47 protein-coding genes, 2 tRNA genes and 1 rRNA gene are annotated in these 50,899 nt (G+C 71.5%); 9 read left to right on the top strand and 41 right to left on the bottom strand.

Going from position 1 to position 50,899, the window contains the following annotated elements; translation table 11 throughout:
• Positions 1-55 precede the first annotated feature (55 nt).
• The 4 genes from DEI86_RS04175 to rplS form a co-directional block, all read right to left on the bottom strand.
• The gene (locus DEI86_RS04175) at positions 56-379 is read right to left on the bottom strand and encodes a DUF2469 family protein (RefSeq protein ID WP_111009283.1); all 324 of its coding nucleotides are present in this window, start codon (positions 377-379) and stop codon (positions 56-58) included.
• A 28-nt stretch (positions 380-407) separates the two neighbouring features.
• Positions 408-1,133, bottom strand: a complete 726-nt coding sequence (locus DEI86_RS04180) for a ribonuclease HII (protein ID WP_258372286.1) — start codon at positions 1,131-1,133, stop codon at positions 408-410.
• Positions 1,134-1,216: 83 nt separating this feature from the next.
• Positions 1,217-1,966: a signal peptidase I gene (gene lepB, locus DEI86_RS04185; RefSeq protein ID WP_111009284.1), complete on the bottom strand. Its 750-nt coding sequence runs from the start codon at positions 1,964-1,966 to the stop codon at positions 1,217-1,219.
• 125 nt (positions 1,967-2,091) lie between these two features.
• On the bottom strand, positions 2,092-2,442 hold the full coding sequence (rplS, locus tag DEI86_RS04190; RefSeq protein ID WP_111009285.1) for a 50S ribosomal protein L19: 351 nt from the start codon (positions 2,440-2,442) through the stop codon (positions 2,092-2,094).
• Positions 2,443-2,668: 226 nt separating this feature from the next.
• Here rplS and map point away from each other — a divergent pair, with 226 nt between their 5' ends.
• Positions 2,669-3,460 carry a type I methionyl aminopeptidase gene (gene map, locus DEI86_RS04195; RefSeq protein ID WP_111013720.1) on the top strand — a complete coding sequence of 264 codons (792 nt, stop codon included), beginning with the start codon at positions 2,669-2,671 and terminating at the stop codon, positions 3,458-3,460.
• Between the two features lie 3 nt (positions 3,461-3,463).
• Here map and trmD read toward each other — a convergent pair whose 3' ends face one another.
• From trmD to aroA, 8 genes are all read right to left on the bottom strand, one after another.
• Positions 3,464-4,150, bottom strand: coding sequence for a tRNA (guanosine(37)-N1)-methyltransferase TrmD (gene trmD, locus DEI86_RS04200; protein WP_111048866.1), 687 nt, complete (start codon positions 4,148-4,150; stop codon positions 3,464-3,466).
• Between the two features lie 3 nt (positions 4,151-4,153).
• Positions 4,154-4,762: a ribosome maturation factor RimM gene (gene rimM / locus DEI86_RS04205; RefSeq protein ID WP_111048867.1), complete on the bottom strand. Its 609-nt coding sequence runs from the start codon at positions 4,760-4,762 to the stop codon at positions 4,154-4,156.
• A gap of 19 nt (positions 4,763-4,781) precedes the next feature.
• Complete coding sequence (locus DEI86_RS04210) at positions 4,782-5,018, bottom strand: RNA-binding protein (RefSeq protein WP_111009289.1); 237 nt, start codon at positions 5,016-5,018, stop codon at positions 4,782-4,784.
• Between the two features lie 3 nt (positions 5,019-5,021).
• The gene (gene rpsP / locus DEI86_RS04215) at positions 5,022-5,432 is read right to left on the bottom strand and encodes a 30S ribosomal protein S16 (protein WP_111009290.1); all 411 of its coding nucleotides are present in this window, start codon (positions 5,430-5,432) and stop codon (positions 5,022-5,024) included.
• Positions 5,433-5,609: 177 nt separating this feature from the next.
• On the bottom strand, positions 5,610-7,721 hold the full coding sequence (locus tag DEI86_RS04220; protein WP_111048868.1) for an FAD-dependent oxidoreductase: 2,112 nt from the start codon (positions 7,719-7,721) through the stop codon (positions 5,610-5,612).
• 13 nt (positions 7,722-7,734) lie between these two features.
• Positions 7,735-8,553 carry an SDR family oxidoreductase gene (locus DEI86_RS04225; RefSeq protein ID WP_111009292.1) on the bottom strand — a complete coding sequence of 273 codons (819 nt, stop codon included), beginning with the start codon at positions 8,551-8,553 and terminating at the stop codon, positions 7,735-7,737.
• Between the two features lie 143 nt (positions 8,554-8,696).
• Positions 8,697-9,875, bottom strand: coding sequence for an acyl-CoA dehydrogenase family protein (locus DEI86_RS04230; protein ID WP_111009293.1), 1,179 nt, complete (start codon positions 9,873-9,875; stop codon positions 8,697-8,699).
• The gene (gene aroA, locus DEI86_RS04235; RefSeq protein ID WP_111048869.1) at positions 9,872-13,009 is read right to left on the bottom strand and encodes a 3-phosphoshikimate 1-carboxyvinyltransferase; all 3,138 of its coding nucleotides are present in this window, start codon (positions 13,007-13,009) and stop codon (positions 9,872-9,874) included. The genes DEI86_RS04230 and aroA overlap by 4 nt, the downstream gene beginning before the upstream one ends.
• Positions 13,010-13,234: 225 nt before the next feature.
• Between aroA and DEI86_RS04240 the strand changes: the two genes are divergently transcribed.
• Positions 13,235-14,374 carry a glutamate--cysteine ligase gene (locus DEI86_RS04240; protein WP_111048870.1) on the top strand — a complete coding sequence of 380 codons (1,140 nt, stop codon included), beginning with the start codon at positions 13,235-13,237 and terminating at the stop codon, positions 14,372-14,374.
• A 51-nt stretch (positions 14,375-14,425) separates the two neighbouring features.
• Here DEI86_RS04240 and ffh read toward each other — a convergent pair whose 3' ends face one another.
• Both ffh and DEI86_RS16450 read right to left on the bottom strand, forming a co-directional pair.
• Positions 14,426-15,982, bottom strand: a complete 1,557-nt coding sequence (gene ffh / locus DEI86_RS04245) for a signal recognition particle protein (protein ID WP_111009296.1) — start codon at positions 15,980-15,982, stop codon at positions 14,426-14,428.
• Positions 15,983-16,055: 73 nt separating this feature from the next.
• The gene (locus DEI86_RS16450; RefSeq protein WP_181434892.1) at positions 16,056-16,217 is read right to left on the bottom strand and encodes a hypothetical protein; all 162 of its coding nucleotides are present in this window, start codon (positions 16,215-16,217) and stop codon (positions 16,056-16,058) included.
• On the opposite strand from DEI86_RS16450, the gene DEI86_RS04255 reads away from it, so the two are divergent.
• Entirely contained in the window at positions 16,216-18,543 is a 2,328-nt protein-coding gene (locus tag DEI86_RS04255; protein WP_220038485.1) for a xanthine dehydrogenase family protein molybdopterin-binding subunit, read from the top strand. The genes DEI86_RS16450 and DEI86_RS04255 overlap by 2 nt on opposite strands.
• A 52-nt stretch (positions 18,544-18,595) precedes the next feature.
• Here DEI86_RS04255 and ftsY read toward each other — a convergent pair whose 3' ends face one another.
• Positions 18,596-19,465: a signal recognition particle-docking protein FtsY gene (ftsY, locus tag DEI86_RS04260; RefSeq protein ID WP_111009298.1), complete on the bottom strand. Its 870-nt coding sequence runs from the start codon at positions 19,463-19,465 to the stop codon at positions 18,596-18,598.
• A gap of 202 nt (positions 19,466-19,667) precedes the next feature.
• Between ftsY and DEI86_RS04265 the strand changes: the two genes are divergently transcribed.
• Positions 19,668-20,684 carry a TerC family protein gene (locus DEI86_RS04265; protein ID WP_111009299.1) on the top strand — a complete coding sequence of 339 codons (1,017 nt, stop codon included), beginning with the start codon at positions 19,668-19,670 and terminating at the stop codon, positions 20,682-20,684.
• A 17-nt stretch (positions 20,685-20,701) separates the two neighbouring features.
• Here DEI86_RS04265 and DEI86_RS04270 read toward each other — a convergent pair whose 3' ends face one another.
• The 7 genes from DEI86_RS04270 to DEI86_RS04300 form a co-directional block, all read right to left on the bottom strand.
• The gene (locus DEI86_RS04270; RefSeq protein WP_111048871.1) at positions 20,702-24,403 is read right to left on the bottom strand and encodes a chromosome segregation SMC family protein; all 3,702 of its coding nucleotides are present in this window, start codon (positions 24,401-24,403) and stop codon (positions 20,702-20,704) included.
• Between the two features lie 38 nt (positions 24,404-24,441).
• Positions 24,442-25,407 (bottom strand): bifunctional DNA-formamidopyrimidine glycosylase/DNA-(apurinic or apyrimidinic site) lyase, encoded by a 966-nt coding sequence (mutM, locus tag DEI86_RS04275; protein WP_111048872.1) that lies wholly within the window; start codon positions 25,405-25,407, stop codon positions 24,442-24,444.
• Positions 25,407-26,132: a ribonuclease III gene (rnc, locus tag DEI86_RS04280; RefSeq protein ID WP_258368504.1), complete on the bottom strand. Its 726-nt coding sequence runs from the start codon at positions 26,130-26,132 to the stop codon at positions 25,407-25,409. Before rnc ends, mutM begins: the two co-directional genes overlap by 1 nt.
• Before the next feature lie 70 nt (positions 26,133-26,202).
• The gene (rpmF, locus tag DEI86_RS04285; protein WP_111009303.1) at positions 26,203-26,406 is read right to left on the bottom strand and encodes a 50S ribosomal protein L32; all 204 of its coding nucleotides are present in this window, start codon (positions 26,404-26,406) and stop codon (positions 26,203-26,205) included.
• A 3-nt stretch (positions 26,407-26,409) separates the two neighbouring features.
• Positions 26,410-26,964 carry a DUF177 domain-containing protein gene (locus tag DEI86_RS04290; protein WP_111009304.1) on the bottom strand — a complete coding sequence of 185 codons (555 nt, stop codon included), beginning with the start codon at positions 26,962-26,964 and terminating at the stop codon, positions 26,410-26,412.
• 125 nt (positions 26,965-27,089) lie between these two features.
• Complete coding sequence (coaD, locus tag DEI86_RS04295; protein ID WP_111013712.1) at positions 27,090-27,572, bottom strand: pantetheine-phosphate adenylyltransferase; 483 nt, start codon at positions 27,570-27,572, stop codon at positions 27,090-27,092.
• Between the two features lie 26 nt (positions 27,573-27,598).
• Positions 27,599-29,839: an ATP-dependent DNA helicase RecG gene (locus DEI86_RS04300; protein ID WP_111013711.1), complete on the bottom strand. Its 2,241-nt coding sequence runs from the start codon at positions 29,837-29,839 to the stop codon at positions 27,599-27,601.
• 84 nt (positions 29,840-29,923) lie between these two features.
• Between DEI86_RS04300 and rsmD the strand changes: the two genes are divergently transcribed.
• Positions 29,924-30,493 (top strand): 16S rRNA (guanine(966)-N(2))-methyltransferase RsmD, encoded by a 570-nt coding sequence (gene rsmD, locus DEI86_RS04305; RefSeq protein WP_111013710.1) that lies wholly within the window; start codon positions 29,924-29,926, stop codon positions 30,491-30,493.
• Positions 30,494-30,523: 30 nt separating this feature from the next.
• On the opposite strand, the gene thiL is transcribed toward rsmD, so the two are convergent.
• A complete protein-coding gene (gene thiL, locus DEI86_RS04310) occupies positions 30,524-31,522 on the bottom strand; it encodes a thiamine-phosphate kinase (protein ID WP_111013709.1) in 999 nt (332 codons plus the stop codon).
• A 38-nt stretch (positions 31,523-31,560) separates the two neighbouring features.
• Between thiL and DEI86_RS04315 the strand changes: the two genes are divergently transcribed.
• Positions 31,561-32,091: a DUF3515 family protein gene (locus DEI86_RS04315; RefSeq protein WP_181434890.1), complete on the top strand. Its 531-nt coding sequence runs from the start codon at positions 31,561-31,563 to the stop codon at positions 32,089-32,091.
• A gap of 14 nt (positions 32,092-32,105) precedes the next feature.
• On the opposite strand, the gene DEI86_RS04325 is transcribed toward DEI86_RS04315, so the two are convergent.
• The 6 genes from DEI86_RS04325 to leuC are packed head-to-tail and all read right to left on the bottom strand — an operon-like array spanning position 32,106 to position 38,617.
• Entirely contained in the window at positions 32,106-33,233 is a 1,128-nt protein-coding gene (locus tag DEI86_RS04325; protein WP_111013707.1) for a D-alanine--D-alanine ligase family protein, read from the bottom strand.
• Between the two features lie 4 nt (positions 33,234-33,237).
• Positions 33,238-34,263, bottom strand: coding sequence for an NAD(P)H-dependent glycerol-3-phosphate dehydrogenase (locus tag DEI86_RS04330; RefSeq protein WP_111009379.1), 1,026 nt, complete (start codon positions 34,261-34,263; stop codon positions 33,238-33,240).
• A 43-nt stretch (positions 34,264-34,306) separates the two neighbouring features.
• Positions 34,307-35,131 (bottom strand): 1-acyl-sn-glycerol-3-phosphate acyltransferase, encoded by an 825-nt coding sequence (locus DEI86_RS04335; RefSeq protein WP_258368495.1) that lies wholly within the window; start codon positions 35,129-35,131, stop codon positions 34,307-34,309.
• 7 nt (positions 35,132-35,138) lie between these two features.
• Positions 35,139-36,506, bottom strand: a complete 1,368-nt coding sequence (murA, locus tag DEI86_RS04340) for a UDP-N-acetylglucosamine 1-carboxyvinyltransferase (protein ID WP_111009310.1) — start codon at positions 36,504-36,506, stop codon at positions 35,139-35,141.
• Entirely contained in the window at positions 36,507-37,103 is a 597-nt protein-coding gene (leuD, locus tag DEI86_RS04345) for a 3-isopropylmalate dehydratase small subunit (protein ID WP_111048873.1), read from the bottom strand.
• Positions 37,103-38,617 carry a 3-isopropylmalate dehydratase large subunit gene (leuC, locus tag DEI86_RS04350; RefSeq protein ID WP_111048874.1) on the bottom strand — a complete coding sequence of 505 codons (1,515 nt, stop codon included), beginning with the start codon at positions 38,615-38,617 and terminating at the stop codon, positions 37,103-37,105. Before leuC ends, leuD begins: the two co-directional genes overlap by 1 nt.
• A 315-nt stretch (positions 38,618-38,932) precedes the next feature.
• On the opposite strand from leuC, the gene DEI86_RS04355 reads away from it, so the two are divergent.
• Positions 38,933-40,006 carry an FUSC family protein gene (locus DEI86_RS04355; RefSeq protein ID WP_181439691.1) on the top strand — a complete coding sequence of 358 codons (1,074 nt, stop codon included), beginning with the start codon at positions 38,933-38,935 and terminating at the stop codon, positions 40,004-40,006.
• 122 nt (positions 40,007-40,128) lie between these two features.
• On the opposite strand, the gene DEI86_RS04360 is transcribed toward DEI86_RS04355, so the two are convergent.
• From DEI86_RS04360 to DEI86_RS04375, 4 genes are all read right to left on the bottom strand, one after another.
• Positions 40,129-40,731 (bottom strand): histidine phosphatase family protein, encoded by a 603-nt coding sequence (locus DEI86_RS04360; RefSeq protein ID WP_111009314.1) that lies wholly within the window; start codon positions 40,729-40,731, stop codon positions 40,129-40,131.
• Entirely contained in the window at positions 40,728-41,105 is a 378-nt protein-coding gene (locus tag DEI86_RS04365) for a CrcB family protein (protein ID WP_111027136.1), read from the bottom strand. The genes DEI86_RS04360 and DEI86_RS04365 overlap by 4 nt, the downstream gene beginning before the upstream one ends.
• A complete protein-coding gene (locus DEI86_RS04370) occupies positions 41,102-41,629 on the bottom strand; it encodes a CrcB family protein (protein WP_111048876.1) in 528 nt (175 codons plus the stop codon). Before DEI86_RS04370 ends, DEI86_RS04365 begins: the two co-directional genes overlap by 4 nt.
• A 212-nt stretch (positions 41,630-41,841) precedes the next feature.
• A tRNA-Glu gene (locus DEI86_RS04375) sits at positions 41,842-41,914 on the bottom strand.
• 98 nt (positions 41,915-42,012) lie between these two features.
• Here DEI86_RS04375 and DEI86_RS04380 point away from each other — a divergent pair.
• The gene (locus DEI86_RS04380) at positions 42,013-43,047 is read left to right on the top strand and encodes a DUF72 domain-containing protein (RefSeq protein ID WP_111048877.1); all 1,035 of its coding nucleotides are present in this window, start codon (positions 42,013-42,015) and stop codon (positions 43,045-43,047) included.
• Between the two features lie 20 nt (positions 43,048-43,067).
• On the opposite strand, the gene DEI86_RS04385 is transcribed toward DEI86_RS04380, so the two are convergent.
• The 4 genes from DEI86_RS04385 to DEI86_RS04400 form a co-directional block, all read right to left on the bottom strand.
• Complete coding sequence (locus DEI86_RS04385; RefSeq protein WP_111009318.1) at positions 43,068-43,316, bottom strand: hypothetical protein; 249 nt, start codon at positions 43,314-43,316, stop codon at positions 43,068-43,070.
• An 11-nt stretch (positions 43,317-43,327) separates the two neighbouring features.
• Positions 43,328-44,233 carry a carbohydrate ABC transporter permease gene (locus DEI86_RS04390; protein ID WP_111009319.1) on the bottom strand — a complete coding sequence of 302 codons (906 nt, stop codon included), beginning with the start codon at positions 44,231-44,233 and terminating at the stop codon, positions 43,328-43,330.
• Positions 44,230-45,216 carry a carbohydrate ABC transporter permease gene (locus DEI86_RS04395; RefSeq protein WP_111013701.1) on the bottom strand — a complete coding sequence of 329 codons (987 nt, stop codon included), beginning with the start codon at positions 45,214-45,216 and terminating at the stop codon, positions 44,230-44,232. The genes DEI86_RS04390 and DEI86_RS04395 overlap by 4 nt, the downstream gene beginning before the upstream one ends.
• Positions 45,217-45,378: 162 nt before the next feature.
• A complete protein-coding gene (locus DEI86_RS04400; protein ID WP_258376457.1) occupies positions 45,379-46,674 on the bottom strand; it encodes an ABC transporter substrate-binding protein in 1,296 nt (431 codons plus the stop codon).
• 254 nt (positions 46,675-46,928) lie between these two features.
• Here DEI86_RS04400 and DEI86_RS04405 point away from each other — a divergent pair, with 254 nt between their 5' ends.
• Positions 46,929-47,903: an endo-beta-N-acetylglucosaminidase H gene (locus tag DEI86_RS04405; RefSeq protein WP_111037167.1), complete on the top strand. Its 975-nt coding sequence runs from the start codon at positions 46,929-46,931 to the stop codon at positions 47,901-47,903.
• Positions 47,904-48,071: 168 nt separating this feature from the next.
• On the opposite strand, the gene DEI86_RS04410 is transcribed toward DEI86_RS04405, so the two are convergent.
• From DEI86_RS04410 to rrf, 4 genes are all read right to left on the bottom strand, one after another.
• Positions 48,072-48,143: transfer RNA gene (locus DEI86_RS04410), tRNA-Gln, on the bottom strand.
• 53 nt (positions 48,144-48,196) lie between these two features.
• Positions 48,197-49,135 carry an NAD(P)/FAD-dependent oxidoreductase gene (locus tag DEI86_RS04415; RefSeq protein WP_111048878.1) on the bottom strand — a complete coding sequence of 313 codons (939 nt, stop codon included), beginning with the start codon at positions 49,133-49,135 and terminating at the stop codon, positions 48,197-48,199.
• A 65-nt stretch (positions 49,136-49,200) separates the two neighbouring features.
• The gene (gene gltX / locus DEI86_RS04420; RefSeq protein ID WP_111048879.1) at positions 49,201-50,688 is read right to left on the bottom strand and encodes a glutamate--tRNA ligase; all 1,488 of its coding nucleotides are present in this window, start codon (positions 50,686-50,688) and stop codon (positions 49,201-49,203) included.
• 107 nt (positions 50,689-50,795) lie between these two features.
• Positions 50,796-50,899: ribosomal RNA gene (rrf, locus tag DEI86_RS04425) — 5S ribosomal RNA — on the bottom strand; the annotation flags it as partial.

Genomic DNA, 50,899 nt, shown 5'->3' on the forward strand with positions numbered 1-50,899 from the left:
GGCGCCGGGTCTCTGATTTCACCCCGCCGGGGTGAACACCCCGTGCACGGCGCACCTACTCGTCGAGGGCGAGTTCCTTGGGGAGTTCGAGCTCCCGACTCGTCAGTTCCTCGACGTTGACGTCCTTGAACGTGAGCACTCGAACTGATTTGACGAAGCGATCGGAACGGTAGACGTCCCACACCCAGACGTCGTTCATGCTCAGTTCGAAGTAGAAGTCGTGCTCGGTGTCCCGCCGGACGAGTTCGACCTCGTTCGCCAGGTAGAACCGTCGCTCGGTCTCGACCACGTAGCGGAACTGGGACACCACGTCGCGGTACTCACGGTACAGCGCGAGCTCGACCTCGCGGTCGTAGTCGTCGAATTCGTCGTCATCCATCGCCGCACATCCTACGGCGCGACGAGCTTCAGGAGCGCTCGGGGTCGGCTCCGACGAGCGGGCGGACCCCGTCGTCGACCGACGGGACCGCGTCGTGGGCGGATGGGACCGCGTCGTCGCCGGACGGGACGTCCTCGTCGAGCTCGAACAGCGGCTCGACCTCGACGACGGGATCGAATCGGTGGAGCCACGACCGACGGTGGAGGGCGTGCGGACCGGCGGCACGGATGCCGTCGTAGTGCTCCGTTGAGCCGTACCCCTTGTTCGACGCCCAGGCGTAGTGCGGGGCCTCCTCGTGCGCGGCGACCATGAGGGCATCGCGCCGCACCTTCGCGACGACCGACGCGGCGGCGACCGAGGCGCAGTCGCGGTCGGCCTTGACCCGCACGAGCACGTCGACCGGGTCGCGGAGCGCTCGGCTCAGCCAATCGAACGAGCCGTCGAGGACCACGACCGCACCGTCCAACGCGATCCCGGCCGCGACGAGCTGGTCGATGCCGCGCGCCCCGGCCACTCCGAGCGCCGTGACGATGCCCTGCTCGTCCACGAGGTCCGCCGATGCCATCCCGACCGCGGTGGTCGCCCAGGCCTCGAGCCGCGGCACCAGCGCCTCACGCTTGGCGGGCGAGAGCAGCTTCGAGTCCGCGAGCCCGCTCGGCATCCGGCCGACCGCGATCGTGACCGCCGCGACCCCGACGGCCACGGGGCCGGCGATCGCTCCGCGACCGACCTCGTCGCACCCGATGACGGTCACGCGACCCTGCTCGAGCAAGGAGCGTTCCCATCGCAGGGTCGGCCGCGCAGGCCGCTTCGCGCCGCGCACTGCGCCCGCCGCCGTCACGAGTCCCGCTGCTCCACGCCCGCGAAGACGTCCGGGTAGTCGCCGAGCCACGACCACCGGCTCGTCGGCCACGAGATCACGAACGCGCGCCCCACGACGTCGGACTCCGGCACGAAGCCATGGCTCGGCGTCTGCCGGTTGTACCGGGAGTCCTTCGAGTCGTACCGGTTGTCACCCATCACCCACAGCGAGTGGGCCGGCACGGTGATCGAGAAGTCCGTGCCGGATGCGCGGGTCTCCCCCGCCGGCAGGGTGATGTACGGCTCCTTGATGGGCACGCCGTTCACCGAGAGCTGTCCGAAGTCGTTGCAGCAGGACACCTTGTCGCCCGGCAGCCCGATCACGCGCTTGATCAGGTGGTCGTCGCTGTCCGCGGTCCCGAGGCCGACCTGCGTGAGCAGCCACTCGGCGGCCTTGCCGAGCGCCGTGTGCGGGGTCAGGTCGGGGAGCTGCTCGCCGTCGAGCCATCCACCCGGGTCCTTGAACACGACGACGTCACCGCGCTTGAGTCCGACCACGTGCGGCACGAGTTCGTTCACGATGACCCGGTCGTTCGGGACGAGGGTCTCCTCCATCGACGCCGAGGGGATGTAGAACGACCTGATCAGGAACGTCTTCACGAGGAACGACACGAGCAGCGCCGCGAGGAAGATGATGACGAGGTCGCGGAGGAAGGTGAGCGCTCCATTGCGGCGGCGCGGCTCGCCCCGGCGACGGGTCTCCCCGTCGGTGATCGGTTCGGTCATTGACGTCCTGCTGGTCCTTGAACGGTGACGGACGAGACAGCGAAGGCCCCCCGTCCAGCGAACACGCTACATGGACGGGAGGCCCTCGCCGACGCTCGGCGCGCTGGCTGATCCTTCGAGGAGGATCAGGCTTCGCGCTTCTCCTTGATCTTCGCCTTCTTGCCGCGGAGCTCGCGGAGGTAGTAGAGCTTGGCGCGACGCACGTCACCGCGGGTCACGAGCTCGATGTGGTCGATCACCGGGGAGTGCACCGGGAAGGTCCGCTCGACGCCGACCTGGAAGCTGACCTTGCGGACCGTGAAGGTCTCGCGGACCCCGTGGCCCTGTCGGCCGATCACGACGCCCTGGAACACCTGGACACGCGAGCGCGTGCCTTCGATGATGTTGACGTGCACCTTGACGGTGTCACCGGCGCGGAAGGCGGGGATGTCGCTCTTGAGCGAGGCGGCGTCCACCTGGTCGAGGAGCTGGCTCATGATGTGTCACTCTCTGCGGCCGCGCACGGGTCGGTCGCTGATCGATGGGAAGATGTGGTGCGTGCCCCACGAGCGGCGGTTCCCCCGTGGCAGAACCAGGCCAGGGCACGGCTGTCCATCTTGCCACAGGCTGTATGGCCAGCGCCACCCGGGCCGTCAGCCTGGACCACGTCCCGCGCGGGGTCGGCGTGCCGAAGCGCGGCCCGTGCGGTGCAGGATGGTGTGCATGATCGAACTGCGCACCCCCGCCGAGCTCGACGGCCTCCGCACCGCCGGACGGTTCGTCGCGGACGTCCTGGACGCGCTCGTCGACGCCACCGACGTCGGCGTCGACCTGCTCGACCTCGACGCGCTGGCCGGTCGGATGATCGCGGAGCACGGCGCGGAGAGCTGCTACGTCGACTACCACCCGTCGTTCGGCGCGATGCCGTTCGGCCGGTACCTCTGCACGTCCGTCAACGACGCCGCGCTGCACGGCCTGCCCCACGCGCAGCGCCTCGTCGACGGCGATCTGGTGAGCCTCGACTTCGCCGCGAGCGTGGACGGCTGGGTCGCGGACTCGGCCGTGACGGTCCAGGTGGGGACCCCGCGCGCCGAGGACCAGCGCCTCGTCGCGACCGTCCGGCGCGCGCTCGACGCGGGGATCGCCGCGGCCCGTCCCGGCAACCGTCTCGGCGACGTCTCGTCGGCCATCGGCTCGGTGGCACGGGATGCGGGCTACCCGGTCAACCTCCAGTTCGGCGGCCACGGTGTCGGCCGCTCGATGCACGGCGACCCCCACGTCCCGAACGACGGCCGCGCGGGCCGGGGGATGGTCCTCCGTCCCGGTCTCGTGATGGCGATCGAGCCGTGGCTCATGGCCGGCACGGACGAGCTCTACCAGGACCAGGACGGCTGGACCCTGCGCAGCAGCGACGGGTCGCGGGCGGCGCACGTCGAGCACACCGTGGCGGTCACGGAGGACGGCCCGGAGGTCCTCACGCTGCGCAGCGCCGAGCGGGCCGCCCTCCTCGCCTGACGTCTAGTCGCCGAGGAGGTCCGGGCGGACCCGCCGTGTCCGCTCGAGCTGCTGCTCGTGGCGCCACGCAGCGACGCGCCCGTGGTGCCCGCTGAGCAGGACCTCGGGGACGTCGAGACCCCGCCAGGACGCCGGCTTCGTGTAGCTCGGGTACTCGAGCAGGCCGTCCTCGTGCGACTCCTCGGCGAGGCTCTCGGGGTTGCCGACGACGCCCGGGACGAGCCGCCCCACGGCCTCGACGATCGCCATCGCCGCGACCTCGCCACCGTTGAGCACGTAGTCCCCGAGCGAGACCTCACGCACGGACGCCCGGGAGGACGCCCACTCGACGACCCGCGCGTCGATGCCCTCGTACCGGCCGCACGCGAACACGAGGTGTTCCTGCTCGGCGAGGGCACGCGCGGTCTCCTGTCGGAACGGCACCCCGGCAGGGGTCGGCACGACGAGGGTCGAGGACCGGTCGGGCCGTAGGAGCCCTTCGAGCGCGAGGCCCCACGGCTCCGGCTTCATCACCATGCCGGCACCGCCGCCGTACGGGGTGTCGTCGACGGTCCGGTGGCGGTCCGAGGTGTGGTCGCGGAGGTCGTGCACGTGCACGTCGAGCAGACCCCCCTGCCGCGCGCGACCGAGGAGCGAGACGTCCAGCACGCCGAAGAACTCCGGGAAGATCGTGACGATGTCGATCCGCACGGGTCAGTCCTCGTCGTGGTCGGAGGCGGACCCGTCGGCCTCCGCCTCCGACGCACCGGCGGCGTCCTCCGGGCCGTCGGCGGCGTCCTCGGGCGCTTCGATGACCTCTTCGAACAGCCCGGTCGGGGGCGTCACGGTGAGCGTGCCCCCGGCGATGTCCACCGACGGGACGATCGCGCTCACGAACGGGACGAGGACCTCGCCACGGGACGGCGTGTCGATCGCCAGCAGGTCCTGCGCCGGCAGGTGGTCGACCCGCGCGACCGTCCCGACCTCGACGCCCTCGCGGAGGACCCGGAGCCCGACGAGCTGGTGGTCGTACCATGCGTCGTCCTCGCCCGTCGGCTCGTCCTCGTCCTGCTCCACCCAGAGGATCGCCTTGACGAGCGTCTCGGCGACCGTCCGGTCGGGGACACCGACGAAGAACGCGACGGGGTGCGCGTTGTACCACCGGAGCTCCTGGAGCTCCAGGTCCTTGCCGGACCACGGCGAATCGTCCGGCACCTGGAGCGAGAAGACGGCTCCCGGGGTGAACCGACGGTCCGGGTCGTCGGTGTAGAGCTCGAGCTTGAGACCGCCCTTGAGCCCGTGCGCCTTGCTGAGTCGACCCACCCGGAGCTGGGTCGTGCGACTAGGAATCGGTGTCGACCACGTCGACCCGCACCCGCTGACCGTCGGCGAGCGCCGACACGAGGGTGCGGAGCGCCTTCGCGGTCCGTCCGGCGCGTCCGATCACGCGGCCGAGGTCCTCGGGGTGCACACGCACCTCGAGGACCTCGCCACGCGGAGAGGTGGAGCTGGCGACGCGCACGTCGTCAGGGTGATCGACGATCCCCTTGACGAGGTGCGTCAGCGCGGATTCGAGCAAGACCTATGCCTCGGCGGCGGTCTCGTCGGTGGCGTCCGCGGCCGGAGCGGCCGGGGCCTGCTTCTCCGACTTCGGCTTGAGGACCGGCTTCTTCTTGTCGTCGGCGACGAAGGCCTGCTTCGGCTCGGCGGTCTTGACGGTGCTCGTCGCCGAGGCGTCGCCCTTGAACTTGCCCCAGTCACCCGTGAGCTTGAGGAGGGCGGCGACCTGCTCGGTCGGCTGCGCGCCGACGCCGAGCCAGTACTGCGCGCGGTCCGAGTCGATGTCGATGACCGAGGGCTCCTCGGTCGGGTGGTACTTGCCGATCTCCTCGATGACACGACCATCGCGCTTGGTGCGCGAGTCGGCGACGACGACACGGTAGTACGGCGCTCGGATCTTCCCGAGGCGCTTGAGGCGGATCTTGACAGCCACGTTTGCTCCTGTTGCGTGTTCAGAGTGGTTGAACTGCCGACCGTGGGCGTGGGGGCACACGCGGCGAAAGCTCGGATGGAAGTCGCGCACCGCCTGATAGAGGGTCGGGCGGGCAGGACTCGACCGTTCATTCTTGCAGATGACCGGGAGGCTCGCCAACCGGCACGCGATCGGGCGTCAGGGAGCGAGCCGCCGGACCGCTTCGAGCGCCTCCGTGGTCGCGCGGACCGCGTCCACCGAACGGGCGTCCCGCGCACCGCCGACGACCGCGAACGGCACCCCGGTCGCCGCGAGTTCCGACGCCAGGTCGCTCGACGCCTCCTGCCCGGCGCAGAGCACCACCGTGTCCGCGGGCACGGCGACCGGTGTGCCGTCCTCGTCGAGGATCCGGAGCACCCCGGGCTCGATCCCCACGTACTCGCGCACGCTTCCGATGAAGCGGACCCCCGCGTCCCGGAGACGGCCGAGCGCGACCCAGCGCGAGGTGATCCCCACACCCTGTCCGAACTTGCCGGAGCGGCGGAGCACGGTCACGTCGGGCCCCGGCCGGAGCGTGCGGGCAGCGGCGGGTTCGCGCTGCGGCAGGTCACCGACGAGCCCGTCGAAGCCGTCGAGCCCCCAGCGCTCGTCGAACTCCGCGGCCCGACGTGACTCGTCGGGCGACTCCACGAGGAACGCGGCCGTGTCGACACCGATCCCACCGCCGCCGATCACGGCCACGCTGCCCGCGGGAACGCCGTGCCGGAGCGCCTGCTCGTACGTGACGACGTGCGGCAGGTCCGCTCCGGGGATCGTCACCGTGCGGGGCACGACGCCGGAGGCGAGCACGACGCCGTCGCTGTCGGCGAGGTCGGCGGCGGTGGCGGTCCGGCCGAGCAGGACCTCCGCGCCGCGTTCGACGAGTTCCGCGTGCGCGGACCGGACCGGACCGGCGTAGTCCTCTTTCCCGGGGATGCGGGAGGCGAGCCCGAACTGCCCGCCGAGCTCGTCCGCGCGCTCCCAGAGTCGCACCCGGTGCCCGCGACGCGCCGCGTCGACGGCCGCCGCGAGACCCGCCGGTCCCCCGCCGACGACGTCGATCCGCTTCGGCTCGGCAGTCGGACGGACCGGGAACGCGACCTCACGAGCGGCCCGCGGGTTCACGAGGCACGACACCGGCTGACCGACGATCGACCGGTCGAGGCACGCCTGGTTGCAGCCGATGCACGTCGTGACCAGGTCGAACCGGCCGCGGAGGCTCGTGCCGACGATGGACGGATCGGCGAGGAACGGGCGGGCGAGGGCCACCGCATCGACGAGCCCGCGTTCGAGGACCGCCTCGACGTCGCGGAGGTCGGTCATGCGGTTCGACGCCAGCACCCGGACGTCCGGGCGGTCGGAGGAGCGCACGACGCGCGCGATGCGTTCGACGTACGACAGCCAGACACCGTGCGGCACGGCGGCCTGCACGGTCGGTACCCGGGACTCGTGCCAGCCGACCCCGACGCTGATGCCGTCGATCCCGGTCGGCAGCAGGTCGCGGACGAGTGCGTCGACGTCCTCCGGCGACGACGACCCCGGCATGAGGTCGACCCCGGACAGGCGGATCGTCACCGCGAGGTCCGGTACCGCGCTGCGGACGGCGCGCGCGACCTCCACGGCGAACCGCCGCCGACGCTCGGGGTCGCCACCCCATGCGTCGTCCCGCTGGTTCGTGAGCGGCGAGCAGAACTGGTTGACGAGGTAGCCCTCGGACGCCATGATCTCGACGCCGTCGAACCCGATGTCCCGAGCGGCCCGGGCCGCGTCGGCGAAGTCCTCGATCGTCCGGAGGACCTCGTCGTGGGTCAGCGCCTCGGGCACGACACCGCGCGCGGCCGCCCACGGCAGGGGCGACGGCGCGACGGCGCGCTGCGGCGCACCGTTCCGGTCCGTGAGCCCGGCGACCAGGGCGTAGCGACCAGCGTGGAAGAGCTGGGCGAGGATGGCGCCGCCCTCGGCGTGCACGGCGTCGACGGCGGTGCGGAAGCGGTCGTCGGTGTCCCCCACCCCGAACACCGCGAAGTCCGGGCCGCCGCGCGCCTCGTCGTTGACCGCGATGCCGCCGGTGATGAGCAGCGCCGCTCCCCCGGCGGCTCGCTCCCGGTAGAACGCGGCCATGCCGGCGCCCCCGTCGTCGTGCACCTCGAGTCCGGTGTGCATGCTGCCCATCACGACACGATGCGGCAACGTGATCGGACCGAGCGACCACGGGGTCGTGGTGACGGCGAGCGGTGCGGCGGTCGTCAGCGGTGTCGACGGGTCGGACATGGGCGCGGGGGTCCTACTCCGGCAGGACGGCGTCGCGCAGCGGCGACGTCGTGTCCGACCAGAAGGGCGGCGCGATGACGGTGAGCCCACCGTCGACCGACAGCACCTGTCCGGTGATGTAGGACGCCTTGTCCGAGAGCAGGAAGTCGACCGCGTCCGCCATGTCGTCCGGGGTGCCGGGCCGCTGCAGCGGCAGCTTCTCGAGCACGGTGTGCATCGGGGCCTGACCGGGGACGTTCGAGTAGAAGTAGTCGAGCGAGTCGGTGTCGATGAGTCCGCCGTTGACCGCGTTGACGGTGATCTGCCGCGGACCGAACTCGACCGCCATGTACTTCATGTAGGACTCGGTCATCGCCTTCGCGGCGCCGAGCGCGGCGTACGTGGGGAACGCCCGCAGCGAGCCGTAGGACGTGACGACGACGATCCGACCGCCGTCGTCCATGAGCTCCGCCGCGCGCTGGGCGCCGAGCACGAACGACCGCGCGTTGGTCGCGTAGCTGCGGTCGAGGTGGTGGAGCTTCAGCTCCTTGACGGCCTTGAACGCGCTGGCTGCCGCGTTCGCCACGAAGTAGTCGAGCCGTCCGTAGGTGTCGCGGACGACGTCGAAGAGCGCGTCGATGGACTCGGGCTGCTCGATGTCGACCTGGGCGGTGATGCCGTCACCACCGGCGGCCTTGACGTCGGCGAGCGACTCCTCGGCCAGGTCGGCGTTGCCCTTGTAGGTCACGACGACGGTGACGCCGCGCGCGCCGAGCTTCTTCGCGAGCAGGCGGCCGATGCCGCGGGATGCGCCGGTGATGACGGCGACGGGTGCACTGGTGGTGTCGGCCACGGGGGTTCCTTGTCTCGCTGGTGCCGGCGCGTGCGCGCCGGTCGGGGGTGGGGCGGACGTCACGCGGGTGGGACGGTCACGCTGGTGCTGACGGTCGGGAGGCACGGGACGGGCCCGCCCCGCGCCTCCCGACCGAGGTCATGTCAGAATCGCGCCTGTCCGGTGACGACCGCGCGGCCGACCACGAGCTTCTGGATCTCGTTCGTGCCCTCCTCGAAGCGCTGCGCACGGGCGTCGCGGTACACGCGCTCGATCGTGTTGCGCTTCCAGTAGCCGGATCCGCCGTGCACCTGCAGGGCCTTGTCGGTGACCCGCGCGAGCATGTCCACGGCGACCATCTTCGACGCGCTCGAGAGCGTTCCCGCGTCGGGACGGCCCTCCTCGTAGGCGCGGGCGGCCTCGTACACCAGGGCCCGCGCGGCCGCGATGTCCGCGTAGTTCTCGGCGAGGTAGAACTGGATCGCCTGTCGGCTGCTCAGCTTCTTGCCGAAGGTCTCGCGGGTGTTCGCGTACTCGACGGCCAGTTCGTTCGCACGCTCGGCCAGACCGACGGCGCTCATCGCGACCGACACGCGGCTCGGCAGGAGGAACCCGCCGAGCGCGACCTCGAGCCCCTGGCCCTCCTCGCCGAGGCGCGCGGACACCGGCACCGGGACGTCGTGGAACTTGAGGATGGCGTGGTCGGTGCCCCGGATGCCCATGGTGTCCGAGTCGTCGATCACCTCGGCACCCGGCAGACCCGAGTTCGGCATGAGGAACGCGACCGTGCCCTCCTGGCCCGTCGACCCCTCGAGCCGCGCCGCCAGCAGCCAGTAGTCGCACTTCACGCCGAACGTGATGAGGTGCTTCTCGCCGTTCATGACGTACGTGTCGCCCTCGCGCCGGACGGTCGTGCGGATGTCCGCACCGGTACCCGCGGTCGCCTCGGTCAGCGTGAACGCCACGAGCGTGTCACCGGCGATCGACGGCTTGACGACCTCTTCGAGCTGCTCCGGGGTCGCGTACGGCGCCATGGCGCGCCACGTGCCGTTGATGACGTGCACGAGCATGCGGATCGAGCCGTGGGAGCGCGAGATGATCTCCATGATCTCGAGGTAGCGCGGGAACGGGATCCCACGACCGCCGAGCTCGACGGGCGCCGCCAGGCCCAGCCACCCACGCTCGCGCAGGTCCACGAGGACCTGCGGGGGGACCTGCCCGGTGCGCTCGATCTCGTTCGCGTAGTCCTCGCCGGGGCCGCGCACCCACGCGTCCACCTCGGCCTTGAGCTGCTGGAACGCGTCCTCGTCGAACGGGGCCACGGTCTCGGTCACCTGCGTCATGAGTTCTCCTTCTGGGCGACGAGCGCCGCGGCCTGCTCGCGCAGGACGTTCTTCTGGACCTTGCCCACCGCGTTCCGCGGCAGTTCGCCGATGTACTCGAGCCGCTCCGGCCAGTAGTACTTCGACACGTTGGCGTGCTCGAGGTACTGCTGCATCGCACCGAAGTCGAGGGTCTCGTCGTCACGCGACGACACCACGAACGCGCAGGCACGTTCCCCGAGTCGCTCGTCGGGCATCGCGACGATCGCGACGTCCGTGACGAGGGGGTGCTGGTACAGCAGGTTCTCGATCTCGACCACGGGGATCTTCTCACCGCCGCGGTTGATGACGTCCTTCACCCGGCCGGTGATGCTGAGGAACCCCTTGTCGTCGATCCGCGCGAGATCGCCGGTGCGGTACCACCCGTCCGGGGTAAACACGTCGTCGGTGAGGTCGGGGCGGTCGAGGTACCCGTCGAACATCGTCGGCGAGTGCAGCTCGAAGTTGCCCTCGCTCCCCACCGGGAGCTCGGCGCCCTCGTCGTCGACGATGCGCAGGCGGATGCCCGGCAAGGCGCGCCCGTCGTGCCCGTATGCGTCCGCCGGGTCGTCGCTCGGGCTCGAGAGCGCGCCGAGGCAGGTCTCGCTCGTGCCGAAGGCGCCGAGGATCGCGCTCCCGAGCACCGTCGCGGCGCGCTGCGCGAGCGCGCGTGGGACCGCGGCGCCCGTGGGCACGAAGATCCGCAACGACGCGGGCTGCTCGGCCCCGGCCTCGACGAGGTCGACGAGGTCGGTCAGGAACGGCGTCGCGCACTGCACGAACGTCGCCCCGGCCGCTCCGAACGCCTGGTCGAGCGCCACGCGGCCGTCCCAGACGGGCTGGATCACCTGCGCGACGCCGAGGCGGAACGCCAGGAGCATGCCGTAGAGGAACCCGGTCTGGTGTGCCAACGGCGACGGGATGTAGATGCGGTCCTCGGCACCGAGGCCGGTCTGCGCGACGTGCATCGCGGTGGCCAGGCCCAGCGTCCGGTGTGGGTGCTGGACGCCCTTCGGCTCCCCCGTCGTCCCGGAGGTGAACAGCAGCTGGCAGATGTCGTCCGGACCGGGCGACATCGAGCGGATCTGCGCGGTGTCCGGTTGGACCGACTCGAGCGCGGTGTCGTAGTACCGCCAGTTCCACTCGGAGGCGTCGACGCGGTCCATGGCGTCAACGGGCATCGGCGGCAGGTTCGTCGGGGTGTCCTGGTGCCCGCGGGCCTCCGACCGCAGGACCACGACGTGCTCGACCGCGAGCCGACGGTTCTGCGCAGCGGCCTCGTCCACCACGTCGAGCAGCTCGATCGCGGGCCGGCGCTTGCGGAACACGTTCGGCAGGAACACGACGCGGGCACGCGACCGCGCGAGCGTCATGGTGGTCTCACGCGGTCCGAACACCGGCATGATCGGGGTCGCGACGGCGCCGATCTGGACCGCGCCGAGCGTGATGGCGACGAACTCCCGCCAGTTCGGCAGCTGCATCGCGACCGACTCGCCCTTGCGCACGCCGAGCTCGAGCAGGAGCGCGGACACCTGGTCCGCCTCGTCCTGGAGCTGCTTCCACGTGGTCGTGACCGCGGCCGGTCCGCCGACCTCGATCACCGCGGCTCCGTCGGGGTCCGACTCGGCGAGTGCCCGGACGCGCTCGCTGAGCACGAGCGGCTCGGCGTCGATCCCCGCCGGGACCGCGGTCTCCTCGGCGGCGACGGCGCCGAGGTCCTCGGCGGCGTCCTCGGGGTCGAAGCCCTCGGCGGAGTCGGCCGCGGCGAGCGCCGCGGTGGCGTCCCCGACCTCCATGTCGAGCCCGACCGAGTTCATCGCCTCGAGGAACGTCGGGTAGGAGATGCGGTACGCCCTCGGGTAGGTGAGCGCGGACACGCCGTCGGCCTTCGACGCCGCGACGGCGAGCGACATGAGCACGCGGTGGTCGTTGAACGACGACATCGGCGATCCGGTGAGCTGCTGCACCCCCGTGACGCGGAGCTCGTCCGCGCCCTGCTCCGCGCGGCCGCCCATCCGGTTCAGCTGCAGCATGGCGGCGACACGATCGGACTCCTTGAGACGGATGTGCGCGACGTTCCACAGGCGGCTCGTGCCCTCGGCGAAGGTCGCCATGGTGGACAGGATGGGCAGGAGGTCCGGGATCGGTTGGCAGTCGATGTCGAGTGGCCGGAGCGGCGAGCCGTCGTGCGTGATGCGCACGAACCCGGTCTCCTCGTCGATGCGCATCGGGACGCCCATCGCGGTGGCGAGGTCGAGGAACTCGCTCTCGGGGTGGTCGGTGTCGGCGGTCCGGAACGAGGTCATCCCACGCAGGAGCACGTCCGATTCGCGGATGCCCGCGGCGGCGATCCCGAACGCGGCCGAGCCGATGTCCGGCGGGATGACGTAGTCGTGCGGCGTCGCGCGCTGGTTCGCCGGCACGCGGTACTCGAGCCAGTCGTCCGAGACCTCGACGGTCAGTCCGAACTGGCGCATCATCGCGACCGTCAGCTCGACGTAGGGCTGCTCGTTCAGGCGGCCGCCCGTGATGTGGATGCGGGTCTCCTGCTCGGCGAACGGGGCGACCAGGAGCAGGCCGGAGACCCACTGCGACAGGGTGCCGGCGATCGAGACGTCGCCACCGCGCGGCCGTCGGGGCTGCACGGTGATGGGCGGGCAGTCGTTCGTCGCCTCGAGTTCGACGCCCATCTGCGTGAGCGAGGTCAGGAGCGCCTTGATCGGGCGCCGCTGGAAGTACTTCATGCCCGTGAGCGTCATCGGGCGGTCGGCGAGTGCGGCCAGGCCCGTCATGAAGTAGAGGGTGGTCCCGGACGAGCCCATGTTGAGCAGACCGTCGGCGCCGCGGGAGCCGTGGTCGACGATGTCGGTGGCGACGTAGCGACCGCCGAGCCCCGTCACGAGGTAGTCGTTGCCCCGTCGCACGATGTCGACACCGAGCGCCCGCAGCGTCCCGACCGTCCACTCGACCTGCCGCGTCGTGCTGATGCCCGACACGACGCTGGTGCCCTCCGCCAGTGATGCGAGGACCAGCGCTCGATGCGCGTGGTACTTGGACACGGGGATGTCGAGTTCCCCGACGAGGGGTGCGGATGTCCCGCGGACGACCAGCTGCATGCGTACCTCATTCCGTGGCGGAGCGGATCCACCGTAGTCCTCGCCGAGCGCGGGTCGAAACCGCCGGGGGAACGACGCGCGGGAGCCGTTGTTGTGCGTGTCCGACAATGCACGAGGCAGGATGGGACCCGATCCGACAAACCGGCGCCCGACCCCGGGCGCGTGTCCCGAGCCGGCGACGGAGCCGTGTCCCCGGGCCCACCGACCGCCTCCGAAAGGCCGCGCATGGACATCGCGTTCACGTCGTCACGACCGTCCACGATCGGGATCGAGTGGGAGCTGCCGCTCGTCGATCGCACCACGGGCGACCTCACGCCGCGGGCGCCCGACGTGCTCCTCGCGGTGCGGGAGCGGTTCGGACACGACCGGGTCACGAACGAGCTCCTGACGAACACCGTCGAGGTCGTCTCGGGCGTCCACGACACCGTCCGCGACGCGGTCCGCGACCTGGCCGGCATCGTGACCGCGGTGCGCACGGCCGCTGACGTGCTCGACACCGACGTGATGTGCTCGGGTACGCACCCCTTCGCGCAGTGGGACCAGCAGGAGGTCACGCCCGACAGTGAGCGGTACACGACCCTCATCGATCGCACGCGCTGGTGGGGTCGCCAGATGCTCATCTGGGGCGTGCACGTCCACGTCGGCATCGACGACCGCGAGAAGGCCCTGCCGATCCTCAACGCGATGCTCGCGTCCGTGCCACACCTCCAGGCGCTGACGGCGTCCAGTCCCTACTGGGCCGGCGTCGACACCGGCTACGCCTCGAACCGTGCGCTCATGTTCCAGCAGCTGCCGACGGCGGGACTCCCCCCGCAGTTCGGTGCGTGGGCGAACTACGAGGAGATGGTGGACGACATGGTGCGCACCGGTGTCGTGGACGACCACACCGAGTTGCGCTGGGACCTCCGACCGTCGCCGAAGTGGGGGACGCTCGAGAACCGCGTCTCGGACGGCATCAGCACGGCGCACGAACTCGCCGCGGTCGCCGCGCTCGTGCAGTGCCTGGTGACCGAGGCGTCCGATCGGCTGGACGCCGGGGAGACCCTCCCCACCATGCAGCCCTGGTTCGTGCGCGAGAACAAGTGGCGTGCGGCCCGGTACGGGATGGAGGCGGAGATCATCGTGGACGCCGCCGGTGACGAGCGCCTCGTGTCCGACGACGTCCGCGACCTCGTCGTACGACTCGAGCCCGTCGCCGAGCGCCTGGGGTGCCTCGAGGAGCTCCACGGGCTCGACCGCGTCCTCGAGGAGGGCGCGTCCTACCAGCGGCAGCTCCGCGTCGCGGCAGAGCACGAGGACGACATGCGGGCCGTCGTCCGGTCCCTGGTCACCGAGCTCGGGGAGAGCATCGACGCGGTGCTGTGACCGGGCGACCGACGGGACGGACGGGAGGCGCACCGCACGTCCGTCCCGCCGCTACCGGTTCAGGAACTTGCCGAGCGCGGCCATCTCCTCTTCGGTGGGCGCCTTCGGGTTCTTCGCACCACCGAGCCCGAAGCCACCGCCGGTCGGCGCCGTCGGCGCCTGCGGTCCGGACGCGATGGCCGCGTTCTGCGCAGCGCGCTTGGCCGGGTTGCCCGCCTTGGACCCCTTCTTCTTCGGCTGCTGCCGCTTGCCCGCGTAGGACGCACCGGGAACCGGGCCCATGCCGGGCACCTGGGGGACGCCGCCCTTGGCGACCGTCTTCATCATCTTCGCGGCCTGCTCGAACCGGTTCACGAGCTGGTTGACCTCGGTGACGGTCGACCCGGCACCGCGCGCGATCCGCAGGCGACGGGACCCGTTGAGGATCTTCGGCAGCGCACGCTCCTGCGGCGTCATCGACTGGATGATCGCCTCGGTCCGGACGATCTCGCGCTCGTCGAAGGAGTCGAGGGCCTCGCGCATGCCCTTCGCGCCGGGCAGCATGCCGAGCATGCTCTTGATCGACCCCGCCTTGCGGAGTTGCTGCATCTGCTTGAGGAAGTCGTCGAGCGTGAACGAGTCGGTCGCGATCTTCTCGGCGACCTTGCGGGCTTCGTCCTCGTCGAAGGCCTGCTGCGCCTGCTCGATCAGCGACAGGACGTCACCGAGGTCGAGGATGCGGCTGGCCATGCGGTCGGGGTGGAACGGCTCGAAGTCGTCGAGGTTCTCGCCCGTGGACGCGAACATGATCGGTCGGCCCGTGATGCTGGCCACCGACAGCGCGGCACCACCGCGGGCGTCACCGTCGAGCTTGGACAACACGACACCGGTGAAGTCGACGCCCTCTTGGAAGGCGCGCGCGGTCGCCACGGCGTCCTGACCGATCATCGCGTCGATGACGAACAGGACCTCGTCCGGGTCGACGGCCTTGCGGATGTTCGCCGCCTGCTTCATGAGCTCGGCGTCGACGCCGAGTCGCCCGGCGGTGTCGACGATGACGGTGTCGAACTGCCGGTCCACCGCGACCTTCATCGCGTTCTTGGCGACCTTGACCGGGTCCCCGACGCCGTTGCCCGGTTCGGGCGCGTAGACCTCGACGCCGGCCTGCTCGCCGACCACCTGGAGCTGCGTGACCGCGTTCGGCCGCTGCAGGTCCGCGGCGACGAGCATCGGGGTGTGGCCGTCCTTCTTGAGCCACTTGCCGAGCTTGCCGGCGAGCGTCGTCTTGCCCGCGCCCTGGAGGCCCGCGAGCATGATGACCGTCGGCGGGCGCTTCGCGAACTCGAGGCGGCGCTGCTGGCCGCCGAGGATCCCGACGAGTTCCTCGTTGACGATCTGGACGACCTGCTGGGCCGGGTTCAGCGCCTTGTTGACCTCGTCCGACAAGGCGCGTTCGCGGACCGACGCCGTGAACGACTTGACGACCTCGAGCGCCACGTCGGCGTCGAGCAGGGCACGCCGGATCTCGCGGACGGTGCCGTCGACGTCGGACGGGGTGAGTCGACCCTTGGACCGCAGGTTGCGGAAGGTCTCGGTGAGCCGATCGGAGAGTGTGCCGAATTGCGCCATGGTCCCGCGATTCTACGCGCCGGACCCGTGCCGTGCCTCCCGGCCCGCCCACCGCGGGCGCGCGCGCCGGTCGTCAGGCGCGACGACCGGTGACGAGGCGCACCAACCACCCGATCACCGCGATCACGAGCACGACGATCCCGATCCAGAGCAGGATGCGCAGGGCTGCGCCGAGCAGACCGACGACCAGCAGGACGATGCCGACGATGATCGCGATGGTGAGGAGCCAGCGCATGAGAGCCTCCGGGTCGAGCCGACGGCCGGGCGACCGCCCGACCACCGTCGACGCTAGCCCCGCGGGCGCGAGCTGTCCGGGAGTAGAAGGGTTCGAGATCGCCGCGCAGGTGGTCGTGGACGAGGCGGTGCGCATGGAGTCGGTGGACGAGCAGCGACGTGGACCGGTGCTCGGCGCGCCCCTCCCGAGGGTCGAGGGCGCCGACAAGGTCCGCGGACGGGCTCGGTACGCCGCCGAGACCGGCGGCGAGGACGTCGCCTGCTACGCGTGGGTCGTGCAGGCCGCGATCGCACGCGGCCGGGTCGTGGCGATCGGCCGGGAGGCGGTGCTCGCCATGCCGGGGGTCGTCACCGTGATCGCGGCCGACGACGCACCACGGCTCACCGCCGTCCCGACGACCGAGCTCTTCGTGCTGCAGAGTGACCGCGTCCACTACCGGGGCGAACCGGTCGCGCTCGTCGTCGCGGAGACCTTCGAGACCGCGCGGGCGGCCGCGGCCGCGCTCCGGGTGACCTACGACGCCGAGCCGGCGGACACGGTGTTCCCCGACGAACCGTCCTTCGGTCCGGACGACGCCCCCGGGGTGTTCGTCGCCCCGGAGTCGATCAACGGCGACCTCGAGCCGGACACCGACCAGGGCGACCTCGACCGCGCGCTCGCCGACGCGGACGTCGTCCTCGACGCGACCTACACCACGCCACCCCAGGTCAACAACCCGCTCGAGCCGCACGCCGCGACCGCGTGGTGGGTCGGCCCGTCGCGCGAGCAGGACGAGGACGGTCGACCACGCGCCGCTGCCGGTGCCCGGCTCGAGCTCATCGAGGCGACGCAGGGGCCGTCCCTGGCCGCAGGGGTGGTCGCCGACCTGTTCGGCATCGACGACAGCGCGGTCCGGCTCCGCACCGAGCACGTCGGCGGCGGGTTCGGCTCGAAGGGCTCGCCGAAGCCCGATCTGCCCCTGGCCACCATGGCCGCACTCGTCACCGGCCGTCGTGTGAAGCTCGTGTTCACGCGGCAGATGGTGTTCTCAATCGGTGGCTACCGCACGCCGACCGCCAGCCGGATCCGCCTCGGAGCGCGTCCGGACGGCACGCTCACCGCGATCGGTCACGACGTCCGCACCCAGACCTCCACGATCGGCACGTTCGTCGAACAGGTGGCGGACTGCACCCGCCACGTGTACGCCGCACCGAACCGCCGCACCTCGCACCGGTACGTCGCACTCGACGTGCCGACACCCCGCTTCATGCGCGCTCCCGGAGAGGCACCCGGGAGCTTCGCGCTCGAATCGGGGATGGACGAGCTCGCCGCCGCACTCGGCATCGATCCCGTCGAGCTCCGCCTCCGGAACGAGCCGGACGTCGACCCGATCGACGGGGCGGCGTTCAGCACCAGGAACCTCGTCGGGTGCCTCCGCCGGGGGGCGGAGCTGTTCGGGTGGGAGGCCCGTGGGCGCGAGCCGCGCATGCGTCGCGACGGACGGTGGCTGGTGGGCGCGGGTGTCGCCGCCGCCTACTACCCCGCTCGCGTCGTCCCGAGCGGAGCGACCGTCACCGCCGAGGCGGACGGGACGTTCACCGTCGGCGTCGCCGCCTCGGACATCGGGACCGGGTCCCGCACCGTGCTCCTGCAGGTCGCGGCCGATGCCCTCGAGGTCGGGGTGGACCGCATCCGCATGCACATCGCCGACTCGACGCTCCCGCAGGCCGCGCTCGGTGCGGGGTCGTTCGGGACGACCTCGTGGGGATGGGCGGTCGACAAGACCTGCCGCTCGTTGCGAGAGCGACTCGAGCGCGGAGCGGTCGTGCCGTCCTCCGGTCTCTCGGTGACGGAGCGGACCGACGACGACGTGCAGCACCTCGCGGAGCGGTCGCGGCACGCGTACGGCGCGCAGTTCGTCGAGGTCAGCGTGGACACGGACTCCGGCGAGGTACGGGTCGACCGCATGGTGGGCGTGTTCGCCGCGGGCCGCATCTACAACGCCCGCACGGCCCGAGCGCAGCTCGTCGGTGGGATGACGTGGGGCATCGGCATGGCGCTGCACGAGGACGCCGAGATCGACCCCGTGGCGGGCGACATCGGCAACCACGACCTCGCCACGTACCACGTCGCGACGAACGCGGACGTGGAGTCGATCCACGCCGAGTGGCTCGACGAACCCGGCGAGGACCTCACGCCGCTCGGCGGCAAGGGGATCGGGGAGATCGGGATCGTCGGTGCTGCCGCGGCGCTGGCGAACGCCGTCTGGGACGCGACCGGCGTGCGGGTCCGTCGCCTGCCGATCCGACCGGACGCCCTGGTCGATCGGATGCCGGCCCGAGCCTGATCCGGCGCCCGTTCGGACACCCGGGCACGGTCACCGTCCAGGCGTCGAACGGTCAGCCGACGAGGTTCTGCACGAAGACGTGGGGCGTGAACCCCGTGAGGTCGTTGATGCCCTCGCCCTGGCCGATGAGCTTGATGGGGATCCCCGTCTTCTCCTGCACGCTGAGCACGAACCCGGCCTTCGCCGAGCCGTCGAGCTTCGTGATGACGAGACCGGTGACGCCCGCGCCCTCGATGAACGCCTGCGCCTGCGCGAGGCCGTTCTGCCCGGTGGTGGCGTCGAGGACGAGCAGCACCTCGGCGATCTCCGTCTGCTTCTCGACGACGCGCTTGATCTTCGAGAGCTCGTCCATGAGGCCCGCCTTGGTGTGCAGGCGGCCGGCGGTGTCGATGACGACGATCTCGATCCCCTCGCGCATCGCCCGGTCGACGGTCTGGTAGGCCACCGACGCGGGGTCCTGTCCGGGCTGCTGCGGTCGCACGACCTCGACCCCGGCGCGCTGGGCCCACGTCGCGACCTGCTCCACCGCCGCGGCACGGAACGTGTCCGCGGCGCCCACGAGCACGCTGCGGTCGTAGGTACGGAGGAACTTGGCGAACTTGCCGATCGTCGTCGTCTTGCCGACGCCGTTCACACCGACGACGAGCACGACGGCCGGGCGGTTCGACAGCTTCAGCGTGGTGTCGAGCTTCGACAGGCGCTCCTCGAGCACCTCGCGCAGCATCCGGTTCAGGTCCGCCGGATCGGTCGTCTGGTACCGGTCGACCTGCGCACGGAGGTCGTCGACGACCTCTTCGGTGATGTCCGGCCCGAAGTCGGCACCGATGAGCGCGGCCTCGAGGTCCTCCCAGGTCGTCTCGTCGATCGTGCGCCGTTGGAACAACCCGCGGAGCCGACTCGAGAGGGACCAGGAACTCGCCATGCTCCCAGCTTAGAGCGGGCCGAACGCGCGCGATCACCGGTAGCCTGGCACCACGAAGGGGAGTATTCCTCCCGCGGTGGTGCCGTCAGTACGGTCCGGGACGATCCGGGCCCGGTGCCATCGGCCGCTCGTCCGGGCGGCGGAAGAGACCTTCAGTCGTCGTCGTCCCCGATTCCGGGAACGGCCCTACTGGAGGATCCACGTGGACGTCCACATCGCCGTCTGGCTCGGCACCATCGCGCTGGTGCTCGCGCTCCTCGTCTTCGACTTCTTCTCGCACGTGCGCAAGGCGCACGAGCCCACCATCCGCGAGTCGACGACCTGGTCGCTCGTGTACATCGGGATCGCGGTCCTCTTCGGCCTCGGCGTCTGGGCGTTCGGCGGCCACCAGGCGGGCGGCGAGTTCTTCGCCGGGTGGATCACCGAGGAGTCGTTGAGCATCGACAACCTCTTCGTGTTCCTCATCATCATGACCGCGTTCAAGGTCCCGCGCGCCTACCAGCAGAAGGTCCTCCTCGTCGGCATCGCGATCGCGCTCATCGCACGCGGGGTGTTCATCGCCCTCGGCGTCGTCATCATCGACAACTTCTCGTGGGTCTTCTACCTGTTCGGCGCGCTGCTGTTCTGGCTCGCCTGGAGCCAGGCGCGCGGCGGGCACGAGGACGAGAGCGCCGGCGAGTCGCGGCTGATCCGCGTGCTGCGCCGCATCCTGCCGACCTCGGAGGACTACGACGGCGACCGCGTCACCACGAAGGTCGACGGCCGTCGCCTCCTCACGCCGATGGCGCTCGTCATGGTGGCGCTCGGCCTCACGGACGTGCTCTTCGCCCTCGACTCGATCCCCGCGATCTTCGGGCTGACGCAGGACGCCTACATCGTCTTCGTCGCCAACGCGTTCTCGTTGCTCGGTCTGCGACAGCTGTACTTCCTCATCTCCGGGCTCCTCGAGCGCCTCATCTACCTCGGGCAGGGACTCGCCGTCATCCTCGGGTTCATCGGCGTGAAGCTCGTGTTCCACGCCATGCACGTCAACGAGCTCCCGTTCGTCAACGGCGGTCACCACATCGAGTGGGCTCCGGAGATCCCGATCTGGTTCTCGCTGTCGTTCATCGTGCTCGTCGTCGCGGTGGCGACGATCGTCAGCCTCGTCGTGTCCGCGCGGCGGGTCCGCCGCGGCGAACCGCTCGACGGCCATCACGACCAGCGCGTCGAGGCCTGATCCGCTGATCGGGGCGCTCAGCTCGCGGCGCGCTCGCGCTCCGCGTCCTGCACGCGCTGCCCGACGACCGCGCTGACGCCGTCCTGCCGCATCGAGACGCCGTACAGCGCGTCGGCGATCTCCATCGTCCGCTTCTGGTGCGTGATCACGATGAGCTGCGACGAGGTCCGGAGGCGTCCGAACACGGTGAGGAGTCGCCCGAGGTTGGCGTCGTCGAGCGCGGCCTCGACCTCGTCCATGATGTAGAACGGGCTGGGCCGGGCCGTGAAGATCGCGACGAGCAGCGCGATCGCCGCGAGGGAGCGCTCGCCGCCGGACAGCAGGGTGAGCCGGTCGATCTTCTTGCCCGCGGGGCGCACGGCGACGTCGATGCCGGTGGCGAGCATGTCGTCCGGATCGGTGAGCTCGATCGTGCCCGTCCCGCCGGGGAACAGGATCGGGAACACCTCGTCGAAGGCCCGCTTGGTGTCCTCGAACGCCGAGCGGAAGATCTCCTGCATCTTGCCGTCGAGCTCCTCGATGATCGTGAGGAGGTCCCCCCGCGTGCTCGTCAGGTCGTCGAGCTGCTCGGTGAGGAACCGGTGCCGCTGCTCGAGCGCCTGGAACTCCTCGAGCGCGAGCGGGTTCACCTTGCCGAGCTGTCCGAGGTCCCGTTCGGCGTCGCGGAGCCGGCGTTCCTGCTCCGCGCGCACGTACGGCACGGTCGGGACCTCGGTCTCGGAGCGGGGCGCGGCGTCCGGGTCCGGGAGCGCGGGGCCGCCGGGCAGTGTGGAGACCTCGGCATCGAGCGTCGCGGGGTCAGCGTCGGCGTCGACATCCGCGTCACGGTCGACTCCCGCCGCGCGCATCGCCTCGCGGTGCTGCCGCGCACGCACGCGGGGGTCGACGAGCACGTCCACGGGGACCGGGACGTCGGGGCCGTACTCGGCGACGAGCACCTGCTCGACCAGGCCGAGTTCGCTGCCGGCGCGTTCGAGCAGCGATGACACGTGCAGCTTCTTCTCGTAGATCTCCATCTCGAGCCCGTGGAGGCCGTCGGTGACCGACTGCAGCCGGTCGCGGAGGGACTGCTCCTCGGCCCGCAGGGTCTGGAGCTCCGTGTTCCGCCGCGCACGGTCGGCCTCGGCGGCGGTCAGCCGGACGCGGGCCTCAACCACGGAGCGATCGACGGCGTCCAGGACCGCGGGGAGGTCGGCGATGACCCCCTCGGCGGCCTCGATCTGCCGGCGACGGATCACCGCGAGGCGCGCTTGCTCCTCGGCGGCGGCGCGCTCCGCGGCCAGCTGCCGCTCCAACGCCGCGCCCCGCGCCCGTTCGGCGCGCGCCCGCTCACGGATGGTCTCGACCTGGATGCGCTGGTCGATCTCGTCGCTCCGCGCGGCCTCGAGGTCGTCGAGGAGGTCGTCACGCGCGGACGCGTCGAGGATCGGCCGTGGTGCGGCGAGGAAGGCGGCGTGCTCCTGGTCTGCGGCGGCGAGCGCCTGCTCCGCCTGTTCGACGGCGCCCGCGGTCTCGGCGAGCGCGGCGCGGAGCCGGTCGGCCTCGCCTCGCGCGTTCTCCGCGCGGGTGCGCGCGGTCGCCGACGCCCGGTCGAACGCCGCCTTCGCGGCCACGTGGGCGCGGAGGGTGCGGTCGGCCTCGTCCGCCGCGGCGCGTGCCGCGTCCACGGCGTCACGCGCAGCTCGGAGGTCGGTGCCCGCCGCGTCGGCGGCCGCGACGACCTCGACGTGCCGGCTCGCCGCCGTGTCCCGCTCGGCCACGAGTTCGAGCCGCGACGTCGCGCGTTCCCCGCCACCCGTGACGAGGACCGCGCGGACGACGTCACCCGCGGCGGTGACGACCGTCGCCTGCGGGACGGCGGCGAGCAGGGCCTCCAGATCGGCCGTGGCCGGGTCCGCGCCCGGCTCGACGACGACGGTGTCCGCGAGCAGCGCCACGATCGCGGGAGGCCCGTCGACCACCTCGAGTGCCGGACGGACGCCGGACGGGAGGGCCGGGGGCAGGTGCGATCCCGTGCCCGGGGCGTCGGCGACGACGACGTCGATGCGACCGATGTCGTTCGTCCGTGCGGCGGTCACGGCGTCGAGCGCGGCGGACCGGGTGGCGGCGAGCACCGCGTCGGCGAGTCCGCCGAGGGCGGCCGCGACCGCGGCCTCGTACCCGGCGGCGACCCGGATGTGGTCGGCGAGTCGGCCGAGCACCCCGGCGCGCCCGGCGTCGATGAGCGCCTGTGAGCCGTCGCGGACGTCGAGCGACAGCCCGAGCGCGGTCACGCGTGCGGCGAGGGCGTCACGCTCGCGCTCGAGCCGATGCAGCCGCTCCCGCGCCTCGTCCCGTCGCGACTGGGCGCCCTCGAGCGCCGCCCGGGCGTCCGTGAGCAGCTGCGCCAGGTCGTCCTCGTCCGCGTCGAGTCCCGGGTCGCGGGCGATCCCGGCGAGCTCCTGTTCGGCGCGTCCGGCACGCTCCTCGGCCTCGGCGAGCGCCCGCTCCCGACGGGCACGGTCGGCCGTGGCGGAGGCGAGCCGCTGCCGTGCCACGTCGACGCGGTTGCCGAGGCGCTGGGCGTCCAGGTCGTGCTGCGACACGAGTGCGCTCTGCGCCGCGATCTCCTCGTCGAGGGCGTCGAGCGACGCACGCGCCCGGGCCACGCGCTCGGCCGCCGACGCCAGCGCGCCCTGGAGGTCCTCGGCGTTCGCCTCGAGACGCTCGGCCTCGTCCCGCGCGTCCGCGACCATCGACGGGGTGACGGTGGGGCCCTGGGCGGGCACGTCCGCCTGTTGGGCGAGCAGCAGGAGGCGCTGGTTCGCGAGGGTCGACAGTCCCCGCAGTCGCTCCTGCACGCTCTCGAGGCCGTGGAGCACCGTCCGCGCCCGGTCGACGTCGTCACCCACCATCGTCTGCTCGACGTGCTGCTGTCGGATGCGCGCCTGGTCGAGCCGCTCCTGGAGCACGATGCGCTCGCTCTTCCGGCCGGCCTCGACCGCGAGGTGCTCGGCGAGCTCCCGCCGCAGCCGGACGACGTCGTCCGCGAGGATCCTGGCTCGCGCGTCCCGGGCGACCGCCGCCACGGACTGCGCCTTGCGCGCGACCTCGGCCTGCCGTCCCAGCGGCTTCAGCTGACGCCGGATCTCGCCGGCGAGGTCGGACAACCGGGTGAGGTTCGCCTGCATCGCGTCGAGCTTGCGGAGCGTCTTCTCCTTGCGCCGACGGTGCTTGAGGATGCCGGCGGCCTCCTCGATGAAGCCGCGTCGGTCCTCCGGCGTCGCGTGGAGCACCTTGTCGAGCTGTCCCTGCCCGACGATGACGTGCATCTCGCGGCCGAGCCCCGTGTCCGACAGGAGTTCTTGGACGTCGAGCAGGCGACAGTTCTCGCCGTTGATGGCGTACTCGCTGCCGCCGTTCCGGAACAGGGTCCGCGAGATCGTGACCTCCGCGTACTCGATCGGGAGCACGCCGTCGCTGTTGTCGATCGTCAGGGTGACCTGCGCGCGGCCGAGCGGTCCCCGCGTCGAGGTGCCGGCGAAGATGACGTCCTCCATCTTGCCGCCGCGGAGCGTCTTGGCGCCCTGCTCCCCCATCACCCACGCGAGGGCGTCCACGACGTTCGACTTGCCCGAGCCGTTGGGACCCACGATGCAGGTCACGCCCGGCTCGAGCGCGAAGGTCGTCGGTTGCGCGAAGGACTTGAACCCCCTGAGGGTCAGGCTCTTCAGGTACACGGACGGCCTTCCATGCTCGCGCGATCGGTGGGCACAGGCTAGCCCAGGCGCGACCGCGGCCGACGCTGGCACACGGGGCAGCGGTGGCTCGAGCGGTTCATGAACGCCTCGCGCACGATCGTCGCCCCGCAGCGGGGGCACGGCTGACCTTGTCGCCCGTACACGGCGAGCCGCTGGGAGAAGTACCCGGACTGCCCGTTCACGTTGACGTACTGGGCGTCGAAGCTCGTGCCGCCGTCCTCGAGCGCCCGGCGGAGCACCGCGCGCACCTCGTCGAGCAGGCCGGTCAGCGCGCGCCGGCTCAATGCGTCGGCGGGGCGGTCGTGGTGCAGCCGGGCCGCCCACAGGCTCTCGTCCGCGTAGATGTTGCCGATCCCGCTGACCACACCCTGGTCGAGCAGCACCCGTTTGATGCCGCTGTGCCGCCGGTGCGCGAGCGCGACGAACCGCGCGTCGTCGAACGCGGGGTCGAGGGGGTCCCGTGCGATGTGCGACACCTGCGTCGGGATCCGCCGTCGCCACGCCCCGTCGGGATCCGCCTGGTCGGCGGCACCGGCGTGCCCCGCGGGTGCGCCGTCGACGGTCGGGACGGTCGCGTCGACCGCCATCGAACCGAAGGTCCGTTGGTCGACGAACTCGAGCTCGACCGGCGGCTCGACGAGGCCGTCGGCGGTCCGGCCCGCGGGCTGCACCGCGAGGACCACCCTGCGGTGCCGAGCGGCCGGGCGGTCCCGACCGAGCAGGATCTGGCCGCTCATGCCGAGGTGCGCCACGAGGGCCTCGGGACCCGCGCCGACGTCGTCGAGCGGCATCCACAGGAACTTGCCGCGCCGCACGGCGGCCTGCACGGTGCGCCCGGTCAGGCGGGCGACGAAGTCCTCGGCCGGGCCCCGGTGTCGCGTCAGAGCGCGCTCGTCGACGACGTGGACGTCGAGCACGCGGGCGCCCGTGACGGCCGGTTCGAGGCCCGCGCGGACGACCTCGACCTCGGGGAGTTCGGGCACTAGCGGGCGTCACCCGTGCCGGCGTCGGGGCCGTCCGCCGCGAGGAGGTCGACCGATTCCTCGCCGCGGCCGGACAGTCGCGTCCACGCGCCGAGCGCCGCGGCCATCTCGGCGTTCTTCTTGCTCGATCCGGTACCGCTCGCGATGTCCTCGCCCATGAGCACCACGGTGGCGTGGAAGGTCTTGTCGTGGTCGGGGCCCTCTTCGGTGACCCGGTACGCGGGGTTGCCGAGGGACCGTGCCGACGCCAGTTCCTGCAGGCTCGTCTTCGGGTCCATCGCGGCGCCGAAGCGGTCGGGGTCGACGAGCAGGGGCTCCACGAGGCGCAGCACGAGCGCGGTGGCGACGTCCGGCCCCGCGGACAGGTAGGTCGCGCCGATGACGGCCTCGACCGTGTCGGCCAGGATCGACGACTTGTCCCGGCCGCCCGTGAGCTCCTCGCCGCGACCGAGCTTGAGGAAGGCGCCGAGGCCGATGATGCGGGCGATCTCGGCGAGGGCGACGGTCGACACGAGACTCGCGCGTCGCTTGGCGAGCTCGCCCTCGTCCAGATCCGGGTAGTCGCGGTAGAGCTTGACCGTCACGGCCTGCCCGAGGATCGAGTCACCGAGGAACTCGAGTCGCTCGTTGTGCGCGATGCCCCCGTGCTCGTAGGCGAACGAGCGATGCGTCAACGCCAGGTCGACGAGATCCGGGTCGACGTCGACGTCGAGGACGGCCAGCAGACGTGCAGCGTCCGACTCCGCGGGGGTCGACCCACGGGAACCGGACGCTGCACGCACTGATCCGCCTCGATCAGACGTCGGCGACCTTGCGGCCCTTGTACTCCATGTAGAGCGCGGTGCCGGCGCTGTCCTCGACGACCTTGGCGCGGTGCGGGAGGCTGTAGGTGACCTTGCCGTTCTCGACGGTCTTCACGAGCGCGACGGGCGCCGCCTTCCACTGCGAGCGGCGGGCGTGCGTGTTGGCGCGGGACTTCTTGCGCTTGGGAACGGCCATGGCTTATCTCTCTTCCTTGTCGGCGTCAGGACGAGCGCCGTCGGGGTCGGTGGTGTCGATTCGGAGTGCTGCGAGCGCGGACCAGCGCGGGTCGATGACCTCTGGGGTCACACGCTCGCCGACGTCCGCCAGGCGCTCACCCGTCACCGGGTCCAGTCCTGGGCAGTCCGGTCGGCAGACCGGTCGGAACGGCAGTGCGAGCACCACCGCGTCTCGGATCACCGGTTCACAATCCACGTGATCATCGTGAACCTGGAGATCAGAATCCTCCGAGGCATCATACGCGAACAACTCGGTGAAATCGACCTCGACCGGCTCGGTGATGTCGATCAGACAGCGGCTGCACTCGCCGACGGCCTCGGCGTCGGCGTGGCCGGACACCAGGATCCCCTCGTGCAGCCCCTCGAGTCGGACCTCGACGTGGAGCGCCCCACCGACCGGTACGGCGACCTGTCCGGCACCGAACGGTTCCGCGAGCTCGACGTCGATGACGTGCTCGCGCATCTCGCCCGGGCGGTGCATGATGTCACGCACCGGCAGGGTGTACGGGGTGTTCACGAAGCCAGGCACGAGGATCGATCCTACCGCGCATCCCGCCCGAGAGCGAGCGCCAGCATGCGGCGCGCACCCGGTGCGGTGCGGGCAGGACGGCGGCGACCGCCACCGACGGTCACCGCTCCGGGTCAGTGGGCCAGGGCCTCCACCACGACCCGCGGCACGTAGGGCGAGACGTCCCCACCGAGCGACGCGACCTGCCGGACGAGCGAACTCGACACGTGCGAGCGACCGGGCTCGGGGACGACGAACACGGTCTCGACGCCCGCGAGGTCGCGGTTCACGGCCGCCATCGGTGTCTCGTACGCGACGTCCGCGCTCGACCGCACCCCCTTGACGATCACGCGCGCACCGACCTGCCGGCAGTAGTCCACGAGCAGACCGGAGGACCACGACTCCACCCGGACGCCGTCGTGCAACCCGGCCTCGTCGAGCGCGGCGTCGATGAGCCGGACCCGTTCCGCGGCGTCGAAGAGGCTGCTCGTCTTGTCCGGGTTGTGCACGACGAGGACGTGGACCTCGTCGAAGATCGTGGCGGCACGCTGGATCACGTCGAGGTGCCCGACGGTGACGGGGTCGAACGAGCCGGGGACGACGGCGATCTGGGGCATGGACCGACCCTACCGACGCCGCCGTGTCAGTTCTTGCCGAGGAACGCCGCGTCGGTCTCGTCGAGGCGCCGGTCGAGCGCGGCCCGGAGCACGGCGTGGTGCTCGAGCGTCGGGTCCGCCGTCAACAACCGCTCCGCCTCACCCCGGGCGTCGACGATGACGTCGGCGTCCCGCACGACCCGCAGGAGCGTGAGCGACGACCGGCCGCCCGACTGTCGCTCACCGAGCACGTCGCCCTCACGTCGGAGTTCGAGGTCGACGCGTGCGAGCTCGAACCCGTCGTCCGAGCCGGCCACCGCGTCCACGCGCTCGCGCGCCGGTGTGCCGTCCTCGGCGCTCGTCACGAGCAGACAGACGCCCGGGTGACCGCCACGCCCGATGCGCCCACGGAGCTGGTGCAGCTGGGACACCCCGAACCGGTCGGCGTCGAGGACCGCCATCATCGAGGCGTTCGGGACGTCGACGCCGACCTCGATCACGGTCGTCGCGACGAGCACGTCGACGTCCCCGGCGGCGAACGCGGTCATGGTGGCGTCCTTGTCCTCGGCGGGCATCCGACCGTGGAGGACCGCGATCCGCCGGTCCCGCAGCTCCGGCATCGCGCGGATCCGCTCCGCCGTCCCGACGACGGTGGCAGGGGGACGACGAGTGGGACCCGTCGCGCCCGCGTCGGCCTGGACCGCGTCGTCACCGGCTTCCTCGCCCTCCTCGACCGAGCCGTCCTCGATGGCCGGGCACACGACGAACGCCTGCCGCCCGGACGCCAGTTCCTCGGCCATCCGGGTCCAGATCCGGTGCTCCCAACCCGGGTGGTCCGCGAGGGCGACGGTGTGGGTCTCGACGCCGGCCCGACCCGAGGGCAGCCCCTGGATCGTCGACACGTCGAGGTCGCCGAAGACGGTCATGGCGACGGTGCGCGGGATCGGGGTCGCGGTGAGGACGAGCACGTGCGGCGGGGTCCTGCCCTTGGTGCGCAGGGCCTCGCGCTGTTCGACGCCGAACCGGTGCTGCTCGTCGACGACGACCAGGCCGAGCTCGGCGAAGTCGACCCGATCGCCGAGGAGCGCGTGCGTGCCGACGACGAGCCGTGACCCGCCGCTCGCCGCCGCGAGGAGCGCCCGCTGCCGCTCGCGGGAGGACTGGGAACCGGTGACGATCACCGGCCGGAGCTCGGCGGCGAGGTCCGGTCCGAGGAACCGCACGATCGAGCGGAGGTGCTGCGCCGCCAGGACCTCCGTCGGTGCGATGAGCGCCGACTGGCCGCCGGACTCCGCCACCGTGAGCATCGCGCGGATCGCCACGAGGGTCTTGCCGGATCCGACCTCGCCCTGCACGAGCCGGTGCATGGGGTGGTGCTCGGCCAGGTCGGCGGCGATCTCCGCGCCGACGGCCGTCTGGTCGTCCGTCAGCGTGAAGGGGAGGTGCCGGTCGAAGCGCTCGAGCACGCCACCCGGCGCCGCGACCCGCGGCGTCGACGCGGTCGCCCGCGCGGCCAGGCGCCGTCGGACGAGCGCGGTCTGCAGCACGAAGGCCTCGCGGTACCGGAGCGCGTCCTGCGCGGCCTTCCAGTCGGCGGTCCGCTCGGGCCGGTGCAGGAGCTCGAGCGCGCGCCGGTGCCCGAGCAGGCCCAGTCGGGCGCGCACCGACGACGGCACCGGGTCCTCGAGCTCGGGCAACGTGTCGAGCACGACCCCGACGGCCTTGGCGATCTGCCACGACGACAGCGTCGAGGTCGCCGGGTAGATCGGGATCGGCTGTCGCGACCAGCGCATCGCCTGCTCGCCGTCGGCGTCGGCCGTGGCCCGCGGGTCGTCGGCGTCGAACAGCTCGTAGTCGGGGTGCGCGAGCTGCCGTGCGCCCCGGTAGTCGGACACCTTGCCCGCGAAGATGCCGCGTGCGCCCGCGACGAGGTCCTTCGCGCGCCAGCCCTGGTTGAAGAACGTGAGTGTGAGGATGCCGTTGCCGTCGCCGATGCGTGCCTCGAGGATGGACCCGCGCCGCTGCCGCATCGTCCGTTCACGGACGTCCACGACCTCGGCCACGATGGTCACGGACTCCCCCACCGCGAGCTCGTCGAGGGCCGTCAGCGCGCCGCGCTCGGCGTACCGCCGCGGGGCGTGCGCGAGCAGGTCGCCCACCGTGCGGATGCCGAACGCCTTCTCGAAGGCCGTCGCGGTGCGGCCGCCGAGCACCCCACTCAACCGTGCGTCGAGCGGGTCCGGAGTGACTGCCGGGGACGACGCGGACGCGGGACTGGCGGTGACCACGTCGCAACGGTAGTCGCTCCCGCCGACATGCACCGGGCCTCCCGGCCGTGCACGACGTCCGCTGGTGCCGATACGGTGTCGTGCGTGACCCGGATCATCGCGGGGGCCGCTGGCTCCACGACGCTGCGCGTGCCGCGGGCCGGCACGCGACCCACGAGCGACCGTGTGCGCGAGGCCCTGTTCTCCTCGCTCGACGCGCGGGGACTCGTCGCCGGCGCGGCGGTGCTCGACCTCTACGCCGGCACGGGCGCTCTGGGCCTCGAGGCGGCGTCACGCGGCGCGGTCGAGGTCGTGCTCGTCGACCGCGCAGCACCCGCGGCAGCCGCCTGCCGCGAGAACGCCCGGTCGGTCCAGCGGAGGACCGGCGGCGCCACCCACATCGACGTCCACGCACAGTCCGCGCTCGGGTACCTCCGATCCACCGGTCGCCGCTTCGACCTGGTGTTCATCGACCCGCCGTACGAGGTGGACGAGGACGAGATCCACGCCGTGCTCGCGGCCCTCGTCCCCCGGCTCGGGCCGGAGGCGCTCGTGGTCGTGGAACGCAGCACCAGGTCGCCGCAGCCGACCTGGCCCGACGGCCTCCAGGCCTGGAGCAAGCGCACGTACGGCGACACCGTCGCGTGGGAGGCCGCGCCCGACATCACGGACTGACCCCGGCGCCCACCGCGCTCGTCCCTGGTGTCAGCCGACGGCGCCGTCCCAGCCCACGTACGGGTCCCACCCCTGCGTCGACACCGGGACGCCACCGCGCGTCACGCCCGGCGCACCGGCCGCCGACACGGCCGTCCCGATCCGCCGGAACCCGGCCGGGAGGCCCGACCCGCGTGGGAACGTCGCGAACAGTCCGTGGTCCTCACCGCCGTGCAGGGCCGGCCCCTCCGGGACCACCGACGGGTCGAGGTCGATCGTGACACCGCTGGCCCGGGCCACGCGACCGGCATCGATCGCCAGCCCGTCGGACAGGTCGAGCATCGCGGTCGCCCCGGCCTGGGCGGCGAGGACCCCCGCGGCGACCGGCGGACGGGGGCGACGCTGCCGCTCGACGCCCGGGTCCGTCCCCCCGGGCGAGGCCGCCAGGAACGCCGCGGTCCGTTCGGCGTCCGGTTCGCCGCGGTCGTCGACCCCCTCCGCGAACAGCCGCGCGAGTCCCCGGGCCGCGACGCCGAGTTCACCCGCGACCGCGACCTGGTCACCCGCTCGTGCGCCCGACCGGAGCACCGGCGCCCGGCCCTCCAGGTCCCCGAACGCCGTGACCGTCACCGTCGCGGTCGCCGACGTCGACAGGTCGCCGCCGACCACGCCGCAACCCGGGGCGAGGGTGGCACACGCCGCCGCGAACCCGTCGGCGATGGCCTCGAGCACGCCCACCGGGGTCTGCGGCGGCACGGCCAACGCCACGAGCAACGCGGTCGGGCGCGCCCCCATCGCAGCGACGTCGGACAGGTTCGTCGCGGCCGCCTTCCAACCGACGTCCGTCGGCGAGGACCACGCCCACCGGAAGTCCGGGCCGTGCACCATCATGTCCGTCGTCACGACGAAGCGTCCGTCCGGCGCGGTGACGACCGCGCAGTCGTCGCCCGGGCCGAGCAGGGCGGATGCGGCGGACGGGAGCCGACGGGTGATCCGACCGAGCACGCCGAGCTCGCCGACGCTGCCCACCGTGTCGTCGCTGTCGTGCACTCTCCGACCGTACCGTTCGCTCGGGTAGCCTGATGGCGATGCACTCCTCGCGCCGACTCCCCCGGGCACTCGGGGCGATCGCCCTGGCGGTCGGCCTCGTCGCGGCCCTCGAGGGCTGTGCTGACGCCGTCGCGCTGACGCCGGCGCCGGCGGCGAACTCCGCGGCCTGCGCCGCGGTCCAGGTGCGCCTGCCCACCACCGTCGAGTCGAAGCTCGCGATCCGAGCCACGAACGCGCAGTCCACGGCCGTCTGGGGCACCCCGGCAGCCGTGGTCCTGCACTGCGGCGTGCCCGTGCCGACCGTGTCCGACCTGCCGTGCTTCACCCTCGGATCGGTCGACTGGATCCGGGACGCCCGGAAGGACTCCATCGTCTACACGACGTTCGGACGCTCGCCCGCCGTGCAGGTCGCACTCGATCCGACGGCGGCGACGAGCGACGTGCTGCAGGACATCGGGGACGCCGTGTCGACCCTGCCGAAGGACGGCCACGCGTGCCTCGACCCCTCGGACGTGGCAACGCCCTCCGCGCCCGCCACGCCGTCGGCGAGCGCCACCCCGGCGGGCTGACCCGCCACGACCGCTCAGCGGACGGCGACCGCCCCGAGCTCGACGAGTTCGCGGACGAGGTCCGGGTAGGGCAGCCCGGACGCGGCCCAGCACCGGGGGTACATCGAGAACGGGGTGAACCCGGGCATGGTGTTCACCTCGTTGACGACGAACCCGTCGTCCGTGAGGAAGCAGTCAACCCGTGCGAGGCCCGAACCGGCGATCGCCTCGAAGGCGCGGGCGGCGATGGAACGGACCTCGTCGGTCTCGTCCTCGGACAGCGGGGCGGGACACCGGAGCTGCTCGTCGCCACCGAGGTACTTCGCCTCGAAGTCGTAGAACCCCGCTTCGTCGACGACGATCTCGCCCGGGAGGCTCGTGCGCGGGGTGCCATCGCGACCCTCGAGCACCGCGACCTCGATCTCGCGCCCGACGATGCGTGGCTCGACGATGACCTTGCTGTCGTGCTCGAACGCGGTCGCGAACGCCGCCGGGAGCTGTCCCGGCTCGTCGACCCGCGAGACCCCCATGCTCGACCCGGCACGCGCGGGCTTCACGAACAGCGGCCACCCGTGCGCGGCCGCTCGCTCGAGGACGTCGGCCTCGTCGGCGTCCCATTCACGGCGGAGGACCGTCGTCCAGGGCGCCACCCGGAGACCGGCGTGCTCGAGCACGACCTTCGACAGGTGCTTGTCCATGCCGACCGCGCTCGCGAGGACGCCGTCGCCCACGTAGGGCAGCCCCACCAACTCGAGGAGGCCCTGGACCGTGCCGTCCTCGCCGAAGGGGCCGTGGAGGATCGGGAACACGACGTCGACGTCGCCGAGCGAGGTGATGGATCCGTCGGCCTGCACCACCGCGAGGGCGCGGGAGTCGACCGAGTCCGGCCAGCGCACGCGGGTGCCGTTGTCCGGGACCGAGGGGAGGTCGGAGCCGCGTAGGGCCCAAGCGCCCGGGTCGTCCGACTGCAACGTGAACGCGCCCGCACGGGTGATGCCGACCGGCACGACGTCGAACAGCGAGCGGTCCATCGCGGCCATGATCCCGCCCGCGGTCACGCAGCTGATCGCGTGCTCGCTCGAGCGGCCGCCGAACAGGACCACGACACGGGTCCGAGCCCCGGCTCCGGCCGGCCGGGCGTCGATGGCGGTCGTCTGCGTCATGGGATCACTCGCCCTGGGGTTCGTCGGTCTCGGTCAGGTGCGGCGCGATGTTCCGCGGGTCGAGCCTACCGGCGAGCACCTCGCCCACCTGGCTGACGATGGGCATGTCGACGCCGTGGTCGGCGGCGAGCGCCAGGATCGGAGCGACCGACGCCAGACCCTCGGCGGTCTGGTTCATCTGCCGGACGACCTCGTCGTATCGGTAGCCCTGGCCGAGCAGTCGGCCCGCGGTGTTGTTCCGCGACAGCGGTGACTGGCACGTCGCGATGAGGTCGCCGAGCCCGGCGAGACCGGCGAGCGTCTCGGGGCGCGCACCGTTGGCGACCGCGAACCCGGTCATCTCCGCGAGGCCACGGGTGATGATCGACGCCTTCGTGTTCTCGCCGTAGCCGACACCGTCGACGATGCCGATGGCCACCGCGATGAGGTTCTTGAGCACGCCGCCGAACTCGGTGCCGATGACGTCGGTGTTGATGAACGACCGGAAGTACGGGTTCGTGGCGGTCGCCGCGACGGCGGTCGCGGTGTCGGTGCTCGTCGACGACACGACGGCCGCCGTCGGCTGTCGTCGTGCGATCTCGAGTGCGAGGTTCGGGCCGGACGCCACCGCGATCCGATCCGGATCGATGTCGAGGCCCTGCTGGAGGACCTCGCTCATCCGGAGGCCCGTGCCCTTCTCGACGCCCTTCATGAGGCTCACGACGGGCGCCTCGACGGGCAGCAGTGTCCGGACCGCCTCGAGGTTCGCGCGCAGGCTCTGACTGGGCACCGACACGTAGACCTGCTCGGCACCGTCGAGCACGCGGTCGAGGTGGTCCGAGGCGGTCAGCGTGCGCGGGAGGTTGATGCCGGGCAGGTAGTCGGAGTTCCGCTTCGTCTCGGTGATCTCGCGCGCGACCTCGGGTCGACGCGCCCAGAGCACGACGTCGGCCCCGCCCTCCGCGAGCACCTTGGCGAACGTTGTGCCCCAGCTCCCCGCGCCCAGCACGGCGACCCGTCGCGACTCGGCGCGACGGAGGACGACGTTGATGGCGGCGGTGTCGACCGCGCCGCGGCCTGGATGGTCGGGCGCGTCAGGCAAAGCGGCCGGTCTCCTTCTGGTTGTTCGCTGCCGGGTCCCACCGCTCGGCGGGTGCACGCTCGCCGCGCAGCTCCTCGACGAGCGCGGTGATCGCCTGCATGAGCTCGGCGGTGGCCTGCTGCAACAGGTGCTGGTCGAGCGGACGTCCCCGGTACGCGGAGAGGTCGAGCGGCTCGCCGATCGCGACGTCCACGCGCGACGGCGGGAAGAGCCGGAGCGTGCGCCCGTACCGCGGCATGATGCGCTGTGTGCCCCAGTGGGCCATGGGGATGAGCGGGACGTCGTTCTCGAGCGCGAGTCGGACCGCGCCGGTCTTCCCGCGCATGGGCCAGAGGTCCGGGTCGCGCGTGAGCGTGCCCTCGGGGTAGACGATGAGACCGCCGCCGCCCGCCACGAGGGCACGACCACCGGTGAGCGGGTCGCTGCCGCGGGTCCGTCCGGAGCGCTCGACGGGGACGTTGCCCATGCCGCGCATGAAGTACCCGAGCACCGGGACCCGGAACAGCGAGGCCTTCGCGAGGTACTGCGGGAGTCGACGGTGCAGCCACACGACCGTGCCGACGACGAGCGGGTCGATGTTCGTGTAGTGGTTCGGCGCGACGATGAACGGACCCTCGGCCGGCAGCCGCGTGCTCCCGTGCCACCGGAACCGCGCAGCGACCCGGATCATCGGGATGACGATCGACGCGACGACCCGGAACGCACCGTTCAGGTCGCCCCGGTGGAACCGCCGTCCCGGGGTGGGCAGGCCAGCGGTGACGACCTCGCGCCCGCCGCCCTGCTGCCCGCTCGTCGACCCCGTGCCGTTGTCCGGCACCGCGCCCTCACCCGGCAAAGTCGAAGTCCGCGCCGAGCTTGCGGAGCTTCGGGATGAAGTGCTCGTACCCACGGCTGATGATGCCGACGTTCGTGATGTGCGACTCACCGCTGGCGGTGAGCGCGGCGATGAGGTGGCTGAACCCGCCCCGGAGGTCGGGCACGCGCACGTTCGCGCCGTGCAGCGGCGTGGGTCCGGTGATCACCGCGGCCTGCTCGAAGGGACGACGAGCGACTCGACGGTCGTGGCCGGGCAGTCCCTCTTTGTGCACGACGATGTCCGCACCCATCTCGTTGAGCGCGTCCGTGAACCCGAACCGGTTCTCGTACACGGTCTCGTGCACCACGCTGCGGCCCTCGGCCTGCGTCAGTGCCACGACGAGCGGCTGCTGCCAGTCGGTCATGAAGCCGGGGTGGACGTCGGTCTCGATGACGACGGGCTTGAGCACCTCGACCTCGCGGTAGAAGCGGATGCCGTCCTCCTGGATGTCGAACCCGCCGCCCACCTTGCGGAAGACGTTGAGGAAGGTCATGAGGTCCTGCTGCTTGGCACCCTCGACGAAGATGTCACCGTTCGTGGCGAGTGCGGCGGCGGCCCAGCTGGCGGCCTCGTTGCGGTCGTTGATCGCCCGGTGCGTGTACCCGCGCAGCTTCTCGACGCCCTCGATGAAGATCGTCCGGTTCGGCTCGACGGAGACGACGGCGCCCATCTTCTGCAGGATCGCGATGAGGTCCATGATCTCGGGCTCGATCGCGGCGTTCCGCAGCTCGGTGACACCCTCGGCCAGCACGGCGCTGAGGAGCACCTGCTCGGTCGCGCCGACGCTCGGGTACGGCAGTTCGATGTTCGCGCCCTTGAGACCGTTCGGTGCCTCGAGGTGGATGCCGGCGACCTGCTTGTCCACGACGGCGCCCATCGCGCGGAGCGCGTCGAGGTGGAAGTCGATCGGGCGGTCGCCGATGCGGCAACCGCCGAGGTCGGGGATGAACGCCTCGCCGAGCTTGTGGAGCAACGGACCGCAGAACAGGATCGGGATGCGGCTCGACCCGGCGTGGGCGTCGATCTCGGCGAAGTGCGCGCTCTCGACGTTCGAGGGGTCGAGGATGAGCTCGCCACGGGCAGGATCGCTGATCCGGACGCCGTGCACCTCGAGCAGGCCCCGGACGACCTTGACGTCGCTGATGTCCGGCACGTCGCGGAGGATCGAGGGTGTGTCGCCCAGCAGCGCGGCCACCATCGCCTTGGTCGCGAGGTTCTTCGCGCCGCGGACCTCGATGCGTCCCACGAGCGGCTTGCCGCCGCGGATGACGATCTCGTCCGACTTGAGACCGACGCGAGCGCCTGCAGCCGCTGCGTCCTGTACGAGAGAGTTCACTTACTTCACCGGCAATGTCTCGGGCCGCCACGAGGCGCGGCGGGATTCGAACTCCGTGATCGACGGTTCGTCGCGGAGGGTGAGCCCGATGTCGTCGAGCCCTTCCATCAACCGCCATCGAGTGTATGCGTCGATCTCGAACGGGACGTCCACATCACCCACCGACACGCGCTGCGCGACGAGGTCGACCGTCGCCTCGACTCCGGGCGCGGCATCGATCGCCGCCCAGATCCGCTCGACGTCGGACTCGGTGACCACGGCGGTCAGCAGCCCCTGTTTGCCGGCGTTGCCGCGGAAGATGTCCGCGAACCGCGGCGAGACGACCACCCGGAACCCGAAGTCCCGGAGCGCCCACACCGCGTGCTCCCGGCTCGACCCCGTGCCGAAGTCCGGACCGGCGACGAGCACGGACGCACCCTGGTACTCGGGACGGTTGATGACGAACCCGGGATCCTGCCGCCAGGCGGCGAACAGGGCGTCCTCGAAGCCCGTCTTCGTCACCCGCTTGAGGTAGACGGCCGGGATGATCTGGTCGGTGTCGACGTTCGCCCGACGCAGCGGTGCCGCCACGCCGGTCACGACCGAGAGGTTGTCCATCAGTGTTCCTCCTCGGGCTGCGCGACGCCTGCCTCGGCGTCGGCGACGGTCGTGCGGCCAGCGGCGACACCGACCGGCGTGACCTCGTCCACGGCACGCCGCGCGTCGTCCTCCTCGAGGTCCCACGGGCTCGACAGCGTGCCCCGGACGGCGGTGGCCGCGGCGACGAGCGGTGACACGAGGTGTGTCCGGCCGCCCTTGCCCTGGCGCCCCTCGAAGTTGCGGTTCGACGTGGACGCACATCGCTCGCCGGGGGCGAGCTGGTCTGGGTTCATGCCGAGACACATCGAGCAGCCGGCGAACCGCCACTCCGCGCCGAAGTCGAGGAACACCTGGTCGAGCCCCTCGGCCTCGGCCTCGAGGCGGACCCGCGCGGACCCGGGCACCACCATGACCCGGACGCCCTCGGCCTTGGTCCGACCGCGGACGATCGAGGCGAACGCGCGGAGGTCCTCGATGCGCGAGTTCGTGCAGGAGCCCATGAACACCGCGTCTACGGGGATCGCCTTCATCGGGGTGCCGGGGTTGAGGTCCATGTACTCGAGCGCCCGTTCGGCGCCCGCACGGGCGTTGGCGTCGGCGAAGTCGGCCGGCGAGGGCACGGTCGCCGACAGCGAGACGCCCTGACCGGGGTTCGTCCCCCACGTCACGAACGGCTCGAGCTCGTCGGCGTCGATGAACACCTCGGCGTCGAACACGGCGTCGTCGTCCGTCGCCAGCGTGTCCCAGTAGGCGACGGCGTCGTCCCAGTCCTGCCCGCTCGGGGCGTGCGCCCGTCCGCGGAGGTAGTCGTAGGTCGTCTGGTCGGGTGCGACCATCCCGGCGCGTGCACCGGCTTCGATCGACATGTTGCAGATCGTCATCCGGCCTTCCATCGAGAGCGCCCGGATCGCGCTGCCGCGGTACTCGAGGACGTAGCCCTGACCACCGCCGGTGCCGATCTGCGCGATCACGGCGAGGATGACGTCCTTCGCCGTGACACCGGGGCGCAGCGTCCCCTCGACGGTGATCGCCATGGTCTTGAAGGGCTTGAGCGGCAGCGTCTGCGTGGCGAGCACGTGCTCGACCTCGCTCGTGCCGATCCCGAACGCCATGGCCCCGAACGCGCCGTGGGTCGAGGTGTGCGAGTCGCCGCACACGACGGTGATGCCGGGCATGGTGAGGCCGAGCTGCGGTCCGACGACGTGCACGATCCCCTGCTCAGCGTCCCCGAGCGGGTGCAGCCGGACACCGAACTCCGCGCAGTTGCGCCGCAGGGTCTCGATCTGCGTCCGGCTCGTCGGGTCGGCGATCGGACGGTCGATCGCGAGCGTCGGCGTGTTGTGGTCCTCGGTGGCGATGGTGAGGTCGGGGCGGCGGACGGGCCTCCCGGCCTGGCGGAGGCCGTCGAACGCCTGTGGACTCGTGACCTCGTGCACGAGGTGGAGGTCGATGTAGAGGAGGTCGGGGGTGCCGTCCTCGCCCTTGACCACGACGTGGTCGTCCCACACCTTCTCGGCGAGCGTCCTGCCCATGACCTCGTGCCTCCCATGCGTGTGGTCGCCTGTCCTGTCGGACGGCGACCGGGTCGTCCGCGCACCCCGAGCGAGGTGCGCCTCCCGCGTGTCGCGGGCCCGGCGGGCGCCGGGTCCAGCGAGTCTACGCTCGCGTCCGGGCCCTCCGAGGCCCGTGGATGCCCGGAACCACGGGCCTCGAGCGTCCATTCCCGGTCCGATCCGCATGCTGGCGCGGATTGGTATACCAGCAGGACGACACCTGTCGTTCTTCTCCGTCTCGCGCGTCGTCCGGGCGTCCTCCCCCAGCACGCCCGGTGGGATGATGGACAGGACATGACGACGACCGAACGACCGCCCCACTCCGCCCGCACGATCAACATCGAGGGAGCGGCACGGGCCGCCGTGGCCGGCGGGGTCCCGCTCGCCGTGCTCATCGGTTCCGGTCTGTCGGGCTACGCCGCCTTCGCGCTCTTCGCCGGGTTCGCCGCGATCCCGGGCGCGCGGGAGCCCTACGGACGACGCGTCGTCACCGTCACCACCGCGGGCCTGCTGCAGGCCGCGTGCATGCTCGCCGGCGTCGCGATGAGCATGACCGGGGCGCCGCTCTGGGCCGAGGCGGTCGGACTCGCGGTCGTCCTCGTGGTGGCGGTCGGCACGCTCTCGGTCCTCCAGGCCATCCCCGCGCAGCCCATCTTCCCCGTGTTCGCGTTCGTCGTCTGCTCGCTCGTACCGGTGACCCCGGCCCAGCTGCCGGGCGTGGTCGGGATCGTCCTCGGCGCCGTGGCGTTCGCCTGGGTGGTGTCGATGGGCGGGTTCCTGGCCCGGGCCGTGTGGGGCGAGTCGATGCGCCACCTGTTCCGACCCTTCGTCGAGCCACGACGCCGGTCCTTCGCCGTGCTGCGGAGTCCCGCCCTGTGGGAGACCGTCGGCCTCAACCTGGTCGGCGCGCTCGTCGCCGGCGCGGTCGGCGAGGCGACGGGGCTGGGACACCCGTACTGGGCGGTGGTGGCGGTCGTGTCGACGCTCCCCGCGCTCCGGCAGCGGCACACGATCCAGCGCGCTGTGCAGCGCGTGGTCGGCACCATCGGCGGCACCGTGGTCGCCGTCGGCGTCCTGCTCCTGCACCCGACGGACTGGTGGATCGTCCTCATCGCGGTGCTCGGCCAGTTCTGGGCCGAGATCTTCGTCGCGCGGAACTACGCGGTCTGCCTGCTGTTCCTCACGCCGCTCGCCCTCGCCGTCTCGTGGCTCAGCCTCCCCGAGGCACCCGAGCGTCTCGCGGTCGAGCGGATCGTGCAGACCGCGCTCGGGGCGGCCGTGAGCGTCCTCCTGCTCCTGGCCGGGGGCGCCGTCGAGCGTCGCCGTGGCCGGCCCCTCGGTGCGACGAGCGCGATCCGCACCGTCTGACGGCCGGGAGCCGTCCGACGGCTGGGAGGGACGGGGAACGACAGCGCGGAACTCCCGGCACCGGGGCCGACGGTTCGACGGCCGGGAGGGACGGGCCGCCCCGGCCCTCCCGGCCGTCGGGCCTATCCCGGCTGGACGTTCCAGTGGTCGATCACCGGGCGGCCGTGTTCGTAGCCGAGCACGCTGACCGAGGCGGTCGAGAGCGCGAGGACTGCGCCGTCCTGCGGCGCGAGTCGGATCCAGGCCGCACCGATCGCGCGGAGCACGTGCCCGTGCGCGACGAAGATCGCGTCCTGCCCCTCGGCGAGCACCGGTCGCGCCCGGTCGAGCACCCGTTCGGCCCGGACCCGGACCTCGGCGGCGTTCTCACCAGGGGTGTCGCCGGCGGGGACGCCGTCGGTCCAGAGGTCCCAGGGCCCGTGCCGCTGCACCTTGATCTGCGGCGTGGTCAGTCCCTCGTACGCGCCGTAGTCCCACTCGAACAGGTCCTCGTCCGGCTCGGCGTCGACGCCGACGAGCCGCGCGGTCTCGCGCGCTCGCTCGAGCGGGCTCGACAGCGCGAGGGCGAAGTCGCGATCGGCGAGGAACCGCCCCGCGCGCTTCGCCTGTTCGATGCCGTTCTCCGTCAGGGGGATGTCCGTCCTACCGGTGTGCTGGCCGCTCTTCGACCACGCGGTCTCTCCGTGGCGGACGAGGACGAGTTCACCGGGGCGTTCCGAGGTCATGTGTTCCTTCCGAGGAGGAGGCCGAGCGCTGCGGCGCCGACCGAGACGACGAGCATGCCGATCCCGTTCAGCAGCGCGAGCCACGGATGACCGGCACGCACGAGCTGGACCGTCTCGACACTCGCCGTCGAGAACGTCGTGTACCCGCCCATCATGCCCGTCCCGAGCGTCGCGACGACCAGGCTCGGGAGCAGCCCGGCCGTTCCGAGTCCGGTGACGTACCCGAGGACGAGCGATCCGCTCACGTTGATGACGATCGTCCCGAGGGGAAGGGAGCGCGGCCAGTGCGCTCTGACGGCGCCGTCGAGGACGAAGCGGAGCACGGCGCCGACGCCGCCGCCGACCGCGACGAGCACGAGTTCGACCGTGCTCACCGACGCGCTCCCCCGGCGTCGGGGCGCGTCACCGCCGCGACCACCAGACCCACGACGACCGCGACGAGGCCCGCGACGACCGAGAGGAGGCCGTACCCCACCGCGGTGCCAGCGTGGCCGGTCCGGAGCAGCGTGGCCGCGTCGACCGCGAGCGTGCTGTAGGTCGTGAAGCCCCCGAGCACGCCCGTCCCGAACAGGAGCCGTAGGGATCGGCGGCGCCCCTCGTCGGAACCGCGGCGCGTCAACGCCTCGAGCAGGAGCCCGAGGCAGAACGCGCCGAGGACGTTGATGCCGAGGACCGGCCACGAGGCGGGCCCGGACGGCAGGGCCGAGGTGATCAGCGCTCGCGCAGCCGTCCCGACCGCTCCGCCGAGCGCCACGAGGCCGATGGAGGGCCAGCGGAAATGCGGCGGACGGGTCGGCGCACCGCTCGCGGTGTCGTCGACCTCGACGTCAGGGTCGGACGGCAGGCTGCCACCGCTCGACGCGGGGGCGGCGCTCGGTCCGCCGGACGCGTTGGTCATGGTGCTCCCATCTGCTGGGCGCGTCGAGGACGCGCGATCGGAGACAGGGACCGTCGTCGCTCGACCGGCCGGTCGGCGAGGTTCGGGTCCGGCAGGCCCCACTGCCGGGTCGGAGACCCCTGGAGCGTACCAAGCCGGAACGACGGAATCCCCCGCCCGCGGGCGAGGGATTCCATGCGGCTGCCGTGCTGGTTCTGCAGTCACTGTGCGCGTGACCCCAGCGGGATTCGAACCCGCGTTACCGCCGTGAGAGGGCGGCGTACTAGGCCACTATACGATGGGGCCGTTCCGGCAACCAGAAGAGTATGACACAGGTCCGGGTCACGACGCAAAACGAGCGGCCGTCGGTGTGTCGGCCCGGCGCCGGGGCATACCGTGGGGCGATGCCCGACCCCGACCCCGACGACCGCGCCGAGTCCATCGAGGGCGAAGGGCGCATCGGGGGCACCGCCACCATCGGGGGCACCGACCGTCGCGCGCTCGCCCGGTCCGCCGGCGCCCCTCCGACGGGCGCCGTCGCCCGCGTCGGGCTCTCCGGGTGGCAGTACGACGGCTGGCGGGGCGACTTCTACCCGCAGCGCCTCGCCAAGCGCCGCTGGCTCGAGTACGTCGGCGATCGGTTCCCGACCGTGGAGCTCAACGGCTCGTTCTACTCGCTGCAGCGTCCCGAGCGGTACCAGGCGTGGCGGCACGCCGTCCCCGACGGCTTCGTCTTCGCCGTGAAGGGCGGGCGCTACCTCACCCACATGCTGCACCTGCGGAACGTGCACACGGCGCTCGCGAACTTCATGGCGTCGGGCGTCCTCGAGCTCGAGGACCGGCTCGGGCCCGTCCTCTGGCAGCTCCCCGCGGCCTTCGCCCCCACCCCCGACGTCCTCGACGCCTTCCTCGACCAGCTGCCCACGACCTTCGACGCCGCACGGGCGCTCGCCGACGACCACGACGCGAAGGTGCGCGCGTCGGACAGCGTGCCCGGTTCCGACGGCGACGGTGACGGTCGATCCGGGGACGGCACGCCGGGCGAGCGGGTCATCCGTCACGCGCTCGAGGTCCGCACCCCCGCCGCCGTGACGCCGGACCACCTCGCGGTGCTCCGCCAGCACCGGGTGGCGTTGGTGGACAGCGACGCCGGTACGGCCTGGCCCCGCTTCGACGAGCCGACGACCGACTTCGCGTACCTGCGCCTGCACGGCAGTCCAGAGGTCTACCACAGCGGCTACGACGAGCACGCGACCGGGCAGTGGGCGCACCGGGTCGAGGAACACCTCCTCGCCGGGCGGGACACGTTCGTCTACTTCGACAACGACGCCGAGCGCCACGCACCCTGGGACGCGTTGGCGCTCGACGCGGCGCTCGCTGCGCGGGGTGCGGTCAGCCGGGAGGCACCGCACCGGCCCGGCGGCACCCTCGGGTCCTGACCGCGCGCGGTCGCGATCCGTCAGCCGCTCCCGCCGACGTCATGGGAGGCCTCCCGTCCGTCGTGCCCGCCGGTCCGGCGGACGAGCGCCGCGCGCCGATGCAGCAGAGCCGCGACGAGCGCGACGACGACGAGCAACGCGAGCGCCCATCCGAGCGCGGACCGCCCGGTGAGCTCGCACGTGATCGTCACGACGAGGAGGACCGCGCCGAAGAACCCACTGAACCCGATCAACGTGTCGGTCGTGTCCGTGGGGCGCGGCGGCCGCATGCGCGCCACGATCAGCCCTTGACGCCACCGGCCGTCAGGCCGGCGACGATCCGACGCTGGAAGACGAGCACGAGGATCACGAGCGGGATCGTGACGATCGTGCCCGCGGCCATGACCGCCGTGTACGGCTCCTGGTGGGGCTGGCTGCCGGCGAAGCTCGCGATCGCCACCGTCACCGGCTGTGTCCGGTCGCTCGAGAGCTGACTCGAGATGAGGTACTCGTTCCACGACGAGATGAACGCCAGGATCGCCGTCGTGAAGACCGCGGGAGCGGCGAGCGGCAGGATGACCCGTCGGAACGCCTGGATCCGCGTGCAGCCGTCGATCCGCGCAGCCTCCTCGAGATCCCACGGCATCTCGCGGAAGAACGAGGTGAGCGTGTAGACCGTCAGCGGCAGCACGAACGAGATGCTCGGCAGGATCAGGGCCTGGTAGGTGCCCATCCAACCGAGGTCCGTGAACAGCTGGAACAGGGGCGAGATGAGCGCCACGCCGGGGAACATGGACGCGGCCAGGATCGCGCCGGCGATCACCGACTTGCCGCGGAACTCGAGTCGGGCCAACGCGTAGCCGGCACTCGTCCCGACGAGCAACGCGATCACCGTCACGGTCCCACCGATGACGAGGCTGTTGCCGAGGGCACGTCCCAGGTGGTTGCCGAGTCCGGTGGAGAACGCCGTCCGGTAGTTCTCGAGCGTCACGTGGGTGGGCCAGGGCGTCGCGTCGAACGTGAAGCCGACGTCGCGGAACGACGTGACGACCATCCAGTAGAAGGGCAGGAGGCACCAGATGACGATCACGGCGGCGCTGATGCCCGTCCGGATCGCAGGACCTCGGTGCCGCTCGACCCGGATGGTCGAGGTGGTCGTGTCGCGATCGCGGACGGCGGCGCGGGCCCGAGGCGCTGCGATGGTCATCGGAGTTCACCCTTCTGCTGCGCGGCCTGCGTCTGCACGACGTTCGCACCGAGGAACCGGACGAACAGGAACGCCACGGCGAAGATCACGAGGAACGTGATCGTCGACAGGGCCGACGCGGAGTTGAACCCCTGTCGGATCTGCTCGACGACGAGGATCGAGAGCGTCGTGGTGGCGTTCCCCGATCCCCCGCCGCCGCCCGTGAGGATCGCCGGGAGGTCGTACAGGCGCAGCGCGTCGAGCACCCGGAACAGCACGGCCACCATGAGGGCCGGGCGGACGAGGGGCAGCGTGATGTGGAGGAACCGCTGGACCGTCGTGGCACCGTCCACCTTGCCGGCCTCGTAGACCTCCTCGGGGATGAGCTGCAGGCCCGCGAGGATGAGCAGCGCCATGAACGGGGTCGTCTTCCACGTGTCGGCGATGACGATCGCGAACCGCGACGACCACTCCCCGCTCGTCCAGAGCACGTGGGTCCCGAGTACCTGGTTGAGAACGCCGTTGACGTCGAAGATGAAGTACCAGAGCTTGGCCGTCACGGCGGTCGGGATCGCCCACGGAACGAGCACCGCGGCCCGGACCAGCGCCCGCCCGGTGAACGGTCGGTTCATGATGATCGCCATCCACACCCCGATCACGGTCTCGAAGACGACCGTCACCGCGGTGAAGAAGAACGTGTTGCCGAACGACGTCCAGAACGTCGCGCCGAGGCTGCCGGGCGGACACGCGACCGCACTCCCACCGGTGCCGCACCGCTGTCCGAGCCAGTGCACGTAGTTGGCGACACCGGCGAAGCCGCCGCTGACGAACATCCCGGTCGCCTTGTCCAGGCCGGCGTCGTTCTGGAACGACTGCACGATCGCGCTCACCACCGGGTACCCGATGACGATCGCGAGCAGGAGCAGGGTCGGGCCGATGAGCCAGACGGCCCACCGGCCGTGCGCGGCGTTGAGACCGCTCCGTCCCCGACGTCGTGGTTCCATGCCCGACGGGGCCGGGATCGCGGCCGGGATCTCTGTTGCTGCTGACACGGTGGCCTCCTCGCCTGGTGTCGCTTCGTACCGGTCTCCGGACGGAACGGACGGGAGGGGCGGCGCGGCTCCGTCACCGCGCCTCCCGTCCGTCGGTCGGGAGGACCTGGAGGGTCAGTTCGAGTTCGACGCCGACTTGACCGCGGCCTGCATGTCCTTGAGTGCCTGCTGCACCGACTTCGAGCCCTTGAGCGCGGCGTACGCGTTGTCCTGGATCGCCTTCGTGACCGCGGGGTAGTACGGCGTCACCGGACGGGGTTCGGCGCTCTTGATCGAGGTGAGCAGCGTGGGCAGGTACGGCAGCTTCGACGTCAGGGCCGGATCCGTGTAGAGGCTCCCGACGACGGGCGCGAGGGACCCCTGCGTCGCGAAGAACTTCTGGGTCTCGTTCGACTCGAGGAACTCGAGGAAGTCATGCGCGGTCGCCTTGTGCTTCGAGTACACGCTGATCGCGGCGTTGTGACCACCGAGCGTCGACGATCCGATGCCGTCGGCGCCCGGGATCGGCGCGATCCCGAACGTGTCCTTGACCGTCGACGAACCATCGGTCTTCGCGAGGTTGTACACGTACGGCCAGTTGCGCAGGAACAGCAGCTTGCCGGACTCGAACGCCTGGCGTCCCTGTTCCTCCTGGTACGTGATCGCTTCCGCGGGGATGTCGCCGTCCTTGAACGCGGTGACCAGGTTCTGCAGGCCTGCCCGGGCCTTCGCGGTGTTGAGCGTCGGTGTCGAACCGTCCTTCGCGAGCACCGATCCACCGGCACCGTTGATCGCCTCGGAGGCGTTCACCGTGAGGCCCTCGTACTTGGCGAACTGACCCGCGTAGCACCCGATCCCGGCCCGCTCGGCGATCGAGCAGTCCTGCATCATGGCCGACCACGTCGTCGGCGGCGTCGTCACGAGGTCCTTGCGGTAGTACAGGAGCGCGCCGTCCGACGTCTGCGGTGCGGCGTACAGCGTGTTGTTGTACGTCGCCGTCTTCACGGTCGGTGCGAGCAGCTTCGAGGTGTCGATCCGCATCCTCCCCGTGAGCGGCGTCAGCCAGCCCTTCGCCGCGAACTCGGCCGTCCACACGACGTCGACGTCGACGACGTCGTACCCCGAGTCCTTCGCCTGGAAGTGCTGCACCAGGTCGTCGTGCTGCTGGTCGGCCTGGTCGGACTGCTCCTTGAACGTCACCTTCTCGTCCGGGTGCGCGGCATTCCACTTGGCGATGAGCGGGCGGACGACGTTCGAGTTGTCCTTGCCCTGCACGTACGTGATCGGCCCGCGGCTGGTCTGGCCCGAGGTCGCGTCGCCGCCACCCGAACCCGAGCCGGAACCGCCGCTCGAACACCCTGCCAACGTCAGTCCGATCACCGCGACGCCGGCCGCACAGACGATGCGCAGCTTCCCTCGTGTCCTGTCCACTGTCGTCTCCTCGTTGAGATCGCAGGCGACACGCCTGAGCAGGCCTCATTGCCCGCTGGTTCGGGACGGTACCCCCGGAAGGGGGAGGCGCGCACCCGCTCGGGGCGTCGCGACACCACATCGTTATCAACCCGCTGGACGCCGGCCCGACTCCGAGGACGAGGCTGGTGCGGGGTTGACTGAAGCGCTTCAGTCATCCACGCTCGGTCCACGGCGAAGAACACCGCCACCCACCCCACTCGACGAGGAGTGCCATGCGCAGGACCACCACCACCACCACCGGGACCCGCGGGACCGTCACCCCCAGGAGCACCAGGCGATGGTGCATCGGGGCCGCGGCCGCCATCACGCTTGCGGCCGTGCCGCTCGCACCGTCCGCTGCGAACGCGGCGACGGCAGGCCGTCCGGACCACGGACATCAGCAGCACCACGCCGTCAAGCACGGCCCGACCAGCGTCGCGTACGTCGAGGTCAACAACGACCAGCTCGCGAACGTCGGCCGCTACACGCTCGCCGACGGGGCGAACGCGTTCGACATCGGGATCATCTTCGCCGCGAACATCGACGACGACGGCACGAAGGCGCAGCTGTCGCTCAACGCCAACGTCCAGGCGACGCTCGACCAGGCCGCCACGCAGATCCGGCCCCTCCAGGCGAAGGGGATCAAGGTCGAGCTGTCCATCCTCGGCAACCACCAGGGCGCCGGCATCGCGAACTTCTCCACACCCGCCGCCGCCGCGGACTTCGCACGGCAGGTCCGCGACGTCGTCACGAAGTACCGCCTCGACGGCATCGACCTCGACGACGAGTACTCGGACTACGGCGTGAACGGCACGCCACAGCCCAACGGGCAGTCGATCGGCTGGCTCATCTCGGCGCTCCGGGCAGACCTGCCGCACAAGCTGCTCTCGTTCTACGACATCGGCCCGGCATCGACCAGCCTCGACGCTTCGAGCCCGCGCATCGGCTCGAAGCTCGACTACGCCTGGAACCCCTACTACGGCACCTACAGCGCCCCGGCGACACCCGGCCTCCCGAAGTCGCGGCTCTCCCCCGCCGCCGTCGACATCCAGAGCACCCCGATCGCGACCGCGCAGGCGCTCGCACGACGGACCGAGGCGGAGCACTACGGCGTGTTCATGACGTACGACCTGCCCGACGGTGACGACAGCGCGTACGTGTCAGCACTCACGCAGAGCCTCTACGGACAGGGTGCGACGTACCGCTGACCGGAACGGCCGCGCGCGACGCCCGGCGCGGGAGGGACGGTGGCGGCACCGTCCCTCGCGCTCGCCCCAGGAGATCGTGCCGTCGACGGGCCGGCACGCCCGCCGGGCGCTCGCGACTGTTCCCCGGAAAAGCAGCAGGCCCCCGATCGCTCGGGGGCCTGCTCGCTGCTGGGGTACCTGGACTCGAACCAAGAACAACTGAACCAGAATCAGCCGTGTTGCCAATTACACCATACCCCAATGGTCACGAGGCAGCCTCGGACCATGGTTCCGTGGTGTCCGGAACCGAGTGTCTACTGTACAGCATCCCGAGCAGGCCGAAGACCACGGACGAGGTCACGATGGACGGCAGCGGCCGTCACGGCGCCGGCACCAGCCGCGACGATGAGCTGCTCGGGGCCGGGCGGGGTGACGTCGCCCACGGCGTACAGTCCCGGGACACCCGTCCGGCCGTGCCGGTCGACCACGACGAACCCGTCCTCGTCGTGGTCCAGCCGCGTGTCGAGGAAGTCGAGATCGACGTGCCACCGGGGTCGCACGAAGCCGGCGACACGCGGGACCACGACGCCGTCGACGAGCCGGACGCCCGTCAGTCCATCACGTCCGCCCTCGAGGTCGGCGATCGCCCGGTCCTCCACAGCCACCCCGGCGGCATGGAGGCGAGCGCGGTCGTCCTCCGACAGACGGCCCACGCCGTTCGTGAACACGACGAGGTCGTCCGTCCACGCCGCCAGCACGAGCGCGCGCTCCGCCAGGTCGTCGGTCTCCCCGATCAACGCCAGCGGCTGCCCGGCCTTCTCGTACGCGTCGCACTCCACGCAGCTGTGCACGCTCGTCCCGTAGAACGCACGGAGGCTCGGGAGGCTCGGGAAGCTCTCGCGGAGTCCCGTCGCCACGACGACGGCCGCACCGCGCGCCGCGACGGGCGTTCCCCGCCAGGCGCCCGAGACCACCCAGCCGCCAGCGTCCGCGTGGACGTCATCCACCACCGCCTGTGTGACCGTCGCCTCGGGGTAGGCCTCGACCTCCTCGCGACCGAGCTTCCGGAGCTCGAGGGGCGACACACCGTCACGGGTGAGGAACCCGTGCGACCGCAGCGTCGCCGCGTTCCGCGGGCGGTTGGCGTCCACGAGCAGCACCCGCCTGCGCGCGCGCACGAGGTTGAGCGCGGCGCTGAGCCCGGCAGGGCCGGCCCCGATCACGACGACGTCGTAGTCGTCCGCGGGGGGCACGTCGGGGCCGTGCGGCGCCGCAGGGGCGCGGCGCGGGGGCACCGCTCCCGCTCCGGATGGGTCCGTCACCGGTCGCGGAGCCGGCGGAGCCGGGTGAGCGTCGACGACTTTCCCAGGATCTCCATCGACTCGAACAGCGGCGGACTCACCCGTCGCCCGGAGACCGCGACCCGCAGCGGACCGAAGGCGACCCGGGGCTTCAGGCCGAGCCCGTCGATGAGCGCAGCGCGGAGCGCCGACTCGATGGGCTCCGCGCGGAAGTCCTCGATCGCTTCGAGGGCGTCGATGGAGGCGTCGAGCACGGTCCGCGCGTCCTCCTTGAGGGTGGCGAGCGCGTCGTCCTCCATCGTGAGGTCGTCGTCCGCGACGAAGAGGAAACCGAGCATGCCCCGCGCATCACTCAGGACGTTCATGCGCTCCTGCACGAGCGGCGCCGCGCGCTGCAGCACGGACCGCTCGTCCGCCGTCACCGGGTCGCTCAGCACGCCGTCGAGGTACGGCACCAGACGGTCCGTGAAGTCGTCGACGGCGAGGAGTCGGATGTGGTCGCCGTTGATCGACTCGGCCTTCTTGGGGTCGAACCGCGCCGGGTTCGGGTTGACGTCCACGACGTCGAACGCCCCCACCATCTCGTCGAGGGAGAAGACGTCCTGGTCCGCCCGCAGCGACCAGCCGAGCAGCGCGAGGTAGTTCACCAGACCCTCGGGGATGAACCCGTTTGCCCGGTGGTGGAACAGGTTCGACTCCGGGTCGCGCTTGGACAGCTTCTTGTTGCCCTCGCCCATCACGTAGGGCAGATGCCCGAACCGCGGCACGAACGAGGTCACGCCGATCTGCACCAGGGCCTCGTACAGCGCGATCTGCCGTGGCGTCGACGAGAGCAGATCCTCGCCGCGGAGCACGTGCGTGATCCCCATGAGCGCGTCGTCGACCGGGTTCACGAACGTGTACAAGGGCTTGCCGTTCGGCCGGACGACGACGAAGTCCGAGAACGATCCGGCGGGGAACGTGATGTCGCCCCGGACGAGATCAGCGAACCCGAGATCGCGATCCGGGACCCGGAGACGGAGCGCCGGCTGCCGACCCTCGGCCCGGTACCCCGCACGCTCGGCTTCGGTGAGGTCGCGCTCGAAGTTGTCGTACCCCTGCTTCGGATCACGGCCGTTCGCGAGGTTCCGGGCCTCCATCTCCTCCGGGGTCACGAACGACTCGTAGACGAGCCCCTCGGCCTTGAGGCGCTCGATGACGTCCACGTAGATGTCCGACCGCTCGGACTGCCGGTAGGGGCCGTGCGGACCGCCGACGTCGATGCCCTCGTCCCAGTCCAACCGCAGCCAGCGGAGCGCGTCGAGGATCTGCTCGTAGCTCTCTTCGCTGTCGCGGGCCGCGTCGGTGTCCTCGATCCGGAACACGAAGGTCCCGCCGGTGTGCCGTGCGTAGGCCCAGTTGAACAGGGCCGTCCGGATCAGTCCGACGTGGGGCGTCCCCGTCGGTGACGGGCAGAAACGAACTCGGACGTCGGAGCCGGAGGCGGTGGTGAATGGCGCTGTCATGACGCCCCGATCCTACCGTGACGCCCGTCGACACCGACCGGAGACGACGAAAAGCCCCTGATCAGCACGCTCCTCGAGCGAGTGATCAGGGGCTTCCCTGACGTTGAGTCCGGCGGTGTCCTACTCTCCCACAAGGTCCCCCTTGCAGTACCATCGGCGCTGAGAGGCTTAGCTTCCGGGTTCGGAATGTGACCGGGCGTTTCCCTCTCGC

It is taken from the genome of Curtobacterium sp. MCBD17_028, assembly GCF_003234875.1.
Taxonomy (GTDB): Bacteria; Actinomycetota; Actinomycetes; order Actinomycetales; family Microbacteriaceae; genus Curtobacterium.

Excerpts from the sequence above, each read along its gene's own strand:
- leuC (WP_111048874.1), bottom strand. The coding sequence starts at position 38,617 with ATGGGCAGGACGCTCGCCGAGAAGGTGTGGGACGACCACGTCGTGGTC.
- DEI86_RS04220 (WP_111048868.1), bottom strand. The coding sequence starts at position 7,721 with ATGTCCGACCCGTCGACACCGCTGACGACCGCCGCACCGCTCGCCGTC.
- gltX (WP_111048879.1), bottom strand. The coding sequence starts at position 50,688 with ATGACAGCGCCATTCACCACCGCCTCCGGCTCCGACGTCCGAGTTCGT.
- DEI86_RS04390 (WP_111009319.1), bottom strand. The coding sequence starts at position 44,233 with ATGACCATCGCAGCGCCTCGGGCCCGCGCCGCCGTCCGCGATCGCGAC.
- DEI86_RS04325 (WP_111013707.1), bottom strand. The coding sequence starts at position 33,233 with ATGACGCAGACGACCGCCATCGACGCCCGGCCGGCCGGAGCCGGGGCT.
- coaD (WP_111013712.1), bottom strand. The coding sequence starts at position 27,572 with ATGCCCCAGATCGCCGTCGTCCCCGGCTCGTTCGACCCCGTCACCGTC.
- DEI86_RS04395 (WP_111013701.1), bottom strand. The coding sequence starts at position 45,216 with ATGGAACCACGACGTCGGGGACGGAGCGGTCTCAACGCCGCGCACGGC.
- DEI86_RS04255 (WP_220038485.1), top strand. The coding sequence starts at position 16,216 with ATGAGAGCCTCCGGGTCGAGCCGACGGCCGGGCGACCGCCCGACCACC.
- DEI86_RS04385 (WP_111009318.1), bottom strand. The coding sequence starts at position 43,316 with ATGCGGCCGCCGCGCCCCACGGACACGACCGACACGTTGATCGGGTTC.
- rplS (WP_111009285.1), bottom strand. The coding sequence starts at position 2,442 with ATGAGCCAGCTCCTCGACCAGGTGGACGCCGCCTCGCTCAAGAGCGAC.
- leuD (WP_111048873.1), bottom strand. The coding sequence starts at position 37,103 with ATGGACAACCTCTCGGTCGTGACCGGCGTGGCGGCACCGCTGCGTCGG.
- DEI86_RS04370 (WP_111048876.1), bottom strand. The coding sequence starts at position 41,629 with ATGACCAACGCGTCCGGCGGACCGAGCGCCGCCCCCGCGTCGAGCGGT.
- aroA (WP_111048869.1), bottom strand. The coding sequence starts at position 13,009 with ATGCAGCTGGTCGTCCGCGGGACATCCGCACCCCTCGTCGGGGAACTC.
- DEI86_RS04240 (WP_111048870.1), top strand. The coding sequence starts at position 13,235 with ATGGACATCGCGTTCACGTCGTCACGACCGTCCACGATCGGGATCGAG.
- ffh (WP_111009296.1), bottom strand. The coding sequence starts at position 15,982 with ATGGCGCAATTCGGCACACTCTCCGATCGGCTCACCGAGACCTTCCGC.
- map (WP_111013720.1), top strand. The coding sequence starts at position 2,669 with ATGATCGAACTGCGCACCCCCGCCGAGCTCGACGGCCTCCGCACCGCC.
- rpmF (WP_111009303.1), bottom strand. The coding sequence starts at position 26,406 with ATGGCCGTTCCCAAGCGCAAGAAGTCCCGCGCCAACACGCACGCCCGC.
- DEI86_RS04360 (WP_111009314.1), bottom strand. The coding sequence starts at position 40,731 with ATGACCTCGGAACGCCCCGGTGAACTCGTCCTCGTCCGCCACGGAGAG.
- DEI86_RS16450 (WP_181434892.1), bottom strand. The coding sequence starts at position 16,217 with ATGCGCTGGCTCCTCACCATCGCGATCATCGTCGGCATCGTCCTGCTG.
- DEI86_RS04175 (WP_111009283.1), bottom strand. The coding sequence starts at position 379 with ATGGATGACGACGAATTCGACGACTACGACCGCGAGGTCGAGCTCGCG.
- ftsY (WP_111009298.1), bottom strand. The coding sequence starts at position 19,465 with ATGGCGAGTTCCTGGTCCCTCTCGAGTCGGCTCCGCGGGTTGTTCCAA.
- DEI86_RS04315 (WP_181434890.1), top strand. The coding sequence starts at position 31,561 with ATGCACTCCTCGCGCCGACTCCCCCGGGCACTCGGGGCGATCGCCCTG.
- DEI86_RS04355 (WP_181439691.1), top strand. The coding sequence starts at position 38,933 with ATGACGACGACCGAACGACCGCCCCACTCCGCCCGCACGATCAACATC.
- DEI86_RS04405 (WP_111037167.1), top strand. The coding sequence starts at position 46,929 with ATGCGCAGGACCACCACCACCACCACCGGGACCCGCGGGACCGTCACC.
- DEI86_RS04380 (WP_111048877.1), top strand. The coding sequence starts at position 42,013 with ATGCCCGACCCCGACCCCGACGACCGCGCCGAGTCCATCGAGGGCGAA.
- lepB (WP_111009284.1), bottom strand. The coding sequence starts at position 1,966 with ATGACCGAACCGATCACCGACGGGGAGACCCGTCGCCGGGGCGAGCCG.
- DEI86_RS04230 (WP_111009293.1), bottom strand. The coding sequence starts at position 9,875 with ATGACGCAGGTGACCGAGACCGTGGCCCCGTTCGACGAGGACGCGTTC.